The organism is Pseudomonas sp. 43NM1, assembly GCF_002836905.1.
GTDB lineage: Bacteria > Pseudomonadota > Gammaproteobacteria > Pseudomonadales > Pseudomonadaceae > Aquipseudomonas > Aquipseudomonas prosekii.
This window is the reverse complement of record NZ_MKGS01000184.1, coordinates 1-56252: the sequence shown is the minus strand read 5'-3', so window position 1 is coordinate 56252 and position 56252 is coordinate 1. Positions and strand designations below refer to the sequence as shown.

At 54.4% G+C, this 56252-nt stretch carries 57 protein-coding genes and 6 pseudogenes (1 of these 63 running past the window's edge); 40 read left to right on the top strand and 23 right to left on the bottom strand.

Going from position 1 to position 56252, the window contains the following annotated elements; all coding sequences use genetic code 11:
- Nucleotides 1–128 carry the 5' portion of a TIR domain-containing protein gene (locus tag BI292_RS23900; protein ID WP_101209413.1) on the bottom strand. The gene continues 316 nt to the left of window position 1, outside the view, so 128 of the gene's 444 nt are visible here — the first part of the coding sequence; it begins with the start codon at nt 126–128; its stop codon lies off the left edge, out of view.
- 95 nt (nt 129–223) lie between these two features.
- Between BI292_RS23900 and BI292_RS23895 the strand changes: the two genes are divergently transcribed.
- The 3 genes and pseudogenes from BI292_RS23895 to BI292_RS23885 form a co-directional block, all read left to right on the top strand.
- A protein-coding gene (locus BI292_RS23895) for an IS3 family transposase (RefSeq protein WP_101209412.1) occupies nt 224–1374 on the top strand; the annotation gives its coding sequence in 2 pieces (ribosomal slippage) (nt 224–458 and nt 458–1374; 1152 coding nt in all).
- Nucleotides 1375–1744: 370 nt separating this feature from the next.
- On the top strand, nt 1745–2053 hold the full coding sequence (locus BI292_RS23890) for a hypothetical protein (protein WP_101209411.1): 309 nt from the start codon (nt 1745–1747) through the stop codon (nt 2051–2053).
- Nucleotides 2054–2088: 35 nt separating this feature from the next.
- Nucleotides 2089–2529, top strand: a pseudogene (locus BI292_RS23885) (transposase); the annotation flags it as partial.
- A gap of 45 nt (nt 2530–2574) precedes the next feature.
- Here BI292_RS23885 and BI292_RS23880 read toward each other — a convergent pair.
- Nucleotides 2575–3045 (bottom strand): Cro/Cl family transcriptional regulator, encoded by a 471-nt coding sequence (locus BI292_RS23880; RefSeq protein ID WP_101209410.1) that lies wholly within the window; start codon nt 3043–3045, stop codon nt 2575–2577.
- Nucleotides 3046–3385: 340 nt separating this feature from the next.
- Here BI292_RS23880 and BI292_RS23875 point away from each other — a divergent pair, with 340 nt between their 5' ends.
- The 10 genes from BI292_RS23875 (at nt 3386) to BI292_RS23840 (ending at nt 9540) form a co-directional block, all read left to right on the top strand.
- Nucleotides 3386–3766: a hypothetical protein gene (locus BI292_RS23875; protein ID WP_101209409.1), complete on the top strand. Its 381-nt coding sequence runs from the start codon at nt 3386–3388 to the stop codon at nt 3764–3766.
- Nucleotides 3767–3788: 22 nt separating this feature from the next.
- Complete coding sequence (locus BI292_RS23870; protein ID WP_101209408.1) at nt 3789–4193, top strand: hypothetical protein; 405 nt, start codon at nt 3789–3791, stop codon at nt 4191–4193.
- A 79-nt stretch (nt 4194–4272) separates the two neighbouring features.
- Complete coding sequence (locus BI292_RS23865; RefSeq protein WP_101209407.1) at nt 4273–4836, top strand: hypothetical protein; 564 nt, start codon at nt 4273–4275, stop codon at nt 4834–4836.
- A gap of 62 nt (nt 4837–4898) precedes the next feature.
- Nucleotides 4899–5093 carry a hypothetical protein gene (locus BI292_RS29545; protein WP_157831302.1) on the top strand — a complete coding sequence of 65 codons (195 nt, stop codon included), beginning with the start codon at nt 4899–4901 and terminating at the stop codon, nt 5091–5093.
- A 42-nt stretch (nt 5094–5135) separates the two neighbouring features.
- The gene (locus BI292_RS23860) at nt 5136–5672 is read left to right on the top strand and encodes an HAD domain-containing protein (RefSeq protein ID WP_101209406.1); all 537 of its coding nucleotides are present in this window, start codon (nt 5136–5138) and stop codon (nt 5670–5672) included.
- 125 nt (nt 5673–5797) lie between these two features.
- Nucleotides 5798–6202, top strand: a complete 405-nt coding sequence (locus BI292_RS23855) for a hypothetical protein (RefSeq protein ID WP_101209405.1) — start codon at nt 5798–5800, stop codon at nt 6200–6202.
- 111 nt (nt 6203–6313) lie between these two features.
- Complete coding sequence (locus BI292_RS29540; protein ID WP_371918754.1) at nt 6314–6541, top strand: hypothetical protein; 228 nt, start codon at nt 6314–6316, stop codon at nt 6539–6541.
- 42 nt (nt 6542–6583) lie between these two features.
- Nucleotides 6584–7117: an HAD domain-containing protein gene (locus BI292_RS23850; RefSeq protein ID WP_256592736.1), complete on the top strand. Its 534-nt coding sequence runs from the start codon at nt 6584–6586 to the stop codon at nt 7115–7117.
- Nucleotides 7118–7208: 91 nt separating this feature from the next.
- Entirely contained in the window at nt 7209–8747 is a 1539-nt protein-coding gene (locus tag BI292_RS23845) for an IS3 family transposase (RefSeq protein WP_101209404.1), read from the top strand.
- A gap of 37 nt (nt 8748–8784) precedes the next feature.
- Nucleotides 8785–9540, top strand: coding sequence for a DUF4239 domain-containing protein (locus tag BI292_RS23840; RefSeq protein ID WP_101209403.1), 756 nt, complete (start codon nt 8785–8787; stop codon nt 9538–9540).
- Between the two features lie 77 nt (nt 9541–9617).
- On the opposite strand, the gene BI292_RS23835 is transcribed toward BI292_RS23840, so the two are convergent.
- Nucleotides 9618–9794 carry a hypothetical protein gene (locus BI292_RS23835; protein ID WP_371918751.1) on the bottom strand — a complete coding sequence of 59 codons (177 nt, stop codon included), beginning with the start codon at nt 9792–9794 and terminating at the stop codon, nt 9618–9620.
- 337 nt (nt 9795–10131) lie between these two features.
- Here BI292_RS23835 and BI292_RS23830 point away from each other — a divergent pair, with 337 nt between their 5' ends.
- Entirely contained in the window at nt 10132–11409 is a 1278-nt protein-coding gene (locus tag BI292_RS23830; protein WP_101209401.1) for a DUF2254 domain-containing protein, read from the top strand.
- Nucleotides 11410–11412: 3 nt separating this feature from the next.
- Here the strand turns inward: BI292_RS23830 and BI292_RS23825 are convergent, their stop codons facing one another.
- Together BI292_RS23825 and BI292_RS23820 are read right to left on the bottom strand one after the other, a co-directional pair.
- Nucleotides 11413–12693 (bottom strand): chloride channel protein, encoded by a 1281-nt coding sequence (locus tag BI292_RS23825; RefSeq protein WP_101209400.1) that lies wholly within the window; start codon nt 12691–12693, stop codon nt 11413–11415.
- Nucleotides 12694–12860: 167 nt separating this feature from the next.
- Entirely contained in the window at nt 12861–14315 is a 1455-nt protein-coding gene (locus tag BI292_RS23820; protein WP_101209399.1) for a TrkH family potassium uptake protein, read from the bottom strand.
- 351 nt (nt 14316–14666) lie between these two features.
- On the opposite strand from BI292_RS23820, the pseudogene BI292_RS23815 reads away from it, so the two are divergent.
- From BI292_RS23815 to BI292_RS23805, 3 genes and pseudogenes are all read left to right on the top strand, one after another.
- Nucleotides 14667–14900, top strand: a pseudogene (locus tag BI292_RS23815) (integrase core domain-containing protein); the annotation flags it as partial.
- A gap of 111 nt (nt 14901–15011) precedes the next feature.
- Complete coding sequence (locus BI292_RS23810; RefSeq protein WP_101209398.1) at nt 15012–19565, top strand: CHASE domain-containing protein; 4554 nt, start codon at nt 15012–15014, stop codon at nt 19563–19565.
- The gene (locus BI292_RS23805; RefSeq protein ID WP_101209397.1) at nt 19565–20512 is read left to right on the top strand and encodes a diguanylate cyclase; all 948 of its coding nucleotides are present in this window, start codon (nt 19565–19567) and stop codon (nt 20510–20512) included. The genes BI292_RS23810 and BI292_RS23805 overlap by 1 nt, the downstream gene beginning before the upstream one ends.
- 233 nt (nt 20513–20745) lie before the next feature.
- Here the strand turns inward: BI292_RS23805 and bla are convergent, their stop codons facing one another.
- The gene (gene bla, locus BI292_RS23800; RefSeq protein WP_101209396.1) at nt 20746–21645 is read right to left on the bottom strand and encodes a class A beta-lactamase; all 900 of its coding nucleotides are present in this window, start codon (nt 21643–21645) and stop codon (nt 20746–20748) included.
- A gap of 236 nt (nt 21646–21881) precedes the next feature.
- Nucleotides 21882–22748 carry a patatin-like phospholipase family protein gene (locus BI292_RS23795; protein WP_101209395.1) on the bottom strand — a complete coding sequence of 289 codons (867 nt, stop codon included), beginning with the start codon at nt 22746–22748 and terminating at the stop codon, nt 21882–21884.
- A 204-nt stretch (nt 22749–22952) separates the two neighbouring features.
- On the opposite strand from BI292_RS23795, the pseudogene BI292_RS29275 reads away from it, so the two are divergent.
- From BI292_RS29275 to BI292_RS23780, 4 genes and pseudogenes are all read left to right on the top strand, one after another.
- A pseudogene (locus tag BI292_RS29275) lies at nt 22953–23108 on the top strand (TetR/AcrR family transcriptional regulator); the annotation flags it as partial.
- Nucleotides 23109–23150: 42 nt separating this feature from the next.
- Complete coding sequence (locus BI292_RS23790) at nt 23151–23564, top strand: TetR family transcriptional regulator C-terminal domain-containing protein (protein WP_256592738.1); 414 nt, start codon at nt 23151–23153, stop codon at nt 23562–23564.
- Nucleotides 23565–23585: 21 nt separating this feature from the next.
- Nucleotides 23586–24263 carry a glutathione S-transferase family protein gene (locus tag BI292_RS23785; RefSeq protein WP_101209393.1) on the top strand — a complete coding sequence of 226 codons (678 nt, stop codon included), beginning with the start codon at nt 23586–23588 and terminating at the stop codon, nt 24261–24263.
- A gap of 12 nt (nt 24264–24275) precedes the next feature.
- Nucleotides 24276–24974 carry a glutathione binding-like protein gene (locus tag BI292_RS23780; protein WP_101209392.1) on the top strand — a complete coding sequence of 233 codons (699 nt, stop codon included), beginning with the start codon at nt 24276–24278 and terminating at the stop codon, nt 24972–24974.
- A 37-nt stretch (nt 24975–25011) separates the two neighbouring features.
- Here the strand turns inward: BI292_RS23780 and BI292_RS23775 are convergent, their stop codons facing one another.
- From BI292_RS23775 to BI292_RS23755, 5 genes are all read right to left on the bottom strand, one after another.
- Nucleotides 25012–25758, bottom strand: coding sequence for a YkgJ family cysteine cluster protein (locus BI292_RS23775; protein ID WP_101209391.1), 747 nt, complete (start codon nt 25756–25758; stop codon nt 25012–25014).
- Between the two features lie 149 nt (nt 25759–25907).
- Nucleotides 25908–26381, bottom strand: a complete 474-nt coding sequence (locus BI292_RS23770) for a DoxX family protein (protein ID WP_101209390.1) — start codon at nt 26379–26381, stop codon at nt 25908–25910.
- A 34-nt stretch (nt 26382–26415) separates the two neighbouring features.
- The gene (locus BI292_RS23765) at nt 26416–27180 is read right to left on the bottom strand and encodes a DNA-binding domain-containing protein (protein ID WP_101209389.1); all 765 of its coding nucleotides are present in this window, start codon (nt 27178–27180) and stop codon (nt 26416–26418) included.
- Nucleotides 27177–28031 carry a DUF692 domain-containing protein gene (locus BI292_RS23760; protein WP_101209388.1) on the bottom strand — a complete coding sequence of 285 codons (855 nt, stop codon included), beginning with the start codon at nt 28029–28031 and terminating at the stop codon, nt 27177–27179. The genes BI292_RS23765 and BI292_RS23760 overlap by 4 nt, the downstream gene beginning before the upstream one ends.
- Before the next feature lie 28 nt (nt 28032–28059).
- Nucleotides 28060–28350, bottom strand: a complete 291-nt coding sequence (locus BI292_RS23755) for a DUF2282 domain-containing protein (RefSeq protein ID WP_101209387.1) — start codon at nt 28348–28350, stop codon at nt 28060–28062.
- A 264-nt stretch (nt 28351–28614) separates the two neighbouring features.
- On the opposite strand from BI292_RS23755, the gene BI292_RS23750 reads away from it, so the two are divergent.
- Entirely contained in the window at nt 28615–29187 is a 573-nt protein-coding gene (locus tag BI292_RS23750) for a sigma-70 family RNA polymerase sigma factor (protein WP_101209386.1), read from the top strand.
- On the top strand, nt 29184–29825 hold the full coding sequence (locus BI292_RS23745; protein ID WP_101209385.1) for a DUF1109 domain-containing protein: 642 nt from the start codon (nt 29184–29186) through the stop codon (nt 29823–29825). Before BI292_RS23750 ends, BI292_RS23745 begins: the two co-directional genes overlap by 4 nt.
- A gap of 212 nt (nt 29826–30037) precedes the next feature.
- Here the strand turns inward: BI292_RS23745 and BI292_RS23740 are convergent, their stop codons facing one another.
- The 8 genes from BI292_RS23740 to BI292_RS23705 all read right to left on the bottom strand — a co-directional run bounded on the left by BI292_RS23740 (nt 30038) and on the right by BI292_RS23705 (nt 36504).
- The gene (locus tag BI292_RS23740; RefSeq protein ID WP_101209384.1) at nt 30038–30370 is read right to left on the bottom strand and encodes a hypothetical protein; all 333 of its coding nucleotides are present in this window, start codon (nt 30368–30370) and stop codon (nt 30038–30040) included.
- 136 nt (nt 30371–30506) lie between these two features.
- Complete coding sequence (dmeF, locus tag BI292_RS23735; protein WP_101209383.1) at nt 30507–31478, bottom strand: CDF family Co(II)/Ni(II) efflux transporter DmeF; 972 nt, start codon at nt 31476–31478, stop codon at nt 30507–30509.
- The gene (locus BI292_RS23730; RefSeq protein WP_101209382.1) at nt 31478–31753 is read right to left on the bottom strand and encodes a metal/formaldehyde-sensitive transcriptional repressor; all 276 of its coding nucleotides are present in this window, start codon (nt 31751–31753) and stop codon (nt 31478–31480) included. Before BI292_RS23730 ends, dmeF begins: the two co-directional genes overlap by 1 nt.
- Nucleotides 31754–32482: 729 nt before the next feature.
- A complete protein-coding gene (locus tag BI292_RS23725) occupies nt 32483–32755 on the bottom strand; it encodes a heavy-metal-associated domain-containing protein (protein ID WP_101209381.1) in 273 nt (90 codons plus the stop codon).
- A gap of 114 nt (nt 32756–32869) precedes the next feature.
- Complete coding sequence (locus BI292_RS23720) at nt 32870–35140, bottom strand: heavy metal translocating P-type ATPase (RefSeq protein ID WP_101209459.1); 2271 nt, start codon at nt 35138–35140, stop codon at nt 32870–32872.
- 90 nt (nt 35141–35230) lie between these two features.
- The gene (locus BI292_RS23715; RefSeq protein WP_101209380.1) at nt 35231–35482 is read right to left on the bottom strand and encodes a DUF2933 domain-containing protein; all 252 of its coding nucleotides are present in this window, start codon (nt 35480–35482) and stop codon (nt 35231–35233) included.
- Nucleotides 35483–35607: 125 nt separating this feature from the next.
- Nucleotides 35608–36009, bottom strand: coding sequence for a hypothetical protein (locus BI292_RS23710; RefSeq protein ID WP_101209379.1), 402 nt, complete (start codon nt 36007–36009; stop codon nt 35608–35610).
- 99 nt (nt 36010–36108) lie between these two features.
- Nucleotides 36109–36504 (bottom strand): hypothetical protein, encoded by a 396-nt coding sequence (locus BI292_RS23705; protein WP_101209378.1) that lies wholly within the window; start codon nt 36502–36504, stop codon nt 36109–36111.
- Between the two features lie 202 nt (nt 36505–36706).
- Here BI292_RS23705 and BI292_RS23700 point away from each other — a divergent pair, with 202 nt between their 5' ends.
- The 5 genes from BI292_RS23700 to copD all read left to right on the top strand — a co-directional run bounded on the left by BI292_RS23700 (nt 36707) and on the right by copD (nt 41322).
- A complete protein-coding gene (locus tag BI292_RS23700) occupies nt 36707–36991 on the top strand; it encodes a co-regulatory protein PtrA N-terminal domain-containing protein (RefSeq protein WP_178076622.1) in 285 nt (94 codons plus the stop codon).
- 150 nt (nt 36992–37141) lie between these two features.
- Complete coding sequence (locus BI292_RS23695) at nt 37142–39007, top strand: copper resistance system multicopper oxidase (RefSeq protein WP_101209377.1); 1866 nt, start codon at nt 37142–37144, stop codon at nt 39005–39007.
- Between the two features lie 37 nt (nt 39008–39044).
- A complete protein-coding gene (locus tag BI292_RS23690; protein WP_237142326.1) occupies nt 39045–39932 on the top strand; it encodes a copper resistance protein B in 888 nt (295 codons plus the stop codon).
- Nucleotides 39933–40000: 68 nt separating this feature from the next.
- Nucleotides 40001–40384 (top strand): copper homeostasis periplasmic binding protein CopC, encoded by a 384-nt coding sequence (copC, locus tag BI292_RS23685; RefSeq protein WP_101209375.1) that lies wholly within the window; start codon nt 40001–40003, stop codon nt 40382–40384.
- Between the two features lie 2 nt (nt 40385–40386).
- Complete coding sequence (copD, locus tag BI292_RS23680; protein ID WP_101209374.1) at nt 40387–41322, top strand: copper homeostasis membrane protein CopD; 936 nt, start codon at nt 40387–40389, stop codon at nt 41320–41322.
- A 51-nt stretch (nt 41323–41373) separates the two neighbouring features.
- Here copD and BI292_RS23675 read toward each other — a convergent pair.
- Nucleotides 41374–41821 (bottom strand): annotated as a pseudogene (locus BI292_RS23675) (DUF411 domain-containing protein).
- 284 nt (nt 41822–42105) lie between these two features.
- Here BI292_RS23675 and BI292_RS23670 point away from each other — a divergent pair.
- The 4 genes from BI292_RS23670 to BI292_RS23655 all read left to right on the top strand — a co-directional run bounded on the left by BI292_RS23670 (nt 42106) and on the right by BI292_RS23655 (nt 45872).
- Complete coding sequence (locus BI292_RS23670) at nt 42106–42789, top strand: heavy metal response regulator transcription factor (protein WP_101209373.1); 684 nt, start codon at nt 42106–42108, stop codon at nt 42787–42789.
- Nucleotides 42786–44174: a heavy metal sensor histidine kinase gene (locus BI292_RS23665; protein WP_101209372.1), complete on the top strand. Its 1389-nt coding sequence runs from the start codon at nt 42786–42788 to the stop codon at nt 44172–44174. Before BI292_RS23670 ends, BI292_RS23665 begins: the two co-directional genes overlap by 4 nt.
- A gap of 254 nt (nt 44175–44428) precedes the next feature.
- Nucleotides 44429–44728 (top strand): metal-sensing transcriptional repressor, encoded by a 300-nt coding sequence (locus BI292_RS23660; RefSeq protein WP_101209371.1) that lies wholly within the window; start codon nt 44429–44431, stop codon nt 44726–44728.
- Nucleotides 44729–44735: 7 nt separating this feature from the next.
- Nucleotides 44736–45872, top strand: coding sequence for a nickel/cobalt efflux protein RcnA (locus BI292_RS23655; protein ID WP_101209370.1), 1137 nt, complete (start codon nt 44736–44738; stop codon nt 45870–45872).
- Nucleotides 45873–45880: 8 nt separating this feature from the next.
- On the opposite strand, the pseudogene BI292_RS29270 reads toward BI292_RS23655, so the two are convergent.
- Nucleotides 45881–46018: pseudogene (locus BI292_RS29270) on the bottom strand (chromate resistance protein); the annotation flags it as partial.
- Nucleotides 46019–46591: 573 nt separating this feature from the next.
- Between BI292_RS29270 and BI292_RS23645 the strand changes: the two are divergent.
- The 7 genes and pseudogenes from BI292_RS23645 to BI292_RS29265 all read left to right on the top strand — a co-directional run.
- Nucleotides 46592–46933, top strand: a complete 342-nt coding sequence (locus BI292_RS23645) for a hypothetical protein (protein WP_101209369.1) — start codon at nt 46592–46594, stop codon at nt 46931–46933.
- Between the two features lie 99 nt (nt 46934–47032).
- The gene (locus tag BI292_RS23640) at nt 47033–48289 is read left to right on the top strand and encodes a TolC family protein (protein ID WP_101209368.1); all 1257 of its coding nucleotides are present in this window, start codon (nt 47033–47035) and stop codon (nt 48287–48289) included.
- Nucleotides 48286–49767: an efflux RND transporter periplasmic adaptor subunit gene (locus BI292_RS23635; RefSeq protein ID WP_101209367.1), complete on the top strand. Its 1482-nt coding sequence runs from the start codon at nt 48286–48288 to the stop codon at nt 49765–49767. The genes BI292_RS23640 and BI292_RS23635 overlap by 4 nt, the downstream gene beginning before the upstream one ends.
- A complete protein-coding gene (locus BI292_RS23630; RefSeq protein WP_101209366.1) occupies nt 49764–52922 on the top strand; it encodes an efflux RND transporter permease subunit in 3159 nt (1052 codons plus the stop codon). The genes BI292_RS23635 and BI292_RS23630 overlap by 4 nt, the downstream gene beginning before the upstream one ends.
- Nucleotides 52919–53269 (top strand): copper-binding protein, encoded by a 351-nt coding sequence (locus BI292_RS23625; protein WP_101209365.1) that lies wholly within the window; start codon nt 52919–52921, stop codon nt 53267–53269. The genes BI292_RS23630 and BI292_RS23625 overlap by 4 nt, the downstream gene beginning before the upstream one ends.
- Before the next feature lie 473 nt (nt 53270–53742).
- Nucleotides 53743–53967, top strand: coding sequence for a hypothetical protein (locus BI292_RS28835; RefSeq protein ID WP_157831300.1), 225 nt, complete (start codon nt 53743–53745; stop codon nt 53965–53967).
- Between the two features lie 252 nt (nt 53968–54219).
- Nucleotides 54220–54626 (top strand): annotated as a pseudogene (locus tag BI292_RS29265) (IS3 family transposase); the annotation flags it as partial.
- Between the two features lie 256 nt (nt 54627–54882).
- Here the strand turns inward: BI292_RS29265 and BI292_RS23605 are convergent.
- Entirely contained in the window at nt 54883–55077 is a 195-nt protein-coding gene (locus BI292_RS23605) for a hypothetical protein (RefSeq protein WP_101209361.1), read from the bottom strand.
- Between the two features lie 1007 nt (nt 55078–56084).
- On the opposite strand from BI292_RS23605, the gene BI292_RS23585 reads away from it, so the two are divergent.
- Nucleotides 56085–56252, top strand: a 168-nt coding sequence (locus tag BI292_RS23585; protein ID WP_157831299.1) for a transposase, incomplete at its 3' end; no start/stop codon positions are given.

Here is a 56252-nt window from a genome sequence, read left to right as displayed (position 1 = left end):
ACTTCCTCAAAATCGGCTTTGTCGATGAAGCCTACTTTGGTGTCAGCTGCGATCACGTTACTGTTGCGCACGTTCATCGCACGGTGCACGTCTTCGTACTGGAAGCTGAAAAATACCTTTCTTGCCATGATGATCGTCCTTAAATGAGAGGCAGTAGGGAGTGAATCGCCCCGGGTTTCGTAGACACCTCCAAGCCTTAAAATGAGGCCCATTAGGAGGTGCCATGAGCAACCAGCGATATCCCGAAGAATTCAAAATCCAGGCGGTCAACAAAGTGACCGAAAAGAAGCTTCCTGTCTCGGAGGTGGCTGCACGATTGGGTGTGTCCGTACACAGCCTCTATGCCTGGGTTAAGCGCTACACCAAGCCCCAAGAACAGCGCGTTGAGGAGGATGATCAAAGCGCAGAGGTTCGTCGTCTACGTGCCGAGCTGAAGCGGGTGACGGAGGAGCGAGACATCTTAAAAAAGGCCGCCGCGTACTTTGCCAAGGAGTGCGGCTGAAGTACGCCTTTATTAAGCAGCAAGCGGGTCATTACGCGATTCGACGGCTTTGCTTGACGCTCAAGGTTCATCCCAGCGGCTACTACGCGTGGCTATCAGAACCAAAATCTGCGCGAGCCAAGGACGATCAGCGACTGCTTGGATTGATAAAACATTCCTGGCTGGAAAGTGGTGGTGTTTATGGCTATCGCAAGATCCATGATGACCTGCGAGAGGTTGGTGAGAGCTGTGGCCGTCACCGGGTGGCTAGGTTGATGCGCCTTGAAGGGCTACGCTCTCAGACTGGGTATCGACGGAGGCCGGGGAAATATGGCGGTAAACCAGCCGTTGCCTCACCGAACTTACTGAAGCGCCAATTCGATGTCAGAGAACCCAACAAAGTCTGGGTCACAGACATTACCTACATCCGAACATATGAAGGCTGGCTGTATTTGGCCGTGGTGCTCGATCTGTTTTCACGCCAGATCATTGGTTGGTCAATGAAGTCGCAGATGACCAGCGACGTAGCCATTGATGCACTGCTGATGGCGGTTTGGAGACGCAAGCCGAAGCAAGAGGTGATGATCCACTCGGATCAAGGCAGTCAGTACAGCAGCTCAGATTGGCGAAGCTTCTTGAAAGCTAACAACCTGGTGGCCAGCATGAGTCGTCGAGGTAACTGCCACGACAACGCGGTGGCGGAGAGCTTTTTCCAGCTGCTAAAGCGGGAACGGATCAAGCGTAAAATCTACACTACACGCCAGGATGCTCGGGATGATGTGTTCGATTACATCGAGATGTTTTACAACCCAAAACGACGCCACAGTTTCAACAATCAGCTGTCACCGGTAGAGTTTGAAAAGCGTTACGCAGCGAGCCTGGAGAGTGTCTAGAAAACCCGGGGCGATTCAAAGCCAAGTAAGTTGTTTATAACAGGCCTTAACAAATACATACATGGCAAGGATGCAAGCGAAACGTCTTTACTTTCATATGAATCGATTATTAGAAGTAGAGTGCCGCGCTTGATTTTACTGGACTTCAAATTTCTGGAGTCGTTTGTGATCCACTGTATGTATGACTGGCCACAAAACGTACTCTGTAGGATCTGCAAGCCGACGGTAATCGCGTCAGATGTCGTGAACGACATAGTCGATTTTGCAGTAGATCGTATCAATACTTTTCTGGATAGAAAGCCAGCTATTTTTAGTATTGGTGCGCTGTAATTCTAACCAGCGATACTCTATTTTTTAGAGAGACTTTGACATGACTAAATACTCCATCTCCAGCCCTGCATTCACCATCAATGGTATCAAGAAGAAAGCAAAGCGGATAAAGCGAGAGCAAAACGTTGTTTATTGCGAGGCATCGAACATTGCAGCCAAAATATCAGGCTACCATGGTTACCAGCACGCCCTCCGTACGCTTCAAAAAAATGATGTTGACGGTGAAAGCATTCAAGAAAATTCATCACGCAAACCTGCAACCATTAATGAGGGAGAGGTGACTGCACTGAACGAAGATTTGATCGTGGCAGATGGCTGTGTAATTCCAAGCTTACTTCGTAAAATTTAAACCATCTTCGACGCAGCAGTATGACTGCGGAGGGTTTCGACATTATGACGGGCTAGGTCATCGGGCGGATTACCCAACGTCATCGGGCCAAGGAGTATAGCGCTCCTGCGACCGACGAACGCAGCACACCGGCCGCACTGGATCTGCATTTGATTCTGGATAACAGCTCAACCCACAAAACTGCCACCATCAAGCAGTGGCTGGAAAAGCATCCACGCTTCAAATTGCACTTTACCCCGACGAGCGCGTCCTGGCTGAACGCCGTGGAGGGCTGGTTCTTCTAGCTGGAAAGACGAGCGCTGGGCCGGGGCATCATCACCAGCGTGGCCGAATTTAAAACGGCCATCCGCTAATTTATCTAAGCCCATAACGAGCACTCAGCCGCCCACCTTAAATGGAGTAAAACGGCTGAAGCCATTATCAGTTCGGTGCGTAAAACAAAGCGGAGCATAACCAAAAATAAATTAATGAATTAACCGCTCAGGCCACTAGATAATACAGAGCCCTTCTCTGGTGAGTTGTCATTTTCTCCAGTACTCCATTACTGAACTGAGTGCTAGCCCCAACCTGGTAGCCGCCTGCTGTGGAGATGCACCTTCAACCTTAAGAGCGAGCACTGCCTTCTCATTCTCGGTGTTTAGCGGTCTACCGCGAGACCTCTTGACCAGGGAGCCGGTGGCATCGAATTGCTCCCGGATCAGCTCCATCCCGCCAGCGGCCTCGAAGTCAGCGAGCTTGTTGATCGAATCGAGAATCCTCTGCCGAGGTACGACTCCCTCTCGCTCAGACACACACAGCGCCACCAGGGCGATCGCATCTAGACCCAACGACTCAGCGAGAGCGTCGAATTGCTCAAGGGTAATGCTCGTCTGAGCATTCTCGAGTTCAGCGACTTTGCGACGGTGCGTGGCGTCCGAGAGGTCGGCATACCGGGCACCACGGACGAGACGGAGTGCACGCAACACTCCTGCGAAAGCGGTTCTGAGATCCATGACTTGGCCAAAAGTCAGGATATAGCCACATTTGGGCTTTACGAATAAACGCTGAATCAGTGTATTATTCGTAATTGTTGAGTTCCCTTGAAGCGACGCATTTGGGTAGGGGTGGCTGGTGAAGCACCATCAGCCCTTTTTTGCTACATCGTCAACCATGTGGATAGCACTGAAATCGAGCCCACCAGGTGAGGCATGACGGCTAGAGGGAGCGGAGGCCAAATCTCCTAGCATTTCAGAGCCAGCAGCGCTCCGCACGAGGTCTGAGTGATCAGTATTTTTAAACATAAATTGCCAGCTACGTCTCTGGCAGCAAATGTTGACTACTAGGTAGGTGAATGTGTTTGTAACCAATGGAGATGCGCTGAAGGGTCGTTTCAACGCAGCTGACAGCGTTCGGCTGATTTGGAAGTCTGTTGAGCTCAATCCTGTCAGCTACTACTTCCTCGTTGAGGGTTGCGGGTTGGTCGATGGTCAATTTGGCCCTTGGGTTCGGCTGGTGTCCGATGTAAAGGAGCTTGATCTCCTTTGTACAGGAGAGGGGCTTGAAGCGCTGAATGTGAATCAAGTTCAACTGCTTGCACCTTCTTCCATGACGAAGCGTGCGGGGTTATCGATGGAGTTGCTTTCGGAAATACGTATAAAGCCCGGAACTGAGAGCAGCCCAGTTTACGAGTTCATCACAAAAGCTGGTCAGCACTTTGAAAGCGCGACGAATTAATGGGACGAATTCCGGAGAGCCCATGGCTACAACACTAGAAGCGGCCAGTCAATTTCTTTATGCCTCAGGTGAGAAGGCTCCCGGATGGCACGGTACTCAGGACGGGCTGAAAAACCTCGCCGAGCTAGCCTTCCCTGGAAAACCTTTCTGCCTGGTGAAGCAATGGATCATCGCCGACTTGCAACTCACCCCGAACGAGCATCAGAAACTCACTTCCATGGGGATCCTACCCACGGTCGTCTATGCACACGAAGTCGTTCAGGACAGCCGACAGCGATTCGCGCCCGGGCACTGGGTACGCACCAATTTCGGACTATCGCATGACCACCCATGCATGTTTGAAACCAAAAGCACGATCTACCTGTTGCTTGGTGATGGTTTAAGGAAGCAAGCAAAACTTAGTACCGTTTTTTCGCTTCGCGCGTAACTGACTCAACACTTTCACCCTCGCTGCCAGTCAAGCAGTGCGATTGGCTACGTCCTAAAAAAAATTACAGGAGCACGTTTTGATTCGATTTGATTGCCGTCAGGTCACTGGAGTGATCGAGAAGCCACGAGTGATTGCCGCCGTGCAGGGGACTGTCACCGCGCGCATCGTTATCGATGGGCAGGTGCTACCGAATGTGTTGCTGCCAGGAAAGATTTTTGAAGAGATTGAGGCGGGGGAGCGTGTGACCCTGTACGGCATCTTCACAAAGAAAAAAGACAAGACAGAAAACAAAGCCATCATCTACGCCGTAAAAGGCTCGAGCGGAAAGCTCGTCGCGGCGAAGCAGTACCAGATAAAAGTGCCGATGCTAATCATCCTCGCAGCAATCCCCTTGATGATCGCGGTGGCTGTCGCAGGATGCTTCATTTCGCCTTATCCGATTCACCTTGTAACCGGTAGCGTCGACCCTGGTTATCTGGTACCGGCGACGTTTAAGGCTGCAGCTTGGGAAGGAGTCGCTGCGGGTGTGTTCATGGTTGGATGTGCGATCAACTTCATTATGAAAAGTAGCCAACCGGAAAGCTGGGCGGTGATCGATGCTGCGACACTTTCTCAGCGCTTCAGCAAGGCGTTTAAGTAATCGCTTCTTAGCCAGGCTTCCCCTTTAGTGGGTGCTCTGGCTAAGCGAAGGGGAGGTGGCACGTGCAGATTGATGAGCAAGAGCGTGAACGGCGTCGTAAAGCAGTGTCTGAGGTTCTTGGTTGTCAGGCACTCGAAGGTGTGAGGCCTTCCTCTACACACCTTGCTGAGCTGCAGCGATATGCGGATGGTCTGGTCAGTCTTGACGAACTTCTGATGGAGTTGATTGAGTGCATACGGCAGCGCTCTCCCAGGTAGGCAGATAGCTTCCGGGAGGACTGGCTTTGAGAGTTCTATTACATGCTTGATTCGAACTGCCCGGCAAGCAGCCGGCTGACGCCGAATGATCGAGTTCTATTTCTCGATTTTGATGGGGTGCTGCACCCGGACGACGTTTACCGAACGCGGGGTGGCTTGGAGTTGCGTGCCCCCGGACAACTCATGATGCATGCCGGAATCCTTGTCGAGATAATGAAGGAATTTCCTAACGTCAAAATCAGCTTGTCGACAAGCTGGGTGCGCATCCTCGGTTACCGCCGTGCACGCGCTGCCTTGCCATCCGATTTGCAGGCTCTCACCGTGAGCAGTACATGGCACTCAAAGATGCCGAGGGCACCACTTGAAGGCTATGACATGTACAGCCGATATCAGCAGATTCGTGCTGCGGTAACCAGAGCTGGCCTGACGAAATGGATCGCCCTTGATGATGATCCTTTTGAAAGCTGGCCAGATCACGATCGACGGCTGATTCGGACTGATCCTGACTTGGGCCTTAGCTCAGAACCGACCCAAGAAGAGTTACGGGTCAAGCTGAAAGCGTTGATGGAGGCGGAGTGAAAGACGAGCTTGATAATCAGCACCTGTGCCAATTGAATCGTTCCTGATCGAAATTCGATGAGCAACCATTCAGCAATGAGCCTCAGCAAGCGGAGTTTCGCTGCGAACGAATTCGAGAAATTTATATGGTCACGTTAGAAGAAATCACGCGGCTGCTTTACGGGGCAGGGGAAGAGATGCCTGGCTGGCTGGGTACCCAAGATGAGCTGATTGCATTGGCCGCAAAAGCCTTCCCTGGAAAAGCATTTTGCGTAGTACGGCAATGGAATTTGATCGACCTTACGGTTAACCCAGATGAGAAAGAAAAGCTCACCGGGCTCGGGCTACTTCCCACGACGCTATTCGCTCATGAGATAGTCCTGGACAGTAAAGGCCGCTTTCAACCTCAAATGTGGGTTCGCAGCAATTTCGGCGTGTCTTTCACCGAAGGCTGCATGTTTGAAACCAAGAGTACGGTCTACCTCCTCCAGGGAACAGGTCAAAGAAAACCAGGAAGCTTGGCCGCCGCCTTTTCGATGAAAGTAGGCTGAGAGGTGATCACCACTGAGAAGTATTGGTTCGATAGGGGCTAATGTCGATGTCTTTCTCAGCGCTTCAGTAAGGCGTCTAAGTAAGTAATTCATACCAAGTTTCCCCTTTTGGTGGAGGCTTTCTCGGCGAAGGAGAGGTGGCACGTGCAGAACGATGATCTCGAGCGCGAACGACGTCGCAGAGCAGTGGCTGAGGTTCTTGCTTGTCAGGTACTCGATGGTGTGCGGCCTTCCTCTACGCACCTTGCTGAGATGCAGCGATATGCGGATGGGCTTGTCAGTCTTGACGAGCTACTGACGGAGTTGATTGAGTGCATACGGCAGGGCTCTGCAGGGTAAGCAGATAGCTTCCAGGAGGGCTAGCTTTGAGATTTTTTTTACATGCTTGATTCGAACTGCCCGACAAGCAGCCGGCTGACGCCGAATGATCGAGTTCTATTTCTCGATTTTGATGGGGTGTTGCACCCAGACGACGTTTACCGTACCCGGAGTGGTTTGGTGTTGCGTGCATCCGGTCGACTGATGATGCATGCCGGAATCCTAGTGGAGATTCTGAGGGGATTTCCTCAAGTTAAAATCAGCTTATCGACGAGCTGGGTGCGCGTCCTTGGTTTCCGCCGTGCACGTGCTGCCTTGCCGCCAGAGTTGCAGGTTCTTGCGGTGAGCAGTACATGGCACTCCAAGATGCCCAAAGCGCCGCTTGAGGGCTATGACATGTACAACCGCTATCAGCAGATTCGTGCTGCGGTAACCAAGGCTGGTCTGACGAATTGGATTGCCCTGGATGATGATCCGTTGGAAAGCTGGCCAGATCACGATCGACGGCTGATTCGCACTGATCCTGACTTGGGCCTCAGTTCACTGCCGACCCAACAGGACTTGCAGCTCAAGCTTAAAGCTTTGATGGCGACGTAAGAACATTTCCCGCGACGATTTGGAGTTGCCGCTAAGCCATGGGTTTATTTGGGGGATGCGGCGGAAATCTTGGACTACCTGGAGGTAGTTCATGTATTCATACGAAGACCGCATCCGAGCAGTCAAGCTCTACATCAAACTGGGGAAGCGCACCGGGGCAACGATTCGTCAGCTGGGCTACCCGACGAAGAACTCTTTGAAGAGTTGGCATGCAGAGTATGAGCGATGCCTCGACCTGCCGCGTAGCTACGAGAACTCGAAGTCGAAGTACTCACTGGCCCAAAGGGAAAAGGCTGTCGGGTACTATCTCGAACACGGTCGCAGCATCGCCGCTACCATCAAAGCGTTGGGCTACCCCGCACGGGATTCGTTGCGTGCTTGGATTTACGAATTGCACCCCGAGTTGCATATGCGTGTCGTCGGCCGATCTGATGGGTTGGCCCGCCCGCCAGCGATGAAGCAGGCAGCGGTCATCGCGCTGTGCACGCGACAAGAAAGTGCGAAAGCCGTGGCTGAAAAACTAGGCGTATGCAGGCCGACCTTGTACAACTGGAAAAACCAGTTACTAGGCCCAGAGGCATCCGCATCCATGAAACGCCGACAAAAAACTCCATCGTCACCGGAACGAGAAGAGTTGGAGCGGCAACTTGAATCTCTTCGGCTCGACGTGCGTCGTCTGCAGCTTGAACACGAACTGTTGATGAAGGCGAATGAACTCATAAAAAAAGATACGGGCATCAATCGGCAAGTCCTGACCAATCGGGAAAAGACATTGCTGACTGATGCCCTGAGGCAGACGTATTCTTTGTCCGAGCTGCTTGAAGCGCTGGGCTTGGCCCGAAGCTCTTATTTCTATCATCGAGCCCGAATGCAGGTCGCGGAAAAGTACACCGAAGTGCGTCATGCCATGGCGGACATTTTCGAGCGCAATCATCGCTGCTACGGCTACCGACGCATGAGAGCTTCGCTGAGTAGGCAGCGTATGCGTCTGTCAGAGAAGGTGGTGCAGCGCTTGATGAAGCAGGAGTGCCTGGTCGTCGCAAAGCCGAAACGGCGTCGATACGGTTCCTACCTCGGGGAGATCAGCCCCGCGCCGGAAAACCTCGTCAACCGGGACTTCACCGCTACTGCTCCGAATGAGAAATGGCTGACTGACATCTCGGAGTTCCAGATCCCGGCCGGCAAGGTGTACCTGTCCCCTATGATCGACTGCTTCGATGGCAAGGTCATCAGTTGGTCGATCGGCACGCGTCCTGACGCCGAGCTTGTGAACACGATGCTGGATGCCGCCGTTAAAACGATGGCCTGCCAAGATAAACGGCCTGTTGTTCACTCCGATCGTGGCGCTCACTACCGCTGGCCCGGCTGGTTATCGCGCATCGCTGATGCGAAGCTGATTCGTTCGATGTCGCGCAAGGGCTGCTCGCCTGACAACGCGGCTTGTGAAGGCTTCTTCGGCCGGCTGAAAACGGAACTGTTCTATCCTCGCAATTGGGAGTCAACGAGCATCGAGCAGTTCATTCAGACTTTGGATTCATACATTCGTTGGTACAACGAGAAACGAATCAAAATTTCCCTCGGCGCTCTCAGTCCCATTGAGTATCGTGAGAGCCTGGGCCTCGCGGCATAACCAGTCCAAGTTTTTGTCCGCATCCCCAAAAAGAAGTATGGACTCAACTTGGATCGCACTCGCCGTGTTTGGCTGTCTGTTGCTAGCCTCTCTCGTAATGATGAACTGCTACCCAAAGCTGGCTGCTCGTCACAGGGATGAGGAAACCAACGTGGTGGTTCGGTTGGTGGCCAATATCTTCGTCGTCATGACTTCGCTCGTCTTCGGCCTGATGATCAACTCGGCAAAAAACACTTTCGAGTCGATTGATGCGAGCTTCCATGCGTATGCAACGAGCCTGATTATTTTCGACCGCACATTGAATGCTTACGGCGAGGCAACGCATGAAACGCATGGGCATTTGATTACCTACCTAGAACAGGCCATTGCGAACCCGTATCGAGGAGACCAGGCACTAGAGCATCGCAAAAGCCCTGCAGCTCAATACCTCGACGAGATCGGCACTGCGCTGGGCCGCATAAAACCATCGGATCACTTTCATGAAATTATGATCCAAGATATTCGACAGCAGTATCATTCGCTGATCGAGCAGCGCTGGAGGATTGTCGAGCAATCTGATGGCACAATTCCAGGGCCTTTGATTGCGATGCTAGTAGCCTGGCTCACCCTTATCTTCGCGAGTTTTGGGTATCGAGCTCCGAAAAACCCAATGGTTATTGGGATGTTCGTCGTTGCGTCGACCTTGATCGCGGCGTCTGTATATCTGGTTCTGGACATAGATGAACCATTCCACGGCCCCATCCAGATATCTGATGAACCACTGCGGAGAGCTCTCGCCGAAATGCAGCTTTAAACGATCCATCGGGAGGGCTCGTCTTGTACGAAGGACATCTCTTTTGCAGACACAAGCGCGAGAGCCTGCTTAAGAGTTCAGGTACGATCTACCACTCGCAGAATCCTGCCATCCCTCACTTCATCCGCGTACCCCGTCAGCCTATCGGCCTCTATGTGTAGTTGTTCTATTTTCTTCATGGCTGCGAGTAGATCAGCATCACCGTACTGTTTAGCCATTCTGAACATTTCATGAGCGGCGTCTTCGAGCGCCATGGCTGCACTCTTCAGGTCACGGCGTAAATCTTGGTTCGTTTTTGCGAGCCCCATGAATATCCGCCTCTAAAAAAATTATCGTAGAGCTCTTTAGACTAATGCAGAGTAACCGGCCAGCCAACACACCTTCCTGGCCCCGACGCCAAAGGCGATGGTGTCCACCTCATTTTAAGTGGACACCATTTCTAGCCTTTTAAGAGGGTCTTTCATGCAGCCACAACGCCGTTCCTAACCCAGAAGACGTAGTTGATAGCCAAGGCGCAAACTACCATCGACATTACGAATAAACTTCTGCGCCGCCCGGTACTCAATTGACGTAGTCACTGAAGGATTGCACATGATCGCTCGTTGGCGTTGGGTAACGAATCAACTCACCAAACGGCTTTGGTTCAGAGCCTCCCTATTCTCCCTTCTAGGGGTAACTACGGCACTGTTCGCCGTTGTATTCAAGGATTTCATCCCGGAGTCATTGCCAGCGCGCATCGGCGCGGATGCTGTAGACAAGATTCTGGGGATCATTGCCTCCAGCATGCTGGCCGTCACAACTTTCTCGTTAAGTACGATGGTCACCGCTTATGGAGCCGCGAGCAGCGGAGTGACACCGCGTGCCACGACCCTGGTTATGGAAGACACCACGACCCAAAATGCCCTTGCCACGTTTATAGGCTCGTTCCTCTTTAGCCTAGTAGGAATCATCGCGTTGAGCACGGGCGCCTATGGCGCGCAAGGTCGAGTATTGCTGTTCGCAGTGACGATTATTGTGGTCATCCTGATCGTTTACACCCTCCTGCGTTGGATCGATCACCTGTCCAAACTCGGAAGGGTGGGAGAAACCATCGACCGAGTCGAGAAGGCTGCTATAGAGGCAATCACTCAACGAGTTCAGTGGCCCTATTTAGGCGGTTCAGCTTACCCGACCGATCTGTCGCTATCTCCTGGCGTAATCACCGTCAAAAGTGAGCTAACAGGCTATGTGCAACATATTGATGTGAGCGCACTTGGAGTTATCGTGCAGGACGATCAAATACAAGTTTATCTGGAGGTGCTTCCGGGGACATTTGTGCACGAGGGAATGCCACTGCTCCACATTGTGAGCTTGGCCAACACGAGGGCCTGTGATACCGATAATGCAAGAGAGAAGGTTTTAGCGACCCTGACCTTCGGCGTCCGTCGAACCTTTGAAAATGATCCCCGCTTCGGACTTTGTGTGCTCTCGGAAATCGCTTCTCGCGCCTTGTCGCCTGCGGTGAACGACCCAGGGACAGCCATCGATGTCATTGGCCGGGGAGTGAGGACTTTAACTTGCTGGAGCAAGCCTTACGTTTCTGGCTCGCAAACAAACCAAGGTTGTAAACAGGTCTTTCTCAGAGGATTGACGGTTGATGATCTGTTCGATGATTTTTTTGCCCCGATCAGCAGGGACGGTGCAGCTTTGCTGGAAGTAAATCTGCGCCTGTTAAAAGCCCTCATCAGTCTCGCTGAAATAAACCCTGCGATCTTCAAGGATGCATGCGACAGGCACGTGGCTCTTCTGATCACTCGTACCGACACCACGTTAACGCTGCAGCATGAGAAGGATCAACTGAAATTACTGGCTAGAGCGATGACACGGTAAGGCCTATCCAGTTGGATTCTTTGGCGTGGTGGAAGGCTCTGCGTTTTCGAGAAAGCCTCGCGCTAATTGCTCATACAGCTCAGGGCCCATTCTTGAACTGACAGCCTTGGCGATCAAGGCTACCGCCATGAGACTGATCACCATACTGTGGCTATCAATTATCTCCATCACAATGATGGCGGAGGTGATTCGCGACTGAGTAACGGCAGCCAGAAAACCAACCATGCAGAGTGCAATTGTGGGCTGCGCGGCCAGATGGAACAGCTCTGCGGTATTGGCGCCGACTGCGGCCCCTACAGCGAGCGAAGGGGCGAAAATACCTCCTGGAACATCAGAGAAGTAGGTCACTACGGTCGCTAGAAAGCGAGTAATGGGGGCGTGCCATGGCAGGACTACATCGGATGCGATGACTTGGGAGGTAATTCCGTACCCACTACCGAACGACATTCCGCCACTCAGCCAACCCAATATTGCGACGAGCAATCCATAGATGCCGGCAAACCACACCGGGTGCATGCGTCGCCAATGCCAGATGATGAAATGTGGGTGACGCTGTGGCCATAACAACATTCGGCTGAATAACCCACCCAATAGCCCACATCCAATCGCTATGACTAATGCCGGGACGACTATGTTGAGGTTGACGTCTTGGATGCCGAAATGACCGAAATAGTTGTAGTTTCCCTGCAAGGCAATGGCAACCATCCCAGACAGAATGATGGTGCTAAGAAGAACACCGCTGGTACGGGTTTCCAGCTTTCGTCCAAGCTCTTCTACCGCGAGTGCGATACCTGCCAGGGGCGTATTGAATGCTGCCGCAATACCCGCTGCACCTCCCGCCAGAATAAGATCCTCGCTGCGTACGATTCGCGCATTGGGCAGGAAGCGGTGAAAGAAGTGCATGATGGATGCCGCAACCTGAACTGAGGGGCCTTCACGCCCCGCCGAAAAGCCGCCCGTCAGCGCCAGAGTTCCGAGGCTTATCTTGGCGAAAGCAATGCGCAGTAAAACCAGTCTGTTAATGGGCTTACCTTGACGCGCAAGTCGTGTTGCTGCGATTACCTGAGGAATTCCGCTGCCTTGGGCTCCCACGAAAAAGCGCGTTGTCAACCAGACTACGAGTATGCCGATCAGTGGGGTGTAAATAAGAGGAAGCCACGCTCGCTCAGCGGTCTGTTGAGCAAACTGCACCAGAGCTATGTCCGCCAGCCTTGCAAAAGCCACCACCAGCAGCCCGACAATGGTAGCTGCAATCCATAGCGTTACCCTGGTGCGCCAGCGCATGGAGGCGAAGCCAGCATTATCGGTTTGATCACCCGAGGAGCTCCCATTGAAGTCGCCATATTGACCGCAAGACTAACCAAATAGCAGGTCGTTCCAAACAGCTTTGGGAGCGCCGTTAACGACAGGCTCTTTTTGCTCCTATGGTATTCACCTATCTATTGAGAGGACTAATACCTCCAATAAACCGGTGTGATGAGTACCAGCACGGTGAGTATCTCCAAACGTCCCAGCAGCATACCGATGGTAAGCAACCATTTTGCTGCGTCAGGTAATGATGAGAAGTTGCCAGCAGGCCCGATGATTGTGCCCAAGCCTGGCCCTACGTTGCACACCGCAGTAGCGGCTCCGCTCAACGCTGTCGTCCAATCTAGTCCGATCAGGGCAAGTCCTAGAGCGATCACCGCAATGGTGATAGTGAAGAAGAATGAAAAGGTCAAAAGCGAGCGTAAGACCTCTTCATCAACTGGATGGCCGTTGTACTTTTTGCTAATCACTGCACGAGGGTGGATCAACTGCTTCAGGCTACTCACTAACAGAGCACCAGCAACCTGGAAGCGGAAAATTTTAAGGCCTCCAGCCGTCGAGCCTGAACACCCACCGACAAAGGTCAGATAGAAAAAAAGCAAGACCGCGAAGCTGCCCCACAAGGTGTAATCGCCTACAGCAACTCCTGTGGTTGTGACGACCGAGGTCACGTTGACCGCCACGATACGAAACGCCTCCCACCATACGTAGTCACTGTTGAAACACAGCCACGTACCAACCGCCAGCCAGGTGACGACTAAAAAACCCACGAATCCGCGTACCTGGTGATCCTTGATCAGCGCACGCCGATTACCTCGCAGCGTCGCGACGTACAAGGTAAAGGGCAGGCTCCCCAGAATCATGATGACCACCGCTACCCAGTGAATCGCCGGCTGTGTCCAGTGGCCAAGTGACGCGTCCGACGTTGAGAATCCCCCAGTAGAGATCAACGACATTGCGTGATTGACCGCCTCAAAAGGCGTCATTCCCGCTATCCAGAGTGCCAGAGCCCCGATTCCAGTAAGTCCCAGATAGAGAAAGAGGATGTACTTAGCGGCCACATGGGAGCGAGGTGTAACTTTCTCCGACCAGTCTGAGGACTCTGTCTGGAAAAGACGCATGCCACCCACTCGCAACAATGGAAGGATCGCCACAGCCATGCCGATGAAGCCGATACCACCCAGCCAATGCAGCATCGAGCGCCAAATCAATAATCCCGGTGAAGCGGTATCCAAACCACTCAGGACAGTTGAACCCGTGGTTGTGATGCCGGACATCGTCTCAAAAAAAGCGTCGGTGTAACTTATTTGACTGATGAACACCATCGGCAACGCCGCGAACGTACAAACCACCACCCAACTGGCCGTCGTCAGTAGATACATATCTCTGGGGCGAAGCTGCGCGGTATCCGGGCGCCCTCGCATGATCAGCATGAGGCCGCAGATAAAGGTAATAAGGCTCGACCAGAGAAAGGCCGACAGATCATCGCTGCGCTCATAAGCCACCAGCGTGATCATTGGGATGGCCATGCTTACGGCCAACGTGATCAAAAAAATACCCAGGATGAAGCCGATAAGCCGCATTGCTGCGAGGGACATAGAAAAATCCTGCCAAATTAGCGCCGCGCAGTATCGGATGCTCAATCTTTGAGACCCGTAAATTTTGCGTAAATTTTCTATGGCCTATCGATTACCAAGGTTCGCCCGTTTGTTGGGCCACATCGACGATCCACTCGCCTAGCATCTTTCCCTTATAGTGTAGGGGGTCAAAGCCCATGACATTGAGCTGGCAACCAGAATGGTAAGCGGAGCGCGCCGGCCCACGACGGGCCAGTGGCTTGAGGATGGAGGCCCGCCAGGGCCGAAACCCGGACTCTCGGGGTTTGGTTTACGACAGCCGTCCGTCGGGGGGGGGCAAGCCCAAACGCCAGCGATGAAAGGACTATTGGAGGTGACCAGGCGTTGACTACGCCCGTTCGCAGCCCGCAGAGCAACGGCATGGCCAAGAACTTCGTGAAGACGATCAAACGTGACTACGTGGCGCACATGCCCAAGCAGGATCGAGAAACGGCGCTGCGTGACTTGGCAATTGCCTTCGAACATTACAACGAGCAGCATCCGCACAGCGTCTTGAACTATCGCTCACCGTGGGAATTCAGGCGCTTGGCAGCAGCATCAATTTAACGGGGAGTTGGTGTCCGGTTTTGTAGGGGCAAGTCCAGCGAACTAAGCTTCAGGCCCCCCGCCAGGGTTCGAAATTTAATAATTAAGGCGAATGCCTTCTGCAACGGGATTATGCAGGTGAGAAAAAAATATAAATTTTTTGCATGGGGCTGGGGAGTAGCTATCACTCTGGTAGTGGGGGGCGGAGCAAGCATCCTAGGAAGCTGGATCCTGGAGCGCATCAACGAACAGCGGGCTACAGAAGCTCTCGCAGTAACCACCGAGGATGCAGCAGAGTTGGTCTTAACGCGTCTCAATCTTTACCAATACGGATTGAGAGGTGCTCGTGGTGCTGTGCTGACAGCGGGTGAACATGGCATAAGTCGCGAGGTTTTCGACCGATATATCCAAACGCGTGATCTTGCATCTGAGTTCCCTGGCGCACGGGCGATGGGCTTTGTCAGGCGGGTGGCGGAGCGCGACGAAAGCGTTTTTCTCAAACAAGCCCGCGCCGATGGGAAAGCAGATTTCTCCATTCGCCAAATATCACCCGATTCAGGCGAGCGCTATGTCATCCAGTATGTCGCGCCTGTTGAAAGTAACCAAGCTGCAATCGGCCTGGATATTGCCTCAGAGACTTCTCGTCGCGAAGCCGCCGAATACGCTATGCAAAGCGGTAAAGCGCAGATCACCGGCCCCATCACGCTGATACAGGCGGTGGGTAAACCACAGCAGTCTTTTCTGGTTCTGATGCCGATTTACCGGGGAGGAGTGACCCCGGTCACCGCCACCGAACGCGATGCTGCAGCATTTGGCTGGAGCTATGCCGCGTTGCAAATGGAGGAGGTACTCAAAGGTCTGCGTATTGAAAATGAGACTGTGCATCTGCGAATGAGAGATATCACAGTCCCAGGACAAGAGGTGCTCTTTTATGAAAGTACCGACGACTCTACTAGCCATGAATCGCTGATGACCCATCAGCTGGAGCGGGAGGTATATGGGAGGCGGTGGCAAATAGAACTCGGCGCAAATCCGCTGTTCATCCAACGTTTGCATCAGGTTTCGCCGAAAGCACTGCTCATTCTTGGTGGTTTAGTCACCCTTCTACTGGCTGCTCTGGTTGGTGTAGTGGGTGTCAGTCGCCAACGTAGGCGTCAGATATTGGCCGAGCAGGCAAGTCTGGCCGCCATCGTCGAAAGCTCGGCCGATGGCATTATCGGAAAAACGCTTGATGGTATCGTCACCAATTGGAACAAGGGTGCCGAGCACCTTTTTGGCTATACCGCCGAGGAGGCAGTAGGCCAGACGCTGGTAAGCCTGATTGTTCCTGAGGAGTTTGTTGCTGAGGAGGTTCTCATCCTTGAACGCATCAAGACGGGAGAGCGAATCACCAGCTTTGATACTCAACGCCGTCGAAAGGATAGCCAGCTGATTGATGTCTCCGCCAGCATCTCACCCATTTATGGCGAGGGTGGTCGCGTCGTTGGAGCCTCCAAAACGATAAGGGATGTCTCTGCTAAAAAAGCAGCAGAGGCCCGAATTCTCGAACTCAATTCCAATCTCGAGGAACAGGTAGCGCAACGGACTTCCGAGTTGCGGCATCTCAATCTGTTGTTGGGCACTGTGCTGCGCTCGGCTACTGAGGTCTCGATCATCGCGACAGACCTTGAGGGTGTAATCCGTGTGTTCAACAAAGGCGCCGAGCATTTGTTGGGCTATGACGCCGATGAGTTACTGGGTAAACATACCCCTGCGCTATTCCATTTACCGGAGGAAGTCGCTGCTCGTGGCGCTGAGCTGACCGAGGAGTACGCTCAGGCAATCGAGGGTTTCCATGTGCTCGTCTATAAACCGGAACTTGAAGGTGCAGAAACACGGGAATGGACGTACATACGTAAGGAAGGCTCGCAGCTCCCAATCACTCTGGTGGTCACGGCCATGCGTGATGAGGATGGCGAGTTGAGCGGCTACCTGGGTATCGCGCTAGACATCACCGAACGTAAAGCCGCCGAAAAGGAGCTGTCTGCGAGTTTGGAGAGAACACAGAAACAACACAGCGAACTTATGGCGGCGCGTGATCATTTGTTGATGGCCGCTGAAGTGGCCGAGCTCGGCATCTGGTCTTGGACGTTAGCGGACAATTCCTTGCAGTGGAATGACCGTATGTTCGAGTTTTACGATCTGCCCCTGCTATTACGCAAAACTGGTCTGAGTTATGAGCATTGGTACTCTCGCGTCCATCCAGACGATGTTGTGGAAGCGGCTGGGCAGTTGAGTGCCGCAGTCAAGGGGCTGGATGTATACAATTCGATTTTTCGTGTTGTTCGGCTTGATGGCCAGATCCGCTATATCCATGCAGGTGCACAAATTGAACGCGATAACGGTGGTGTCGTATTGCGTGTGACCGGTATCAATCGTGACATAACTATCCAACGCGAGCTGGAGTCTCGCCTGCTTTATGCCAAGGAGCAGGCCGATGCAGCGAGTGCCGCCAAGTCTGCCTTCCTGGCCAACATGAGCCATGAAATACGCACGCCGATGAACGCTGTGTTGGGTATGTTGCAGTTGGTGCAAAATACTGACCTGAATGGCCGTCAGCTCGATTATGTGACCAAAGCGCAGACCGCTGCGAAATCGCTGCTGGGCTTGCTCAATGACATCCTCGATTACTCCAAGATTGAGGCCGGCAAGCTGCAACTCGATGTGCACCCGTTTGAGCTCGAACCACTCATGCGTGACCTAGCCGTTGTGTTGGCAGGCAACCAGGGTCAAAAAGAGGTCGAGGTCATGTTCGACCTGGACTCTAATTTACCCAACGACCTGAAAGGCGATAGCCTGCGGCTGCAACAGGTGCTGATAAACCTAGCGGGTAATGCTCTCAAGTTCACCATGGAAGGCCAGATAGTGGTCAGCGTCGAGCAACTGTTGCGCACAGAAAGCACTGTGAGCGTGCGCATTGCCGTTTCTGATACAGGCATTGGCATCAGTCCTGAACAACTTCAGCGAATTTTTGAAGGTTTCACTCAGGCCGAGGCGTCGACCACTCGCCGTTTTGGCGGCACAGGTTTGGGCTTGGTGATCTGCAAGCGGCTGGTCACCTTGATGGGCGGGGAGCTTCAGGTGGAGAGCAAACAGGGCGCCGGTAGTCGCTTCTGGTTCGATATAACCTTGGATGTAGCTAAGACTTCGCTGCTGAGGTCGGTCTGTCCAAAAGTCGATGTATCTATGCGGATATTGATCGTTGACGACAACGCCATGGCAGGTGAGTTGCTGCTGAGAACCGTTCACGCAATGGGATGGAAGGCCGATCACGTGAGTGATGGCACACTAGCGGTTGAGTCGGTAAAAAAAGCCCGGGCGCGAGGCGAAGCCTACGACGTGGTGCTGATGGACTGGCGGATGTCCGATATGGATGGGCTGAGCGCTGCGCAATTGATCCAGCAGCAAGGCAAAGGCATGCCACCGCCAAAGGTCATTATGATCACCGCTTACGGCCGCGAAGTTCTGGCCGATGCCCATCAAATGGGAGACGCTCCCTTCGTGGGATTTCTTACCAAGCCTGTTACTCCTAAACAGTTAGCCGATGCTGTTCTGCAAGCATTCGATGGCAAAGGTCTTTTGCAATCATCTCCATCTAGATCTGCCGTTGACAGGCCGCGCCGTCTTGCCGGGCTGCGGCTATTGGTAGTGGAAGACAATATGCTCAATCGGCAGGTTGCCGATGAGTTACTGGCAGGCGAGGGCGCTGAGGTGATGCTGGCTGAAGGTGGGCTTGAAGGTGTGAGTAGGGTAGTGACTGAAAGTGTGCCCTTCGACGCCGTGCTAATGGATATCCAGATGCCGGATATTGATGGTTTTGAGGCGACCCGTCGCATTCGATCGAATTCGCGCTTTGCAGCGTTGCCGATTGTGGCGATGACCGCAAATGCTTCCAATACAGACCGTGAGGCCTGCCTGGCGGCGGGGATGAATGCGCATGTCGGCAAGCCCATAAATTTGGAGCAACTCGTCGCAACGTTACTTTTTCAAACGGGCCGTGAGGAAAACCAAACCTCTCCAATTTTGAGGCAAGGCAATACAGCCGAAGGCGTGATCGAATCTCGTGCATCGATCATTGATCGATTTGGCGGTGATCTTGATTTGATCCGCAATGTGCTGCGGAACTTTGGCCCTGAATCGGAAAAACAGCTAATTCGGTTGCGAGATCAGATCCAGCGCCAAGATGCCCCGGGGGCCGCATTCGTGCTCCATTCCATTAAAGGCAGCAGCGGTACCATGGGGGCAAGCTCACTGTCGCTGCTGGCCGGCAACTTGGAGCACGCACTAAATCACGGTGGTGCAGAATCTGTCGCTAGCACCTTTGCTGACTCAACATGGATTGATCAATTAAGTGTGTTACTGCAACAAAGTCTTGAGCAGATGAATCTCGAATTTGGCCAGAGTCCACGTGAAAACATCAGTACAGGCGAGGATTCAATGGCGCCTGCGCATTGGAGAGAGTGCATGGAGGAGATCTTATTATTGCTGGAAGCTGGCAACCTACAAGCCATAGAGCTGGCAGACGCACTGGCGTCAAAAACTCCTCAATCCCTGCGGCCACAGTTTGACGAACTTGTTGCCATGGTTCAGTCGCTAGACTTTTCGGCTGCGATGCCGATTGGTCGTGAACTTTTGAGATCTGCCTGATGGAACAATCGATGGAAGCTTGGTTGCCGCATCCCCATAGCCGTCCAAAACTCCTAATTGTCGACGACCAACCGACAAATATCCGGGTACTCCATGAGCTATTTCGTGAGGACTGTGATGTGTTCATGGCCACCAGTGGTGAACAGGCGATCGGCGTATGCCAGCTACAACTACCCGACCTGATTTTGCTGGATGTGGTCATGGAGGGCATTGACGGGCATGAAGTATGTCGTCGACTCAAGGCTGACCCTGCGACCCAGGGCATTCCAATCATCTTCATTACCGCGCAGCAGCAGGAGTCAGATGAAGTGTCCGGTCTGGAGCTTGGCGCGGTGGACTTCATCAGCAAGCCCATCAATCCCACCATTGTCAGAGCTCGGGTAAGAACACATCTGACCTTGAAACTACAGAACGATCTGCTGCGTTCAATGGCGTTGATGGACGGCCTTACCGGAGTGGCCAACCGACGCAAATTCGATGAGGATATTTTGGCGGATTGGCGCCAGTGCTATAGAGAGCGAAAGCCGCTATCGCTCGTTTTAGTGGATGTCGATTTTTTCAAACGCTACAACGACCAATACGGGCATCAGGCGGGAGATGGCTGCTTGAAATCTGTTGCCCAAGAGTTATCCCTAACGGTTAGGCGCCCCTATGACCTAGTAGCTCGGTACGGCGGCGAAGAGTTTGCCTGCGTGTTGCCCAATACAAACCTTGCTGGCGCGGTAGAAATTGCAGAGCGAATGCAAGAGCGCATACGAGCTTTAGGTATCGAGCATTCTGCTTCAGATGTGGATAGTGTGGTCACGGTTTCTCTTGGCGTCGCAACGGTGACTCCCACTGGCGATCTTACTATCAGCGCTTTGATAGAGGCGGCGGACAAGCAACTCTACAGAGCGAAGATAGCTGGTAGAGCTAGGGTATGTTCATCAGCAATATCGTCCAAGTAAAAGTCTCTACTGCTGCAAAGGATGGTCTGAAGTAGCCATGTGTTTCTGGCTGACTTCGGCCATCGTCTATTTTTAAAGTGACGAGTCGATTCAACACGCTCAGATCACTAACTCTTTCCTGTCTTTTTAGCTGCTGCGAATACCATATATCGTCGAGACGTTGCTTCATCATACTGCTAGCGTCGTTAATGGGAGCGTAGTAAAGATATTTTTACTACGCTCCCCGTTTCGGCTCATACGTTGGAAGCTAACTTTCCGATCAATGCTATAGCTTTGTCACGTTGCTCTTTCGATGCATTTGGCATAAACGTATAGGCAATTGCGATCACGGCGCCCCGATCAGCAGGCCAGGCGACACCAATATCATTGGCATTGCCCACTCCATTAGTACCGGTTTTCTCTCCGACCAACCAGGATGCTGGCATACCGGCCCGCAGTCGAGCACCCCCAGTCTTGCCCTCTATCATCCATGCCGCTAGCTGATGCCGAGAAGAGGGCAAAAGCACTTCCCCGAGCAGCAGTAGCTGTAAAGTCTTCATCATGGCTAGTGGTGTGGTGGTGTCCCGTTCATCACCCTCATGATCATGTTCATTGAGGTCTGGCTCGTAACGATCCAACCTGGTGGTATCGTCACTAATAGAGCGCAAATATGCGGTGACTGCTTCCGGGCCACCAACGCTTCGAATCAAAACGTTGGCGGCTGCATTGTCGCTCCACGCTACGGCTGCCTGACATAGCTCTGCGACTGTTATGCCTGGCTCGCCGAGTTGTTTCTCGGTGATGGGTGTCCACCCACCAAGGTCTGACTCACTGACTACGAGGCGGTGATCAAAGGTCTCTTCACCGCTGTCGACCCTTGCTAGCACTGCCGCTGCGATGAATAGCTTGCTAGTGCTATTGAAAAGGAATCGCTCATTGCCTCTATGGCTAGCGATGGCCCCTGTGGAGCAGTTCATCAGTGCGACGCCCAGCCTTCCTCCATGCTCGCGCTCAAGTTTTTGCAGTTGTATCTCGATGTCGTTTGCAGCGGTGGGTGAAGGGGCTGTAATGGCCAACGCAGGTGCCTGGATGGCGAATGCAGCACTGGCTGCCGTCATCGATGCGATAATCTGGCGGCGTGAAAATGTCGGCATGAAGAGGCGCCTATGAAGTATTAAAGTTGAGTTCTGAATTATACCAGAAGGTATAGTTCATTCTCCTGTACTGCTCGGGTGTTATATATCCGGAAGTTTCCGCCTGTTTTATCGGGGCGCTACCGCTATTTAAAACCGCACATTGAATGGTCACTGATTTCGTAAAACCCAGCGGGATGAATGCAGTTGGCAGCAGCCAGCAGTGCAAATATGTTTAGGTGGGGAGGGCTATTTACCTAATCAACGTGATGGGTGTGAGCCTGTAGAGAATCCGGCACCCCTGTACGAATCAGCCCGCCTTCTTCGATCCACGTCTGGGTCGATTGATAGGCACGTTGTAGCAATTGATCGGTTTGGCTGAAATCGAACACTGATGCATTTAGAGGGCACAATGGAGCAACGACATGGATAGAGGCCCGCGAGGCGTACAATTCAATGTCTCGAACCAGTTGGCGCATGCTCATCAGATTCAGTGTGTGCAGGGCTAGCGCCACGAGCCCGAGCGGTGGCTTCGGGCAAGCACAACCGAATCCGGTGGGCACCACCACGACGCGCGTTGCCCCCAGCGCAACCGCACTGGCAATCGGCGTATTGCTGGCTACACCGCCGTCGATCAAGAACTTCTCGCCGATTCGCACGGTCGGAAACACCAGCGGAATTGCAGCACTGGCGAGCAACGCCTGTTCGGCATTCCCGCTGGACAGCAGTTCTTCGGCACCGCTGAGCAGATTGGTGGTGACGATATGCAGTGGCAACTCAGTGTCTTCGATCAGCTCGACCGGCAGCGATCGGCGCGCCAGGCGTTGTAATGCTGACGCGCGCAGCAGATGCCCGCGTCGCTGCAGTATCGCCGTGAGCGTGTCGAGTACCGAGAATGGGAACACATCGTCCTTGCGCAAGCCTCGCCAGAAGTTCGCTAGTTCCGCCACTCCCTGCGCGTTCGGTTTGGCGGCGAAGTACGCACCGTTGATGGCACCGACCGACGCACCCACCACTAGGTCGAATGAAACCTGCGCCTCGACCAGTGCTTGCAACATGCCAACCTGAACAGCTCCCAGGCTACCGCCACCCGCGAGGACGAGTGCAGTTTTTACCGTGGGCATAGTAAACCTCCAGTGGTTACGCGCTTCAGACATTACAAGCGTAGCTGGAGAGAATGCGCTTCCCCAATCCCAATCCCAATGCTAGCGCCATTGGAACGCCCGCCCGGAAGGTGAGTCGTGTGGTCAGGTGCTAATTTTATTTTGTGTCGATCGATACAAAACCTGTGTTACCGTCTACGACAAATATGCAGAGCACCCCAGTCAATGGCCCGGCCTCGTACATTCGATGAATCAAAGGTTCTAACCTCCATAGTCGAGGCATTTTGGACTCAGGGATACGAGGGCACTTCAACCAGAGACCTTGTCAGGTGCACAGGCCTTAACCAGCCAAGCCTTTACAACGCTTTTGGCGACAAGCGCAGTCTTTATCGTCACGCCCTTGAGCATTATCTGGAATGTGGCGTGCGTGAGCGAATTCGGCGCCTCGAGGAGTTGCCAGATCCAGGATTGGCCATTACCGGTTTCTTTGCAGAAGTGCTGTATCGCACGCTGAACGATCCGCTGAATCGTGGATGCCTGTTGGTGAACTCTGCCCTCGAAACGAATGCAGAGGACGCAGACTTGCGTCAGGCAGTGTCAGAAGAACTTGAGACCATCCGCAGTTTTTTTGAAAGCCGCCTACATGCCTTCAGCTTGCAACGCGCAGTCGCCACAGGGATCGATGCAAAGCAGGGCGCTCATCACTTGCTCAGCGTATTGCTTGGGATTCGCGTGTTGGCACGGATCAACCCGGATCCTGCGTGTGTAACAGACGCTATTGGTATTGCACTCAACAGCCTTGGGCTTCCGCCCTTGGCGCTCTGCGACATTCATTGAAAGCCACTGTACGGAGTCAACATGATCAAGTTCTACTATCACCCGTCTCCCAACCCCGCGAAAGTCGCTCTTTTCCTGGAGGAAGCGGGTCTTGAGTACGACCTCATCCCTGTCGATACGCGAAAGGGGGAGCAACACGATCCGGCGTTTCTCAAGATCAACCCCAATGCCAAGACGCCGGCTTTGGTCGACGGCGAGAACGTAGTGTTCGACAGCAACGCCATACTGCTTTATCTGGCCGAAAAGAGCGGGAAGTTCCTGCCTGCCGACAACCTCAAAATACGCGGCGAAATGTATACCTGGCTCATGTTCGTTGCGACTGGCATTGGCCCGTATTCTGGCCAGGCGGTGCATTTCAAACACTTCGCACCAGAACCGAAAGACTACGCCGTGACTCGCTACACCTTTGAGGCCTGGCGTCACTGGTCGATTATCAACGATCGCCTGGCGAACCAGCCTTACATGCTAGGAAGTGAGTACACGTTGGTGGATATGGCCGTCTGGGGTTGGGCGCGTGCAGTACCGTTCATTTTGGGTGAACAGGCTTGGGAAAAACTTCCAAACGTGAAACGGCTTCTCGACGACATCAATGCGCGTCCGGCTGCCCAGCGTGCTGAAGCGCTGAAGACCCAGCACAGTTACAAGACAGAGATGGATGCTGACGCTCGCAAGGCAATGTTCCCGCAGATTTCTCAGTAGAGGTTCCAGGGCATGATCGACTTGTATTACTGGACTACTCCTAACGGGCACAAGATCACTCTGTTCCTCGAGGAGTCAGGGCAGCCTTATCGCATCGTGCCAGTGAACATTGGAAAGGGGGAGCAGTTCAGTCCGTCGATTCTGAACATCGCACCCAATAACCGTATTCCTGCCATTGTCGATCATGAACCGCTAGAAGGTGGTCAACCGTTGTCGATCTTTGAGTCGGGCGCCATTTTGTTGTACCTGGCAGACAAAACTCATCAGTTCATTCCTGATGATCTGCGAGGCCGTAATGAAGCCTTGCAGTGGCTGTTCTGGCAGATGGGCGGGTTGGGCCCAATGGCAGGACAGAACCATCACTTCGTCCAATACGCTCCGGAGCCGATTGCCTATGCGCAGGAGCGCTACATCAAGGAAACCGCTCGGTTGTATGGCGTGTTGAATAAACACTTAGCGGATGGCCGTGACTACATTGCTGGCGACTACAGCATTGCCGACATGGCGAGCTACCCATGGATTGTGCCTCACAGGCGGCAGCAGCAAGACCTTGCCGATTTCCCTCATTTGGCTCACTGGTTTGAGCGAGTAGGTGATCGACCTGCGACAAAGCGTGCTTATGCACTGGCGGTACGAATCAACACCGCACCGGTGGTCGACGAGGAAACACGCAAGCTGCTATTCAACCAGGACGCGAGCACGGTTCGATAAGCGAAACATACATGTGTGGTCGGTCTGTGAAGGCAATTCATAAGGTATGGAAGATGTAATCGGTGGAATCGTTGACAGCCATTGCCAGATTCGCCATGGCCAATCGTTCACCTAGTGATGGATCATCGACCCGCACTTGCCACTCAAAGTCGGGATAATCCTCTGAATCACCTTTGGCGCTGTCTATAGCCTCTAGCAGTTTTGTCCGATGCGGAAAATAAACGGCCAGCGCATTGTCTTTCCAACTCGTCACATTCAATCCTAGTTGCGCACAGATGGCGACCTTGCTTGAGGCGTCGGATTTGTCTGCTTGACGAGACTGATTGATGAGGGCTTCCAGCGCCGGATTGGCGCGTCCATCGGTACAGAGAATGTCGTTGCTCTCCCATGCTTGCGGCGGGCACACCTTGTTGTCTTGGCGTAGCGGAATGAATGGGTTGATCTCCATCGGATAAATGCGGCAAACCAATGGGCGTTCTTCGTAGATGCCGCAAAGATTATCCGTTCTGAGGTTGGGACATTGCTTGAGGGCTTTGCCAGCAAATACGGCGATGACGTTTATCCGGGATCCACCGCAACGTACGCTTACCGACCGACCTCTGGCGTGGGCGAATTCCTCTGATGAACAAGGCCAGTTCGATTCGTCGAAGGCCTCGACAATCACCGCGACGTCATGCCCCCGGGTCAACCATTGTTGCGCCTCAGCTAACGTTAACGGTATCAGTCTGCCTTTGCAGCAAATGCCGCAGCCTACGCAGGAAAATCGGACGTCATTGCTCTGCATGTGAATTACCTGGAAGTTGCAGCCCTACGGAAGGCGGGCGTTGTATTGGCGTGATTTGCGTCGCACGGAGAACGAAGCGTTTAGCGGTACACGGGTTGCCGAACCATCAACAAGGTTGCTTCCTGAAACCATTCTCCATAGTGAAGGTTTCATCGGATGCCCAGTCGCCGATCGAGTGAAAGTGATCCTGCCCCGCGCGCGAAGATGAGCAGTAGCAGGCCTGCCCAAGAAAGATGAGTTGGCCAGGCATCGGGGTAGACAAACACCTCGATGACAAAGGTCATGCCCAGCAATGCCAATGCTGATAAACGGGTAAACAGGCCCAGCACCAGAAGCACGGGAAACAGATGCTCGCTGTACGTCGAAAGGTGTGCTGCCAATTCTGGAGAGATCAACGGCAACGCGTATTCCGTGCGGAACAGTTCATAGGTGCTCGGTGTGATTGTCATAAAGTCCGTGACTTTGGTGCGTCCGGACATGAAGAAAATGGCGGCGATGGCGATGCGCGCCACCAGCACCAAAAACGAATCGCCGATGAGTGTGCTCAGTCGGTTCGCGACGCGATTCCAGAGGCCGCGCAGGGAGTGGTCAGCGGCGGGTGAGCGGGTTTGGAGGGTGTCCATGGCTTGCTCCGTTGATGATGTCAGTAATCAGTTTTCAGGAGGGGCGGCCCAAGTCCACCGCAGCGAATGCATCGGCACTCACCAGGCAGATAATGAGATTCTCCAGATTCAGGTCTGGTTCGGCTTCAATGGCCTTGTCTGCTGCGAGGTCAAGTGGCAACTGCTTTGCGCACGCATCCAGAAACGCGCAGTCCGCAACGCTGACGGCTTGCCAATGCACGCGACCGGCTTTACGTGTCAGCAGCGCGCCTTCACCTTGCCATTCGAGTTCTTCAGGCATTTCCAGTTGTTCGCGATTGACACGCCATATCGTGTAGGCCGGACAATCGGGCAGCCAGATCCAGCGGGCAGAGGCTCGTGGTTTTAGCTGGAGGTTGCCAAGTTCCGTCTCGGGAAATTGCGACAATTCGTTCAGCTCCAGACCCGATTCATCAACGGCGCAATGCACTTGAGTCCAGAGCAAATCCAGTCGGGCGACACCGCCCAAGTAGGGCATTTCGCGAGCATGCTCAAATTCGTCGAGAAAGCGGGGGAAGTCGCTGCCATAGTGCAGCAACCGGGCATCCGTTGGCGGCGAAAGGCGTGCGTATATCGCGATCGCACTTCTGAGCCAGTCAGTACCCACCAGGCGCTCTACAGTCGGAAAATTGGCGAGTAGCGCATCAGTCGAGCCCTTGAGTACCGTATTGCGATACACCGTAAAACCGGGCTGAGTGGTAAGTGAGTCCATGAGGGATGATTCGGTGCCATACAACGCATCCACGAATGCATCCTGAAATCTCGTGAGCGACGTCTTCATATCGCAACCTGCAATCGTTGGTTTTGCCCAAGGTTCAGCACGCTTTGTGCTCGGTTGCGTTCGGCCAGTAAAGCGTCGAAGCCAGGGATATGGTCATCACGTTCAATCAGTGTCGGACGCTGGCCGATCCGCTCAATCAGACGTCGATACAACGTCCAGACGTCCTCGGCTACAGGGGCGTCGTGGGTATCAATCAATAACGTGGAGTTGCCAGGATCCACGGCGTATCCGGCCAGATGGATTTCCATGATCGCCGACGCCGGGAAGGCGTCCAGGTAGGCCGCCGCATCGAATTCCAGGTTGTGGGCGCTGATGTGCACGTTATTTACATCCAGCAGTAATCCGCAGCCCGTTCGCTGACTCAGCTCAGTCAGAAAGTCGAGTTCGCTGTATTCATGACCTTCAAGTTGTAAATAGTGGGTCGGGTTTTCGATCGCAATGCGACGTCCCAGGACATCTTGCGTGCGTTGGATATTGCTTGCGATGCGCCGCAACGCCTCGCCAGTGCGGGGAAATGGCAGCAAGTCAGGATGGTATTGGCCACGCCACGCTGACCACGCGAGGTGCTCGGAAATCAATGTAGGTTGAACGCGATCCGCGAGCATTTTCAGGCGTTTCAAATGCTCCTCGTCCGGCGGACAGTCCGCCGCCAGCGAGAGCGAGACACCGTGCAACGATAGTGGGTGTCGCTCGCCAATGGCCTCTAACCATGCCAAACGGGGGCCACCACCAACCATGTAGTTTTCCGGATGAACTTCGAACCAGAGACCCTCGGCGGTACACTCGAGGGCGTCCTCATAGTGGTTCGGTTTGAGGCCGAGTCCGGCCCCGATCTGGAAATGTTTGTTCATGGCTGGCGTGTGCCCCGTGGTGTTGACGTTACATTGCTGTAAGAGTGCCGGTGCCTTTTGGTGTCTTGATAGTGGTGCAAGTACCGACTGGAACGTTTTTCCAGGCGTTAGGTTGGTAATCCATTTTGGCAGTGCCAGCACAGGTGGTGCCGGCGCCGGCTTTGCAATCGTTGTGACCAGCCATGGCAACGCCGTAACATTTTTCCATCGCGCCTGCTTTATCCATGGAACCGGCTGCGGTTGGGGTCTCTGCGGCAATGGCGCCGGCAGCGAAGGAAGAAAAGGCAACGGCGAGGGCGGCAAGTTTCAGATTGTTCATGGCTGTTTCTCCGGGATCATAAGGACGGGTCGATGCATCAGCGCAGGAGTGCGCTGTGCTTGCGATCCGAAAGGTAGTTCGCTGACTTTTCCTTTCCGGTTACAGCCACCACAAAATATTTTTCAAAAACTTTTCATAAGCCGCAAACGAGACCGATTGTTGCCTTATGTCCTTGAGCGCAAGCATCATCCATTGCCCGTCATCAGCACTGGCGTCGTATAAGTACAAAAAATATTTTCACCCTTCGTGTAACCAGGGCGGACGATGGAACGAACTACACATAACGACGCGTTACGTAGCCGAGAGAGACACCTCCAGGCGCTGTTTCTTGCAGGTTTGGAAGGAGATGAACGGGCTTATCGCACCTTTCTATCGACGTTAAGTGGTCATGTACGCGGCTTTTTGCGAACTAGGCTTCAGCGGCAACCCAGTGAAGTCGAAGACTTGCTGCAAGAGGTGTTGTTGGCCGTGCATAACGGTCGCCAGACGTATCGGGTGGATCAGCCACTGACGGCGTGGGTTTTTGCCATCACCCGCTACAAGCTCACAGACTTTTTCCGAGGACGGTCGCGCCATGAGGTCTTCAACGACACCCTGGACGACTCGGCGGAACTGTTTGCCGAGCCTCTCCTTGAACCGGCGCAGGCCAGTCGCGACCTGGGCAAGTTGCTTGAGCAATTACCTGAGCGTCAGCGCCTGCCGATCATGCTCGTGAAGCTTGAAGGATTGTCCGTCACCGAAACTGCGCAAATGACAGGGTTGTCGGAGTCAGCCGTTAAGATCGGCGTACATCGCGGGCTTAAAGCGCTGGCGCTGAAGATTAGAGGTACATTATGAAAACTGATGATTTTATTGGCATGCTCGCTTCCGGGGTCACCCCGGTCGACCGGCATGCACTTACCAAGCGCTTCAGTGTCGCGGTGCTGGCGGGGCTGGTGGTTGCCACTTTGCTGGTGACGATCATATTGGGCGTTCGTCCAGACCTAGCCACTGTGGCAGCAACGCCGATCTTCTGGGCGAAGATCGCCTTTCCGCTGTGCCTGATGATCGGCACTTTGAGCGTGGTAACGCGACTGGCAAGACCTGGAGTAACTCCGGGCTCCGGAGAATTTTTGATCGGTACAGCGGTGGCAGCGGTGTGGGCCGGTACCCTGTATGTCCTCGTGACCGCAGCTCCCGATACGCGCGTCGCGATCATTCTGGGTAAGACTTGGCGGGTATGCGCAATGAACATTACCTTGCTCTCGATTCCAGGATTCATCGCTGTTTTCTGGGCCTTACGCGGGTTGGCTCCGACGCGACTGACGCTGGCAGGTGCCTGTGGTGGACTGTTGGCAGGTGCGATGGCTACGATCGCCTATTGTCTGCATTGCCCTGAAATGGAGGTTCCATTTTGGGGGGCTTGGTACATGTTGGGCATGCTAGTTCCGACCTCTATAGGCGCGTTACTAGGACAGCGGTGGCTTCGTTGGTAGCAATTAATAGTCGATAATGCATCGGTTGCTCTTCATGGCGTTTCGCTTCAGGCGCGAAAGATGTATTTGCCGAACGCTTTCTTCATACATTCGTCCGTTGCTGCCTTCGCGCATATCCAATGGCGCAGGGCCGGTTTTGACCGTATTGGTTCAACATCGTGTCAAGGATATAGCTGTGTTTCTAGCGACAGATCAGTGACAAATTAGTGGCTTTACATTGACTTGACCGAAACCAATTCCACGTATCGATATTTTTTCCTGGCTGCTTTAACAGCTTCTTGCTCTGCCAGGAGTGTACTCAGGGTATCTGCCTCGTGGATCAATTCGTGTGTTTTGCCTTCAAACTCGTTGCCGACGCGCAGGGTCACTTTCAAGCGAGGCGTGAATGTCTTCGCGACCTTCTTTTTCTGCGGCGGTATTGCCGGTTGAGCTGGCGCGATCTCCGGCGTAGGAGCTTGTACCGGAGTGACACTCACCTGTTCTTCTGGTGCGGGGCTGCCGAAGAGCGCTCGGCGCATCTCTTCTTCAGTCAATTCTGGGTTCATGTGATTCTCGTGGGGGATGTGTAGCTGGCCTAATACTAACAGTCGAGGAGGCCGTTACCAATTTGCCGAAATAGCAGCTGAGGCAAGGCATGCGCCTACGCTCCCATTGAAGGAGCCTTGCCGATTTCGTTGAGCACTACATGGTAGGCGACGCTGCTCGAAACTCAACTGTGAGGTGGCTAACTTCGTGAACAGCCTTCAACCGATCACGGATGCTATCCGCATTCGTTGTAGGGCCACCAAGAACACTGACAATGGCAGCGTGGGCTTCTGGGCCAACACGCCACACGTGTAGGTCGGTAATCTTGGCGTCACCAGGTTGCTCAACCAGTTCGCGGATTTCTTCAGCAACGTGATCATCAGTTTGGTCGAGTAGAACACCGGCAGTCGCGCCCATCAAAGTCCAAGCCCATCGTGCAATCACAATGGCGCCGACGATACCCATCGCTGGATCAAGCCAGACCCATCCGAGATAGCGCCCAGCGAGCAGGGCGGCAATTGCAAGAACGGATGTCAAGGCATCTGCAATCACGTGGATGTACGCAGATCTGAGGTTGTTATCGCTGCCGTGAGGACTATGGTCGTGCTCGTGATGATCGTGACCATGGCCATGGCCATGGCCATGGCCATGGCTGTGACCGTGACCGAGCAGTAGAGCGCTCACTATGTTGACCGCGAGGCCAACGATGGCGATCAGCGTTGCCGTCCCGAACTGGACTTCAGTCGGCTGGAGCAGTCGAATGACGGACTCAACCCCGATTCCCAGAGCTACAAGCCCCAGAATGAGCGCTGACGCAAAGCCGCCCAGGTCTCCAACTTTACCGGTGCCGAAGCTGAAGCGGGAGCTGGATGCGTTCCGCTTGGCATACGCATAGGCCGCAAATGCGATTCCCAACGCACCGGCGTGGGTTGCCATATGGAAACCGTCCGCGAGTAGCGCCATCGATCCTGTGACGTACCCAGCGGCAATCTCACCGACCATCATCACAACGGTAAGTATCACCACCCAAAGGGTGCGCTTTGCATTCTCATCGTGTGCCGACCCGAGAAATACGTGCTCGTGGGTGAAGCCGGTGGTGCTGGTCATGGAATTCAAGCCTGCGTTCATCACTTGGAATAACGTCGAATGGCTTCGAGAAGCTCTTCGACGCCCTTGGCGCGCTCTTCATCGCTCAGCGCAGGATTGGCAACATGCTCCCTGGCGTGATCTTCGATGATTTCGTCCATCAGGCCGTTGATGGCCCCGCGCGTGGCGGCCACAAGATGGAGCGTCTTGGCACAGTCGTGATCTGACTCAAGAGCCCGTTCAACCGCTTGGATCTGACCAGCGATGCGCTTCACTCGCTTGAGCAGATCGTCTTTATTTGATGCTACATGACCCATAGGATACCCCCCTTACCTATACAAATAATTACATACCGCCCCCCCCTATGCAAGGTTGGTTCGGCGATGATCACTTGATCCGGACTTCTGACGTGATCAGAGTTTGACGCGATGGACGCTTTTGGATGCTGACCAGCCGTGACCTCTTGGCACGCACCTGCTATTTTTCAGCGTGGCAATAAGCGTGCGAGCCTGCGCGAATTTTTGCGACTTTCGCAAGGCCAGCACCAAGGGTGTTGCAGTAATGGCCGTGTGCCGTTCGTGAGGATCTCTGCACAACTTCAAGGTGGTGTCATGATCGTCAAGGCAGGCGAAGTTATGCATAACCTCGGATATTGTTTTGAAGGGTGCGCTCACGCCGGGCCATTTGTGGCAACGCAGGACTTTGACCTCGATTCATTAGTTGCATAGGTAATGAACCCGCTGACCGAGAGATGTGAGGCGTCCAGCGTATTATCGCAAATACCTGGGATGCTTTTCGAAAGCGGATTCATCACCAAGATCCCTTGTCGCAAGATCTACTTAGGAGTGATGGGAGAGGTCGACATTCGCGAAGAGAAGGAATATCTCTGATGACGACGGTTCAAGCATCTGACTAAAGCGACTCAGGATTATCAGACGCAAGCAGGGTTGGTTAAACGTTGATGACTTCAGCGGCTAGTGCCGCTCTGGTCATGAGCAGTGTCGTGAACAAAGCGTTACGCAGACCGATATTCATACGAGTAACGTTTACTGACAGCAGCAACCGCCGCCGTTCCCGCCACAGCCCGAGGTTTTCTTACTCGCTACGCTTTCCACTGTCGACAGCTGTGCTGGATAGCCCGCGTTCTCAAGGGCTGCAAGCAGCGCATGGCTGTCCGAATCGCCGCTGACCTTCACCCGTCCGGCTTGTAGATCCACTGTTACGTCCCTGACTCCTTCAAGTGGGCGCAGCGCTTCGGTGACATGTTTGACACATGAACCACAGCTCATGCCTTGGACTTGCAGTTCAACAGTTTTCATTGGTGACTCCTCACAACAAAGTTGATCAGGGAAAGACTGACGCATGAGGCTTTTCTGCGGCGTTGGCTTATCCTCAACCTTGCTGCCATGGCAAGGTCAAGCGGTCGTTTTCACTCAATCAATGGAAGCCTGGCGCAGACGCAAGGCGTTGAATACCACCGACGCCGAGCTCACGCTCATGGCCAGTGCGGCAATGAGCGGTGACAGAAGGTGACCGGTAAGTGGAAAGAACAAACCGGCAGCCAGTGGGATACCCATAGCGTTGTAAAGGAAGGCGAAGGTCAGGTTCTGGTGCATATTTCTCACCGTTGCGACTGACAGGCTGCGAGCACGTAGGATACCGAGCAAATCCCCCTTGACCAGGGTGACCTGAGCGCTGTTCATCGCCACGTCAGTGCCAGTTCCCATGGCGATACCTACATCAGCGCGAGCCAGTGCGGGGGCATCATTAATGCCGTCGCCGGCCATCGCCACCCGGTGTCCGGCTTGTTGCAGAGATGCCACCAGACGCTCTTTATCTTGCGGTTTGACCTCGCCGTGAACCTCCTCGATGCCCAACTGGCGAGCTACCGAGCGAGCAGTCGTAATGCCGTCGCCAGTGGCCATGATGACCTTGACGCCATCCGCCTGCAGACGCTCGACGGCCAGCTTCGTGGTGGGTTTGATGGGGTCGGCAACAGCCAGCAAACCCGCCAGGGCGCCATCGACTGCCAGGTACATGATGCTCGTACCGTCGCCGCGTAGCTTCTCGGCATGTTCTTGCAAGCTCTCTGTGGAAACGCCGGCCTCCTGCATCAACGCGGTATTGCCTAACATCAGGCGGCGACGCTCGACCTGACCGCTTACACCGATACCTGAGGCTGACTCGAAGGTTTCAGGTGTTATCAGTTTTAGCCCTGCGGCACGAGCCTGCTCGACGATGGCGTGGGCCAATGGATGCTCACTGCCCTGATCGAGACTTGCGGCCAGGCGCAACACTTCATCCTGAGTAAATCCGGGTACGGCCTCGACGCTATGGAACGCTGGTCGACCTTCAGTGAGGGTGCCAGTTTTGTCGACTATCAAGATGTCTATCTTGCGCAGGTTTTCGATGGCGGCGGCATCGCGAAACAATACGCCGCTGCCAGCAGCCTTGCCGGTGGCAACCATGACTGACATCGGTGTCGCTAGGCCAAGGGCACAGGGACAGGCGATGATCATGACCGCGACAGCGTTGATCAGTCCGAACACCCAACTTGGCTCGGGCCCCCACAGCCCCCAGCCGAGTAGAGTCAGCGCGGCGATAGCAATCACAACGATCACGAAGTAACTGGCAATCACGTCTGCCAGCCGTTGCATCGGCGCTTTTGAGCGTTGTGCCTGCACAACCATCTGCACAATCTGTGCGAGCAGGGTCGCTGACCCTATCTTCTGCGCCTGCATCACCAGACTGCCGTGTATGTTGAGAGTGGCGCCAATCAGCGCGTCGCCGGCCCTCTTCATGATCGGTATCGGTTCGCCGGTGAGCATCGACTCATCTACAGCGCTTTCGCCTTGCAACACCTGGCCGTCGACAGGCACTTTTTCGCCTGGACGCACACGTAATGTATCGCCGCTGTGTACGTGTGTCAGTGGGATGTCTTCTTCCGTGCCATCGGCATTGATCCGTCGGGCAGTTTTGGGTGCCAGTCCAAGCAGCGACTTGATGGCAGCCGAGGTTTGCGAGCGAGCCTTGAGCTCGAGCATCTGACCGAGAAGGGTCAGTGAGATGATCACAGCCGCCGCTTCGAAGTACACACCGATGCGGCCCTCCATCATGAAGTTACTGGGGAATACATCGGGGGCCAGGGTGGCCACGACGCTGTAAAGGAAGGCCGCCGCCGTGCCGAGGCCGATTAGCGTCCACATGTTCGGACTTCGCTGAAGCACCGAACGCACACCACGCACATAAAACGGCCAGCCAGCCCACAGCACGACGGGTGTAGCCAATCCCAGCTCGACCCAATTTTGCGTGGTGCCATGGAACAGCACCAGGGCATGGCCACCCATAGCCAGCACGGTTACGATCACTGTCAGTGGCAATGTCCACCAGAAGCGCCGGGTGAAGTCCTTGAGTTCTAAGTTCTCTTCTTCCTCCAATTCGGGAATCACCGGCTCTAAGGTCATGCCGCACTTAGGGCAGACGCCGGGGCCGATCTGGCGAATTTCCGGATGCATGGGACATGTGTATTCAGCGGCACCCGTTAACGGTTCTGCTGTTGTCTGAGGGATTTGTTCGATTTTCAGTTGGGATATTCGATAACGCTCGGGCGCTGCCCTGAAGGTCGTTTGGCATTTCTGGCTGCAGAACCGGTAGTTTTGCCCCTCATATTCCGTGCTGAACTGGCTGTCGTTACTGACGGTCATGCCACATACCGGATCATGGGAGCCGGTGGGTTGAGGTTCAGACTTCTGTATTAAGTCGTGCTCTTGACGAAGCTCAGGGGTGTGCATGAGCTAACTCCTGTTCGCATCCTTGGTTGAGGCTGAGGTTTCGCCGTGATGACTGTGACCACCGTGGTGGTGCCCGAAAAAATGCATCAGTGGGCACAACAGCAAAATCATGTAAGGCAGTAAGCCCAGCATATGGCCGTAGTGTTCTCTTGCTAGATAGAACAGCACGATCACTAGCAGCATGCCCAGCGCTATGCCGGGTTTGCTCCTCCAAAATGTTGGAGAGGTGTTAGCGGAATGTGGCGAATTCATCATGGTTCTGTACTCCTGAGGGAGTGCTGATGAGTGATACGTCGTAAAGGTGCAACGGGCGGCAGTTTTACCCTTGGCATATTGGCTAAAGTAAAACCGTCGCTGCATTGCCTACAGGCTTGTGCGCGTCACTTGCTCATCGGCATGTTCATCATGCTCGTTTGCTGATCCATCATTTTCATCATCATGTTGATCATTCCCATTTCCATGCCGTCTTTGTTGCCGTCCATGCCCATGCCCTTGCCATGACAGTTCTTATGCATCATGGCCATGCTGTCCTTCATCGTCTTCATGCTCTCCTGCATGGCGGCATGTCGCTCGGCAGGGGTCTTGGCGGCGGCTGCCTTGTCGTGTGCAGCCTGCATTTTTTGCATTTGCTCGGTCATGACACTGTTTTGCATCGGCGTAGCTGCTTCGCTTGTCTTGGCGGGCGCGGTCTGCCCCTCCGGGTGATGCTCATCGACTGCCGAGGCGATAAGTGGGCTGCTCACGAGCAGGGTGGCGAGGATAAATTTCAATGTGGCATGCATGGCAATCTCCAAAGGGTCAGGACAACTCAGGTAATACCAAGCAGCGCCAGGCTGGCGCAGTCAGACAGCGCGCCGAGAATCGGCGCGCAGAAGGTCGGATTAATCGTTGAAACGGACAAAAATCAGGCGGGAAGGAGGTCTGGCCGGTACAGGGCGCCGTAATGCAAGAAAGGCAAAAGCGGAGGGATTGGCGGGATACAAAATCAGCAACGCTGGGATAAGGAGCAGAAATGTCCAACTGAACAGGTCAAATATTTGAAGATGGAGCGAAGGACTTACGGCTATTGCCGCATCGGCGCAGTGTTTAAGGCAACCGAGGGCATGGGCGTCGTGGCTATCGTGATCTTGCGCGGTGATCAGCGAGACATGAGTTGTAGCCGGATTGTGGCTGGGCTGTGCCAGACATCCCTGGGTCGCTGCCAGGCCAAACGCTAACACCCACAGCACGATGGCGAGGCGTATGAACGTTGGTTGACGATGGCGAAACCAGAACATGGAGAATCTCCGGTACTGATTAGCGGATTTTGATTTTTCAACATACGCCACATTGAAGTGCCACGGTTGATCTAGATCAATTTATGCATCCGGCTGTCGGTTCTGTGGTGCGGTCAAATTTTATGACGCCCGTCGATCTTTCAGATGTTGAGTTTCTCCGCGTGCTGTCAAAAGTGTAATCACCGGCTAAGCGTGCTGACAGGTGCGTCCCCTCATCATCCTCATCGAGCTGACGCTCAAACTCTCTGGTTTCATCGAGAGTCAATTCCTTGAAGGAGATGCTATGAAAGCTACCAACGTTGTGATTCTTACACTCAGTTTGGCTATATCGTCCCTGGCCTTTGCCGAAGGTGGCGGCGACCGTTCGGTTGAGCGCATGGAACGAGCTCGCGAGACGGCAATGGCCACCACCAAACCCGTCCCACAAGCGCAAGAGGATATTGCACAGGAAAAGCCCACGGCTGAAGAGCAGAAGCATCAATGCTGAGCCGCCCAGCTTACGCAAATGTAATCCCCCCGTTTGCTGGCTTATGGCATCTTCCAATGTATGAAGCGCACTAGCTGTCCAAAGCGTGAACCCTCGGGAACACGCCAACGTGCGTGCACCTGACATCCGACTGACGGGACATGAATCGGTATGCATTCCAAAACTTCTCGGCGCACCTTTGTGAAGGGTCTCACCGCAGGCGGGATTCTCGGTGGCTTAGGCCTCTGGCATAACCCTATTTGGGCGGCCCGTAGCTTGGGCGAGACTAATGTCCTGTCAGGTACAGAGTTCGACCTCTTTATTGGAGAGACACCGGTAAATATCACTGGGAATGCCCGGACTGCCATGACAATCAATGGCGGGATTCCGGGGCCTCAGCTGCGCTGGCGTGAGGGCGATACCGTGACCTTGCGGGTCAAGAACCGCCTCAAGGATATGACATCAATCCACTGGCACGGGATTATCCTCCCCGCGAATATGGACGGTGTACCGGGCCTTAGCTTTCATGGGATCGAGCCTAACGGCACGTATGTCTATCAATTCAAGGTCAAGCAGAGCGGAACGTACTGGTATCACAGTCACTCCGGCTTCCAAGAACAAGTAGGTGTATACGGCCCATTGGTAATCGACGCGAAAGAGCCCGAGCCATTTGAGTATGACCGTGACTACGTGGTGATGCTTACCGACTGGACGGATGAAGATCCGGCTTCGCTGATGAAAACACTGAAGAAGCAGTCTGACTACTACAACACCCACAAGCGCACAGTCAGTGATTTCATCCATGACGTAGCTGACAAAGGTTGGTCAACCACCGTCGCTGACCGCAAAATGTGGGCCGAAATGAAGATGAATCCCACTGACATTGCAGACGTCAGTGGCGCGACATACACCTACTTGATGAACGGCCAGGCGCCGAACTCCAACTGGACGGGCACCTTCAAACCTGGCGAAAAGCTTAGGTTGAGGTTCATCAATGGTTCAGCCATGAGCTACTTTGATGTCCGTATTCCGGGTTTGAAGATGACTGTTGTGGCTGCCGATGGCCAGTATGTTAAGCCCGTAAGCGTGGACGAGTTCAGGATCGCCACTGCCGAGACTTTCGATGTGATCGTCGAACCAACTCAGGACGCCTACACACTGTTTGCGCAGTCGATGGATCGGTCGGGGTACGCAAGAGGCACCTTGGCCGTCCGGCCTGGTCTGGCTGCCCCAGTACCTGAACTTGACTGTCGTCCTCTCGTCACTATGGCCGACATGGGTATGGCCGGTATGGATCATGGTGCGATGGGTGGTATGGGGGATATGGCTGGGATGGATCACAGCAAGATGGCCGGTATGGGGGACAGCTCAATGGAGGGCATGTCAGGCATGGACGGCGGTGCCATGAAAGGTATGAACCATGGCGCTACGCAAGACATGTCCGGCATGGACAGCATGGCTGGGATGGATCACAGCAAAATGTCTATGGGCGGCATGAGTGGTATGGGAGAAATGCAGTCGCACCCAGCCACAGAATCCAACAATCCTCTCGTCGACATGCAGGCAATGTCGACGTCGCCAAAGCTTGATGATCCTGGCATGGGCCTTCGCGAGAATGGTCGAAAGGTGCTGACGTATTCAGACCTAAAGAGCACGTTTGAGGATCCAGATGGCCGTGAGCCAAGTCGAACCATCGAACTGCACTTGACCGGTCATATGGAGAAATTTTCCTGGTCTTTTAACGGCGTGAAGTTTTCGGATGCCGAGCCGTTAAAACTGAAATACGGCGAGCGAGTCAGGATCGTGCTCGTCAACGACACCATGATGACTCACCCCATCCACTTGCATGGCATGTGGAGCGACCTTGAAAATGAAAACGGGCAATTCCTTGTCCGCAAACACACCATTGATATGCCGCCAGGGTCGAAGCGCAGCTACCGAGTGACAGCCGATGCGCTGGGGCGCTGGGCCTACCACTGCCATCTCCTGTACCACATGGAAATGGGGATGTTCCGCGAAGTGCGTGTAGAGGAATAAGGAGTCGACTATGAGCAATTATTTTTGCGGGACTCGCATGCACTCAGCTGTATTTACCGTCGCTCTAGCCGCTGGTTTTGGCTTGCCGGCAGCCGCTGAACCAAGCCAGGGCATGGATCACAGCCAGATGCAGGGTATGGATCACGGCCAGATGCAGGGCATGGATCACAGCAAAATGGAGGGTATGCAGCCCGCCAAGCAACCACAAACCCAAAGCCGTACTCCGATACCGCCGCTAACCGATGCCGACAGAGCCGCAGTCTATAAGTCCCCGGGTGGTCACGCGGTTCATGACACAGCCCTCAACTCATTTTTTATATTTGAGAAATTGGAATGGCAGGATGCTGACGATGGAAGCTCACTGAACTGGGAAGCCCAAGGTTGGATAGGGGGAGATGTTGATCGTCTATGGTTGCGTTCCGAAGGCGAGCGCACCAATGGGAAGACTGAAGAAGCTGAGGTTCAAGCTTTATGGGGACACGCCATCAGCCCTTGGTGGGATCTACTCGGCGGCGCTCGTCAAGACTTCAAACCAGGCGACCCTCAAACGTGGGCGGCTTTCGGTATCCAGGGCTTGGCGCTCTACAATTTCGAGGCCCAGGCTACTGCTTATTTGGGTGAAGGCGGCCAGACCGCAGCGCGGCTGGAAGGTGACTACGACATTCTCCTAACCAATAAGCTGATTTTGCAACCGACGGCAGAATTCAATTTCTATGGCAAAAGCGATCCCAAACGTGGAGTGGGTTCGGGGCTGTCTGAGAGTGAAGTCGGTTTGCGGCTCCGATACGAAATCCGTCCTGAGTTCGCACCTTATGTAGGTGTGACGTGGAATCGGGCTTATGGAAAGACGGCTGACTATGCCAGCGAGGAAGGCGAAGACAATAACGAAGCACGTTTGGTGCTCGGCGTCCGGGTGTGGTTCTAAATCACAGTTAGCGGCACCAAATAATTACTAACCTCATAACAACAGCTACGCGCTGTGGGGAGCCTCGCATGTCTATACTTAAATCCTGTGTTGTGGCCGTCGCTCTTTCATCCAGTCTTCTGCTCAGTGCAGTTGCCCAGGCTCACCCGAAGCTGCTGTCTTCGACCCCGGCTGAAGGCGAGAGCGGCCCAGCTCCCGCGAAGATTGAACTGCACTTTTCTGAAAACTTGGTTACCCAATTTTCCGGAGCTAAGTTGGTCATGACGGAAATGCCCGGTATGTCACACTCCCCTATGGCTATGAAAGCCAGCGTCGCTGGGAGTAACGATCCTAAAACCATGATCTTGACTCCGGCCTCTCCTCTCACTGCTGGCACCTACAAAGTCGAATGGCGAGCGGTCTCCTCCGATACCCATCCGATTACTGGCAGCGTCACTTTCAAAGTGAAATAAGTATGAGCGACCCAATCAACGTGGCGCTGCGCCTCGCGCTGTATTTGGATCTGATGCTCCTCTTCGGTCTCGCCGTCTTTGGGCTATACAGCTTTCGGGGAAAAGAGCGTGTATCGGGAACGCTGTTGCATTTTGGGTCGCTACTGCCTGGCACCGCTGTTATAGGTATGCTTTTGTCCATAGCAGCTTTTGTAGTTATGACAAAAAATATGAGCGGCGCATCCGACTGGGCGGAGCTGCGACCTCACATGGAAATGATGCTGTACGAGACTGAGGTCGGCTGCAGCTGGGTCACACGCATGTTCTCGCTAGCAGTGGTGATTTTTGCTGGAAGCCAGAACAGGCGATGGCCGACGGGCAGTCTCTGGGTCGCTACCATTGCGGGCAGCATTGCCTTAGCGACAATCCCATGGACAGGTCACGGGGCGATGAATGAAGGCGCCCTGCGATTCTGGCACTTTGCCGCTGATATTCTGCACCTACTTGCCGCTGGCGGATGGATCGGAGCTCTAGCGGCGTTTGGTCTGATGTTGAGTATTAGGGGGGCTAATTCGGAACAACTGGTACGAGTGCTATCGCGAGCGCTCAGGGGATTCGAAACAGCGGGCGCACTCATTGTTGGTACGATCATAGTTACTGGCGTCGCTAATTATCTCTTCATTGTCGGGCCGACAGTAATCGAAGTCGTAACCAGCACCTATGGCGTTCTCCTACTCGTGAAGATCCTACTGTTCGTGGGCATGATCGGGCTAGCTACCCTCAATCGTTTCTACCTGAGCCCTTCACTAGAGCGGTCTGTGGTGGCCGGTGATTTTTCTCTAGCGGCAACTGCTTTGAGAAAAAGTGTGGTGATCGAATCAACCTGTGCTGTCGTCATCGTTTGCTTGGTGGCTTGGCTAGGAACATTGAGCCCCTCAATCGAGATGGCTCAAGGGTGATCTAGGAGCTAGATCCGAGCGGCCCCAAGGGCGCTCAGATCTGAGCAACGACTATCGGCTGATGGGGTAGCCAGCGACCACTTCTTGCGCACCTGCCTTGGTGAGCCCCAGGACTTGGTAAGGTTGATGATTCAGGCCGTAGTCCATACCAGGAGAACCTGCGGGCATGCCTGGCACTGGCAATTCCAGCGAGGTCTGAACGACCATTCAGCTTCTTGATTTCATCGGCTGGGACATGACCCTCTACGAATTTGCCGTCAATCACAGCCGTATGGCATGAAGCGAGTCCCTGTGGCACGCCCAGGTTCTGCTTGATAGCACTCATATTACTTTCCACATGGTCTACTACCTTGAATCCATTTGATTCGAGGTGCTTAACCCAATCCTTGCAGCACCCGCAGTTCGCGTCCCGATGTACATCGATTGTGAGTGGCTCAGCTGCCTGCACAACCCCACAAATCATCAATCCCACAGCAAGCGATAGCTTGAGTTTGAACATTCTATGCACCTCGTCACGTGTCATTGCGCGGTTGCTCTGCATGCCCTTGGCCGTGCGCCACGAGTAGCGCTTCCGCACCGTTAGAAAAATAGGTTAAGCGCAAAAAGTCAGGTTGCCGATTACATTTTTGTAAGCCGCATCTTCGCTGCCGCCGCTCAATTGCCCCCGAGCCTGTCGTGACTGCGTGCTTTCTGTTTGCTGTTGGGGCAATTACATTTGCGTAAGCTTCCGCACAGTCGTCAGATTGGTAGCACACTAGAACACCGCAAAACCGGAGCCCAAGCATGAAACTCTTGGTTGCAGAAGACGAACCCAAAATCGGAATGTACCTACAGCAAGGCCTCTTGGAAGCTGGCTTCAGTGTCGACCGGGTTGTGACAGGAACCGAGGCGTTGCACCAGGCGCTGAGCGAGACCTACGATCTCTTAATTCTGGACGTAATGATGCCGGGCATTGATGGCTGGGAAGTCATCCGAAATGTCCGCGCAGGCGGAAGTTTAGTCCCTGTGCTGTTTCTGACGGCCAGGGACGGAGTTGATGACCGGGTGAAAGGCTTGGAGTTAGGTGCGGACGATTATCTAGTCAAACCCTTCGCATTTTCTGAATTGCTTGCCCGCGTCAGAAGCTTGCTTCGCCGTGGCGCCGCCGTACCCAACCAGACATCTATTAAGATCGGGGATCTGGAGGTCGATCTTCTAAAGCGACGGGCCTCGCGCTCAGGTCGACGCATTGACCTTACCGCCAAGGAATTTTCGCTGCTAGAGCTGCTGATGCGCCGTCGGGGAGAAGTCTTGCCGAAATCACTGATCGCATCGCAGGTTTGGGACATGAACTTCGACAGTGATACCAACGTGATCGAAGTCGCGATTCGTCGGCTCCGGGCCAAAATCGATGACGATTTCGACACCAAGATGATTCAGACCGCGAGGGGAATGGGGTACATGCTAGATGCTCCGGATACAGAATGAAGCGCGCATCTCTTACCCTCCGTTTAAGCATGATGTTTGTCTGTGCCGTGGTGGCCGTGTTGGTAGTAGCAGGCTTTACCTTTGATGGGTTCAGTCAGCATCATTTTAAGGCCATCGACCGTCAAGCGATGACGGAAAAGCTCGAATCCATTCGGCAAATAATGGATGGCGAAGCTGGCTCCGCAGACCCTTCTGAAGTTGTGTTGCAACTACAAGCACTCCTTGGTGCTCACCAGGAACTCTCAGCCTCAATTATCGCGATGGGCGGGAAGACGTTCTTCGCGACTTCAAATGCAGTTGGACATCCTTCTTCCTCCTCTGGTGACTCAAGGGAAGATATGTGGGAGTGGACAGCTGGAAGCCATATGTTCCGAGGCATGAAAGCCCAAGTTCATTTGGCGAATGAAGCTGAGCCAATGACCGCGTGGCTGAGTCTAGACATCACAAGTCATATGCATTTCGTTGAGACTCTGCGCTGGTGGTTAGTGATCGGGCTGGCGATTAGCGCCTTGGTCAGCGCAGGTTTAGGATGGTTGGTCGCGCTCAGCGGGCTGAAGCCGGTCGCACAAGTAACGAAAGTCGCGGCCTCGATGTCAGCCGGATCGCTGAAGGAGCGTATTCCGATGGATTCTGTGCCTCGCGAGCTTGAGCTCCTTGTCACTTCGTTCAACGCTATGCTGGCTCGCCTTGAAGAGTCATTTACTCGGTTGTCTAACTTTTCAGCCGATATCGCGCACGAGCTGCGTACCCCTATCAGCAATCTGCGCACACATACCGAAGTCATCCTCACAAAGAAACGTGCACCAGAGGATTATGAAGAGAATCTCTATTCCAACCTGGAGGATCTGAACCGGCTTTCCAGCATTATTGACGGCATGCTTTTCTTAGCAAAGTCGGACAACGGCCTGGTTCTACCTGCCAAAGAGAAAATCGAGTTGTGTTCGGTCGTCGAAAAATTGTTCGAGTATTACCAGCTTCTGGCAGACGACACAGGGGTAAAGCTGCAGGTAGTCGGGCACGGCGCGGTGAATGGTGACAGGACGATGCTGGATCGGACGATCTCAAATTTGCTGTCCAATGCGCTCAGGTATACCCCACCTGACTGTACGATTTCCGTGAAAATCGAGCCCCTTGGCGACATGATCAGCTTGTCAGTGGAAAACCCCGGCGAGGAGATAGCGGTAGAGCATCTGCCCCGGCTGTTTGACCGTTTTTACCGAGTCGATCCCGCACGGAGAGAGAGCGCTACGAACCATGCGGGGTTAGGGTTGGCAATCGTCAAATCACTGGTTGACGCCCATGACGGCACCGTCGGATGTGTCTCCAGAGAAGGTCATACGACCTTTGTAATCCGCTTACCCGCGTGGCCTGCTGATCACGAGTGAAAGCAAGAGATCGCTTGTATGCCTTGCGCAATCTCCCATGCTGGCTGTTTCGACGTCACTGACAAGATATAGGTATGCCTGGCCCAGGCCACAAATATGGCGAGAACAAGCGTGAGTACCACCGTCGTTGTCAGCGTTCTGCTGAACATGGCGTTCGGGTTTCAACTTGTTTTATAGGGTTTTGTTACGTTTGACCTATCCCCCTGGGGGGGATAGGATGCCAGCGTAATTCTTTGGGGCCCGAGGCTCAAGTCATGAGTGAGCAAGAACACCAACATAGCCATCCGCACACCCACCAAAGTCACGAGGCGATCATCAAGCGCCTCAAGCGGGCTGATGGCCATTTACGCGGCATCATCACCATGATCGAAGAGGGTCGTGAATGCGTGGACATTGCTCAGCAGTTGCACGCTGTCGAAAAAGCGGTCTGCCAGGCGAAGCGCACGCTCATCCAGGATCACATCGATCACTGCCTTGAGGACACCGTTTCGGCGTTAGGTAATGGCGAGCGCGCACCGCTGGAAGCGTTCAAACAAATCACCAAGTACCTCTAGGTCTGAAATGCCCAACTTCGCTGAACTGCTACAACAAGGCGGGGCTCACGCCTGGCTGTATTTCCCGAGCGCTATTCTGCTCGGCGCCTTGCATGGCCTGGAACCGGGCCATTCAAAAACCATGATGGCGGCCTTCATCGTGGCCATTCGTGGTTCGGTAAAACAAGCCGTTTTGTTGGGCTTGGCCGCGACGCTGTCGCACACCGCTGTGGTGTGGTTGGTCGCCATCGGCGGCATGTACCTGGGCAAAGGACTGGATGCTCAAACCACTGAGCCGTACTTCCAGCTTGCGTCCTCTGCACTGATCATCGTGATTGCGCTGTGGATGCTGTGGCGTACCTGGCGCGGTGAGCAGATGTTCAAGTTCGAGCAAGGTGATGATCATCACCACGACGAGCATGACCATGGTCATCATGATGAGACCCACCGAATCGATACTGGCCATGGCCGTGTTGAGCTGTCGATCTTCGAAGAAGGCGTGTCACCGCATTGGCGCCTGAAGACATTGACCGGACACGCCTGGACAGCCTCAGATGTTCGCCTGATGACTACTCGTCCGGACGGCAGCACTCAATCGTTCTCTTTCGTCGAGCGCGAAGGCTTCCTGGAGTCGGCAGTCGATATCCCGGAGCCTCATGAGTTCAGTGCCCGCTTGAGTCTGGGCCATGCGGGTCATTCCCATGATTATGACCTGGAATACCTAGAGCATGATCACGGGCACACGCATTCCGAACTGGAAGGCCTGGAGTTGTCGAATGATGGCTATCAGGATGCGCACGAACGTGCACATGCCAATGATATCCGTAAACGCTTCACCAACCGCGAGGTGACCACGGGTCAGATCGTCATGTTCGGTCTGACGGGCGGTCTGATTCCTTGCCCTGCCGCAATCACTGTCCTGCTGCTCTGCCTTCAGGTTAAAGAAGTCGCGCTGGGAGGCATGCTCGTCCTGTGCTTCAGCATCGGATTGGCGCTCACGTTGGTGACTGTGGGTGCTGCTGCGGCCATTGGCGCTAAGCAGGCATCTAACCGCTGGCCATGGCTTGGCACCGTTGCTCGTCGTGCGCCGTACCTATCCAGCGTGTTGATCATTGGTGTTGGTCTGTACGTAGGGTTCCATGGCTGGATCGGCCTGAACGCATAAGGCGATGTCCGAGTGCCCTGCGGATCGACCACCGGCAGGATGTAAGCAGTGACATTGATGGAAAAGATGTCGCGTTCGACGGACGCCAGGGCTTCACGACAGACATTGGAGTCAGGCAACAGATAGGCACCATCGCGCAAAACCGCGAAGGACAGCTAATGGATGAAATCAGTCATAGCCCCAATGCCTGCACCACTCTCGGGAACTAAGCACCATATGTAAGGAAGGTCACCCCACTTTTGGGGAATGCTCCGTGAAGCAATATGAATCTACCGTCCTGAAGTGGCCATTTCATCGCAAAGTCGTGGTGACCTACCAACTGGCTTGGTAATTGCTCTCATGCTTGTACTCAATATTCGTTGAGTAATCGAAAACCGGAGATTAGAGCCTTGTGGAAACGTCCTATGCTTATCGGAGTTTCGCTTGGAATCGGAATCCTTACACTCGGTTTGGCTGTGAGTATTATCCTCATGCAATGGCAACTGAGATAACCCAGCCACGCAGCTGTGCAGACGAAGTAATACGTCTCGGCTGGATTGGCTTGAGTGATGCCTTGATCGGTTTTTAACCACTGCAGATCTAGAAACTGCATGTCAGAAACTTTATTTCGCGTCGGTAATGTTGGCTTAACTTAGGATGTGCTTTATCGCCTTTGGCAGGCCTATTGGGCCGACCGCTTCCAATTGTAAGAGCCATTCTCAGCGACTAGACTCCAGACCATGAAACGCTATCTGCGGTTTTGCCTCATCTTCATGATCAGCTTTGCGCTTCCCCTCAGCGGGATGGCGGGCGTTCAGGCACCAACAGAACCGTGCCCGATGAAGACGATGGGCATGGCGATGATGGACGATATGGGGATGGACTGCTGCAACGATATGAAAAGCCCTTCCGAGCACGGCAAACCTTGTAAGCCGGGCCAGGAATGCAAGTCGGGCGGCATGCTGCAAGTCTCGATCTTAAAGCCTCCTGTATCCGTATTCAGCCCCGAAGTAATTTCATTCTTCAGCGATTCCTTGCCTGTAAAGACCTCGTCCGGGGTTTGGCGACCGCCTCGCGTTTGATTCCTGTCCCACATTGAGCCTCATTCCGCATTAGCGGGATGGACTAGCTGCGCGCATGTCTTTTTTCGTGTGCAGCGGATGATCACAGGAATCGCAAACATGAACTCTAGGTGCTATTGCACAGGTTGGTCTCTCGTGGCCGGCCTGACGGCAAGCATGCTGGCATTGCCGAGCCTCGCTGCCGCCTTAACATTCGATGAAGCGTTGCGGCTAGCCGAAAACAATTCGCCGTCACTGAACGCACAAGATGCCAAAATTCAGGCTGCCAGCAGCGCGGCTATTCCAGCCGGCGAATTACCTGACCCCAAGTTATTGGTGGGTGTGCAGAACTACCCCATTGGCGGCCCGGATCGCTGGAGCATCGACCAGGACTTCATGACCATGCAAATGGTCGGGGTCAGGCAGGAGATGCCCAATAGCGACAAGCGCAAAGCGCGCATCGAGGTCGCCGACGCTGCCGTTGATCGCGCTGCTGCGGAGCGTAGGGTCGAACGTCTGAAGGTACGCCAGGCCACGGCATTGGCCTGGATTAGTAGCTACTCGGTTGAGCGCAAAGATGCACTGTTCCAGGATTTCTACAAAGAAAATCGTCTCCTAACCGATACCGTCCGGGCTCAAATTGCCGGTGGCCGCGTTCAACCTGCTGAAGCGGTGACACCCAAACAAGAAGCAGCCCAACTGGCAGAGCAACAGGACGACCTGATTCGTGAGCGCGCCCAGGCCCGAGCGGCCCTCAAACGCTGGATTGGCTCCGCCGCCAATGACAAGCCTGTGGGCAGCTTGCCTGTATGGCCCGTCGATACCTCAAGCTACGCCCATAAACTGCAACACCATCCCGAGTTGGCAGCGTTTGCGCCGATGACCCGTGAAGCGCAAGCCAAGGTTCGTGAAGCAGAAGCGGAGAAGCAGTCGGACTGGAGTTGGGAGCTCGATTATCAGCATCGTGGCCGACAATTCGGCGACATGGTCAGCGTGCAACTTTCATGGGATCTGCCGCTGTTTCCTGACTCGCGCCAAAACCCCAAAATCGCAGCCAAGCAGGCTGAACTCAACCAGCTTGAGGCCGAGCGCGAAGCCCTGTCTCGTGAGCACACCCAGCAATTGGAAACTGAACTGGCTGACTATGAGCGCCTAAATCGTGCCGTGCGCCGAAACCAGGAAAGCCTATTGCCGCTGGCCAAGGAAAAGGTCGAACTCAGCATGGCTAGTTACCGTGCCGGCAAAGGCGATTTAAACGCCGTTGTTGCCGCCCGACGCGAGCTTATCGAGGCCCGTCTCAAGCAGATTGATGTGGAAGAGCAGCGAGCGCTGACCAGTGCGCGTCTGTATTTCGCTTATGGGGAGGCCAGCCAATGAACCTTAAATGGAACGGGGCATTGTTGGTAGGCATCTCGCTGGCGTTCGGTATTGCCGGTGGTTACTGGTTCGCTCAACAGCGCATGAATGGGGTATCCAGTTCTGCCCAGGAGCAGAGCCTCGATTCACCTGACGAACGCAAGGCTCTGTATTGGTATGACCCCATGTACCCGCAGCAAAAATTCGATAAGCCGGGTAAGTCCCCCTTCATGGACATGCAACTGGTTCCTAAGTACGCCGGTGGCGCAGGGGATCGTGCGACCGTCAGTATCGATCCGAGTCTGACCCAGAATCTCGGTCTGCGTTTTGCAACAGTCACCCGTGGAATATTTGACTCCAGCCTCGATGTGACAGGTGTCTTGGGATTCAACGAACGTGATGTCGCTGTGATTCAGGCACGCACCACGGGCTTTGTGGAGCGGGTTTATGCCCACGCTCCCGGTGATGTGCTCAAAGCCAACGCGGCGTTGGCGGATATCCTGGTGCCGGAATGGGCGGCTGCCCAGTCAGAGTTTCTTGCACTGACGCGCAGCGGGGATGCTGACCTGTTGGCTGCGGCCCGCCAGCGACTGCGGCTCACAGGGATGCCGGCAGCACTGATTACTCAGGTAGAGCGTGGCGGTAAGGTTCAGCCCTACCTGACTCTCACCAGCCCTATTGGTGGTGTGCTGCAAGAATTGAATGTACGTGCGGGTATGACTGTGGCTACTGGCGATACTCTGGCACGCGTCAATGGCTTAAGCAGTGTCTGGCTCGCCGTGGCCGTTCCAGAATCGGATGCCGGATCGATCACCGTGGGGCAGGCGGTCGAAGCGCATCTGCCAGCCTTCCCTGGGACAATGCTCAGTGGCAAGGTCAGCGCGATTTTACCCGAGACCAACCCGGACAGCCGCACTCTTCGCGTGCGGGTGGAACTACCCAATCCGGATGGGCGCCTCAGACCGGGTTTGACGGCGCAGGTACGCCTGAATCGCTCGACCGGGCAAAGTGTGTTGTGGGTGCCGAGCGAGGCCGTCATCCGCACTGGCCGACGTGCCTTGGTGATGCTCGCCGAAGACGCGGGCCACTACCGTCCAGTGGAAGTGCATCTCGGGCAGGAAAGCGATGGCAAGACGGCGATAGTGAAAGGTCTGGAAGAAGGCCAGAAGGTGGTTACGTCTGGCCAGTTCCTGCTCGACTCGGAGGCCAGTCTCAAGGGAATCGTTGCAAGTTCGGAGGAAGAGTCACTGCCCAGCTCAGCAACCTCCAGTTTTCATGAGGCGGATGGGCAGATCGTTGAGATCAACGACAAAGAAGTCACGCTTGCCCATGGCCCCTTCAAGACGCTGGGCATGCCTGGCATGACGATGACGTTTCCACTCGCCAACCCGGCTCTGATGCAGGGCCTGAAAGCGGGTGACAAGGTTCGGATCGCGTTGAGCCAGACCGACGATGGCTTGCGTGTTGAACGCCTGGATAAATCGGGGAGCCAGCCATGATTGCTGCCCTGATTCGTTGGTCAGTAGCGAACCGATTCCTGGTGCTACTGGCGACGCTGTTTGTCACCGCTTGGGGCGTCTGGTCGGTGCAAAGCACGCCCATTGATGCGCTGCCAGATCTCTCGGATGTTCAGGTGATCATCCGCAGCCCTTTTCCGGGACAAGCGCCGCAGATTGTCGAGAACCAGGTGACCTATCCGTTGGCCACCACCATGCTCTCGGTGCCGGGAGCCAAGACGGTGCGTGGCTATTCCTTCTTCGGTGACAGCTTCGTTTATGTGCTGTTCGAAGATGGCACTGACTTGTACTGGGCTCGCTCGCGGGTGTTGGAGTATCTGAGCCAAATACAAAGTCGGTTGCCGGCCAGCGCGAAGCCGGCGTTGGGGCCGGATGCGACTGGCGTGGGTTGGATCTATCAGTACGCATTGGTGGATCGCAGTGGCGGACATGATCTGGCGCAGCTTCGCGCACTTCAGGACTGGTTCCTCAAGTTTGAACTCAAGACCCTGCCGAACGTTGCGGAAGTGGCCACCGTGGGTGGCATGGTCAAGCAGTACCAAGTGCAGCTCGATCCGCTGAAATTGGCCAGCCTCGGTATCACTCAGGCTGAGGTGACCGACGCCATCGGTAAGGCCAATCAGGAAACCGGTGGTGCCGTGCTGGAGATGGCGGAGACCGAGTTCATCGTGCGCGCTTCGGGCTATCTGAAGACGCTCAATGACTTCCGGGCGATCCCGCTTAAGTTGGGTGCGGGTGGTGTACCAGTGACCCTTGGCGATGTCGCAACTATCCAGTTGGGGCCGGAAATGCGGCGGGGCATTACCGAACTTGACGGCGAAGGCGAGACCGTCGGTGGCGTGGTGATTTTGCGCAGTGGCAAGAATGCTCGCGAGACCATTGCGGCGGTCAAGACTAAACTCGACGAACTGAAAAGCAGTCTGCCGTCCGGGGTGGAAATCGTTACCACCTACGACCGCAGCAAGCTGATCGACCGCGCTGTTGAAAACCTCAGCCACAAGCTGATCGAAGAGTTCATTGTCGTCGCGTTGGTCTGTGGAATCTTCCTCTGGCACCTGCGCTCATCCCTGGTGGCGATCATCTCCCTGCCTGTTGGTGTGTTGATTGCCTTCATCGTCATGCGCTACCAAGGCATCAACGCCAACATCATGTCCTTGGGCGGAATTGCCATCGCCATTGGCGCCATGGTCGATGCCGCCGTGGTGATGATCGAGAACGCCCACAAGAAGATTGAGGCATGGCACGCGGCCAATCCGGGGGAAGAACTGAAGGGTGAACGTCATTGGCATGTAATGACCGAAGCGGCGGCAGAGGTAGGCCCCGCGCTGTTCTTCTGTTTGTTGATCATCACCCTGTCGTTCATTCCGGTGTTCACCCTGGAAGCTCAGGAAGGACGGCTGTTCGGCCCTTTGGCTTTTACCAAGACCTATGCCATGGCCGCAGCGGCGGGGTTGTCAGTGACCTTGGTGCCAGTGCTGATGGGCTATTGGATTCGAGGTCGAATTCCCAGTGAACAACAGAACCCATTGAACCGGTGGTTGATTCGGATTTATCAGCCCGCTCTGGACGCGGTCTTACGTCGACCAAAGATCACGTTACTGGTGGCGCTATTGGTTTTTGTCAGTGCGCTATGGCCAATGTCGCGCTTGGGTGGCGAGTTTCTACCCGCGTTGGACGAGGGCGACCTGCTCTATATGCCTTCCGCTCTGCCAGGGCTGTCGGCGCAGAAAGCGGCACAACTGCTGCAACAGACCGACCGCTTGATCAAGACCGTACCAGAAGTCGAACACGTCTTTGGTAAAGCCGGTCGTGCCGAAACCGCCACCGACCCGGCACCGCTGGAAATGTTCGAAACCACCATCCAGTTCAAACCACATGAGCAATGGCGTCCAGGCATGACCCAGGAGAAGTTGGTGGAAGAACTGGATCGAGTGGTACGAGTCCCGGGGCTGACGAATATCTGGATACCACCTATTCGTAACCGTATCGATATGCTCGCTACGGGTATCAAGAGTCCCATTGGAGTGAAGGTCGCCGGCACCAACCTGACGGAGATCGATGCCGCTACTCAGGCGGTCGAGCGCGTGGCCAAGGATGTGCCCGGTGTCAGTTCGGCTCTGGCCGAGCGACTGACCGGTGGCCGCTATATCGACGTGGATATCGACCGCAAGGCCGCCGCCCGTTACGGACTGAATATTGCCGATGTGCAGTCCATCGTGGCCGGCGCTATCGGCGGCGAAAACGTCGGGGAGACCATTGAAGGGCTTGCACGCTTCCCGATCAACGTCCGTTACCCCCGTGAGTGGCGTGACTCGCTCGGCGCCCTGGAGCAGTTGCCAATCTACACCCCGCTAGGCAGCCAAATCACCCTTGGCACGGTGGCGAAGATCAAGGTCGGCGACGGGCCGCCGATGCTCAAGAGCGAAAACGCAAGGCCTTCAGGCTGGGTGTATATCGACGTGCGGGGGCGGGACATTGCCTCGGTTGTCGCCGACCTGCGTCGGGTCGTCAATGAACAGGTCAAGCTGCAGCCAGGCATGAGCCTGAGCTACTCAGGACAGTTCGAGTTTCTCGAAAGGGCCAACGCACGCCTCAAACTGGTAGTACCTGCCACGTTGTTGATCATCTTCGTTCTGCTCTACCTGACTTTCGCCCGCTTCGATGAGGCGCTATTGATCATGGCCACTCTGCCATTTGCACTGACCGGTGGAGCATGGTTCCTCTATCTATTGGGATTCAACCTGTCGGTCGCCACCGGAGTCGGCTTTATCGCCTTGGCCGGGGTTTCTGCCGAGTTCGGCGTGATCATGCTGCTCTACCTGAAGAACGCTTGGGCCGAACGTGAAGACGTCGGCGACAGCACTGAGCGCGGACTGGTTGCGGCGATTCGTGAAGGTGCTGTGCAGCGAGTTCGACCTAAGGCCATGACCGTGGCCGTCATTATTGCGGGCTTGTTACCCATCTTGTTGGGCAGCGGGACTGGTAGCGAAGTGATGAGCCGCATTGCCGCGCCCATGGTTGGCGGCATGGTCACAGCACCCTTGCTTTCCCTTTTTGTCATTCCGGCAGCCTATCGCCTAATGCGTCGCCGGCACCTCTCAGCTGCACCCATAAAGCCTCAAGGAAAAGTCGTATGAAACTGACCATGATTGCAGTTGCAAGCACCGTATTCGCGCTTTCACTCTCTGTCCATGCGGAGGACATGCCGGGCATGAAAATGGACGGTATGGAGGGCATGCAGATGGAGCAGGAAACAAAACAGGCTCAAGTTGCCAATGCCGAGGGGACGATCAAGGCTATAGATTCTACGAAACATACGGTGACCATCTCCCACGGAGCCGTCCCAGCCGTACAGTGGCCGCCAATGACTATGGCTTTTACCGTCACGGAGGATCAGATGGCAGGTCTGATGATCGGTGACCGTGTATCCTTTTCCTTCAGGATCGAGGGTGGCAAAGTCGCGATTGTTTCCATTAAAAAGTAAGGCTGTATTGATGAGAATCATCGGCATGCTCTGTCGTGCCGGTAGTGCCGGTAGTGCCTTGAGCTCTAAATGGTACGAGAGATGCAGTTCCTAGGCCTCGTGTTGCCCATCGGAAACTGATGAAGATCACTTGCTGTGGTGGCGTATAGCCGCTAATAGTGATGGAGTTCAAGGAGAGGGTGTGAAAATGATTTCGAGATTTGCTGTTGTCCCTGCTGTCCCCACACAAACGGGATCAACGCGTGATGGAGTGCGCTTCTACTGCAAGACTGCGCCCATAGGCTTCAACATCTACGACAACCAAGAGAAGCTTCGTCTACAGACGACCTATCAGGCCCGAGACGAGGCCGAGGATGAGTGTCAGCGACTTAACCAGCAGCTCCTTCAAAACGTACTTACGAAACGGCAGCCCATGACTGCCCTTTAAGCCAGCAGTCCTACAAAACCATTGGCGTTTTGAAACGAGCGGATCAATGATTCAGGGATGTACGACCTACACCACTCTGGTGCGGATGCTCGGCATTCAGGCGCGAACAAACCGCCTCGGCCTCGACGTTCGCTTTGAACACACCGTGCTTGCTAGCAGAGCCCCCCTCGACGAGATCTACAACCCGATATTGCTTGATGGCATCATCCAGTCTGGTTGTTTCGATGACCCTGAATCTTGGATGCATGGTGCGTTCTCTGCTGAAGACTGATGCTTTAGGAGTACCGGTATGACTCCGTGATCTCAACAAGTATGCAGGACAGAGCTGAGACAATTTATGACAGGGCGCTGTGATTGTCTAGTTGAGGACAGAGACTTCGCGGGAGGTGCGAGGGTAGGTTGATGAACGAGCCCCATGAAAGACAGGACACCGTTTCCCCCTTACGATAAGGGATAGGCAAACGGTTATGTTTATGACTAACAGCAATGATAAGAGTGGTGACTTTTTGGCTAGGAGCGGCGCCGCCGCTGGAGCATCAATGCCAACCAACTGTTCCTGTGGCGCAAGCTGTACCAGGACGGCAGCCTGTCGGCAGTGAGTGCCGATGAAGCCGTGGTGCCTGCGTCGGAGCTGAGCGATGCGCTCAAGCAGATCCGCGAGCTTCAACGGATGCGGGGCAAGAAGACGATGGAAGCAGAAATTCTCAAAGGGGCCGTGGAGATCGCTCGGGCGCGAAAATGGATTGCGCACTCACCCTTGTTGCCGGGGGACGACCAGTGAAACTGGTCAGCGAATGTCTCGGTGGGGCGCGCTCGCAATTAACGGTTCGAATCAAGCAATCGGTATCGCCCCAAAAACGGCGAAGCCGACTTGTTAGCGATGCTGAGTTGGTGGTGGAAGTCCAACAGCAAGTCAGCGAGTTGCCCAGCTAGGCGTCACCCATCAAGTCGCTGAGACCTGAGCGTAGTAGTAATCCAGCGCGCTTCGTCAGGCTGCTCCAGCAAGCGGAGCGCGCAGGTGTGAGGATGTAAGCCCGTAGGGCCCAGACAGTAGCGGGCACCGCTATGGCTGGGTTTACGACAGCCGCCCCCAGCGGGGCACACCCAGAACGACAAGGGATTTCTCGCCGCTTCCATCTTTCGACAATTAGGTAGCAGGCAAACGTCCCACTAGAGGGTTCTAGGATCAGTCGTCCAAATGCTCTGCCAGAAAGTTAACCAGCTCGAGCGGACGTCGACTTTCGATCACCTTGTAGATCAAATCACGCTTACTGCGCGGTAGCTTTTTCACTACACTTTTCGCCGACGCTTTGATGGCTTCGTCCGTTCCATGGATACGTGCTGCAAGGAGCAATACGAGCGTGGCATCAGTCAAATTCATAAGCTGGCCCTATCAAACGTAAAGCGCAGTATATCCCCGCGCTATTGCTGAATGCGTCGGAATGATTCCTGTGATCGCCATCCGCGTCTGCGTCTCTGAAAAAACCGACCACCTTTACGGATTTCGTGGCGTCCTTGAACTCCCGCCGTAGCCGGCAGTCAAGGGAGTTGGCATCATAAATCTTCTGATTTTTTTGCGCACTTGACCCTTCAAGCATTCGAGTCAATCCAGCCTCAGACCTTCCTGGGCTGGATTGTGACGCATCACTGCGCTAGGTTAGTGCCTAAGACTACGTTCAATGGAGAGAGCACATGTGTCACTTTCGTGAAGAAGACTGGATCTAACCCAACAGGTTGTAGTTAAGGTGTGGGCGGGAGAGAGCTGGTTCCTCCGCAATAATCTGCGCTGCAGCCCTGTAGTGAACCACCATGAAACGCTTTCGGCTTTCTGCAGAGCATCTACGTTTTGCCAGCGGATCAGTGACGCCAATGATGCTCGCGTCGCCAAAAAATGGTGGTATGAAGATAGCCGATGCACGCCAACGGCACCTTCAGCACGTCAGACTCGCGGTCGAAGTAGGGCAGGAAATATCGCCCACCAGCGGTGCTTCCAGGTTGCGGAAAGTTGATGGCGGCCTTACCGGATATTTAGCTCTGGCGTGACAGGCGTTTGAGATCAAAATCAAATAGAGGCGAGATCATGCGAGCTTGCTGAGTCTCGCCAAGCCCTGCTTAATGTGGCCTGCGTTCTCGCCGATTGTCGCAAGAGCTCCTCGAACGCAAGCGGAGCGCAGCCGCGAGGATGGACGCCTGTAGGGCCAAGACGCCGGTATCGCCATTGCTTGGCTCACGAAAGCCGCCCCTACAAAGGGGCGCGCTTGAAGATCAATCAAAACCGATCCTGAAGTTTGATGCTCTCTGGGTGAAAGCAAAGCGATAGAGGCTGTGAATCGCCACTAGTTTCGTAGACACCTCCAAGCCTTAAAATGAGGCCCATTAGGAGGTGCCATGAGCAACCAGCGATATCCCGAAGAATTCAAAATCCAGGCGGTCAAGCAAGTGACCGAAAAGCAGCTTCCTGTCTCGGAGGTGGCTGCACGATTGGGTGTGTCCGTGCACAGCCTCTATGCCTGGGTTAAGCGCTACACCAAGCCCCAAGAACAGCGCGTTGAGGAG

Bases quoted from the DNA above. Each gene is read 5' to 3' on its own strand.
- BI292_RS23890 (WP_101209411.1), top strand. From the start codon at position 1,745: ATGACTAAATACTCCATCTCCAGCCCTGCATTCACCATCAATGGTATC.
- BI292_RS23880 (WP_101209410.1), bottom strand. From the start codon at position 3,045: ATGGATCTCAGAACCGCTTTCGCAGGAGTGTTGCGTGCACTCCGTCTC.
- BI292_RS23870 (WP_101209408.1), top strand. From the start codon at position 3,789: ATGGCTACAACACTAGAAGCGGCCAGTCAATTTCTTTATGCCTCAGGT.
- BI292_RS23860 (WP_101209406.1), top strand. From the start codon at position 5,136: ATGCTTGATTCGAACTGCCCGGCAAGCAGCCGGCTGACGCCGAATGAT.
- BI292_RS23855 (WP_101209405.1), top strand. From the start codon at position 5,798: ATGGTCACGTTAGAAGAAATCACGCGGCTGCTTTACGGGGCAGGGGAA.
- BI292_RS23850 (WP_256592736.1), top strand. From the start codon at position 6,584: ATGCTTGATTCGAACTGCCCGACAAGCAGCCGGCTGACGCCGAATGAT.
- BI292_RS23845 (WP_101209404.1), top strand. From the start codon at position 7,209: ATGTATTCATACGAAGACCGCATCCGAGCAGTCAAGCTCTACATCAAA.
- BI292_RS23840 (WP_101209403.1), top strand. From the start codon at position 8,785: ATGGACTCAACTTGGATCGCACTCGCCGTGTTTGGCTGTCTGTTGCTA.
- BI292_RS23835 (WP_371918751.1), bottom strand. From the start codon at position 9,794: ATGGCGCTCGAAGACGCCGCTCATGAAATGTTCAGAATGGCTAAACAG.
- BI292_RS23830 (WP_101209401.1), top strand. From the start codon at position 10,132: ATGATCGCTCGTTGGCGTTGGGTAACGAATCAACTCACCAAACGGCTT.
- BI292_RS23825 (WP_101209400.1), bottom strand. From the start codon at position 12,693: ATGCGCTGGCGCACCAGGGTAACGCTATGGATTGCAGCTACCATTGTC.
- BI292_RS23820 (WP_101209399.1), bottom strand. From the start codon at position 14,315: ATGTCCCTCGCAGCAATGCGGCTTATCGGCTTCATCCTGGGTATTTTT.
- BI292_RS23810 (WP_101209398.1), top strand. From the start codon at position 15,012: ATGCAGGTGAGAAAAAAATATAAATTTTTTGCATGGGGCTGGGGAGTA.
- BI292_RS23805 (WP_101209397.1), top strand. From the start codon at position 19,565: ATGGAACAATCGATGGAAGCTTGGTTGCCGCATCCCCATAGCCGTCCA.
- bla (WP_101209396.1), bottom strand. From the start codon at position 21,645: ATGCCGACATTTTCACGCCGCCAGATTATCGCATCGATGACGGCAGCC.
- BI292_RS23795 (WP_101209395.1), bottom strand. From the start codon at position 22,748: ATGCCCACGGTAAAAACTGCACTCGTCCTCGCGGGTGGCGGTAGCCTG.
- BI292_RS23785 (WP_101209393.1), top strand. From the start codon at position 23,586: ATGATCAAGTTCTACTATCACCCGTCTCCCAACCCCGCGAAAGTCGCT.
- BI292_RS23780 (WP_101209392.1), top strand. From the start codon at position 24,276: ATGATCGACTTGTATTACTGGACTACTCCTAACGGGCACAAGATCACT.
- BI292_RS23775 (WP_101209391.1), bottom strand. From the start codon at position 25,758: ATGCAGAGCAATGACGTCCGATTTTCCTGCGTAGGCTGCGGCATTTGC.
- BI292_RS23770 (WP_101209390.1), bottom strand. From the start codon at position 26,381: ATGGACACCCTCCAAACCCGCTCACCCGCCGCTGACCACTCCCTGCGC.
- BI292_RS23765 (WP_101209389.1), bottom strand. From the start codon at position 27,180: ATGAAGACGTCGCTCACGAGATTTCAGGATGCATTCGTGGATGCGTTG.
- BI292_RS23760 (WP_101209388.1), bottom strand. From the start codon at position 28,031: ATGAACAAACATTTCCAGATCGGGGCCGGACTCGGCCTCAAACCGAAC.
- BI292_RS23755 (WP_101209387.1), bottom strand. From the start codon at position 28,350: ATGAACAATCTGAAACTTGCCGCCCTCGCCGTTGCCTTTTCTTCCTTC.
- BI292_RS23750 (WP_101209386.1), top strand. From the start codon at position 28,615: ATGGAACGAACTACACATAACGACGCGTTACGTAGCCGAGAGAGACAC.
- BI292_RS23745 (WP_101209385.1), top strand. From the start codon at position 29,184: ATGAAAACTGATGATTTTATTGGCATGCTCGCTTCCGGGGTCACCCCG.
- BI292_RS23740 (WP_101209384.1), bottom strand. From the start codon at position 30,370: ATGAACCCAGAATTGACTGAAGAAGAGATGCGCCGAGCGCTCTTCGGC.
- dmeF (WP_101209383.1), bottom strand. From the start codon at position 31,478: ATGAACGCAGGCTTGAATTCCATGACCAGCACCACCGGCTTCACCCAC.
- BI292_RS23730 (WP_101209382.1), bottom strand. From the start codon at position 31,753: ATGGGTCATGTAGCATCAAATAAAGACGATCTGCTCAAGCGAGTGAAG.
- BI292_RS23725 (WP_101209381.1), bottom strand. From the start codon at position 32,755: ATGAAAACTGTTGAACTGCAAGTCCAAGGCATGAGCTGTGGTTCATGT.
- BI292_RS23720 (WP_101209459.1), bottom strand. From the start codon at position 35,140: ATGACCGTCAGTAACGACAGCCAGTTCAGCACGGAATATGAGGGGCAA.
- BI292_RS23715 (WP_101209380.1), bottom strand. From the start codon at position 35,482: ATGATGAATTCGCCACATTCCGCTAACACCTCTCCAACATTTTGGAGG.
- BI292_RS23710 (WP_101209379.1), bottom strand. From the start codon at position 36,009: ATGCATGCCACATTGAAATTTATCCTCGCCACCCTGCTCGTGAGCAGC.
- BI292_RS23705 (WP_101209378.1), bottom strand. From the start codon at position 36,504: ATGTTCTGGTTTCGCCATCGTCAACCAACGTTCATACGCCTCGCCATC.
- BI292_RS23695 (WP_101209377.1), top strand. From the start codon at position 37,142: ATGCATTCCAAAACTTCTCGGCGCACCTTTGTGAAGGGTCTCACCGCA.
- BI292_RS23690 (WP_237142326.1), top strand. From the start codon at position 39,045: ATGCACTCAGCTGTATTTACCGTCGCTCTAGCCGCTGGTTTTGGCTTG.
- copC (WP_101209375.1), top strand. From the start codon at position 40,001: ATGTCTATACTTAAATCCTGTGTTGTGGCCGTCGCTCTTTCATCCAGT.
- copD (WP_101209374.1), top strand. From the start codon at position 40,387: ATGAGCGACCCAATCAACGTGGCGCTGCGCCTCGCGCTGTATTTGGAT.
- BI292_RS23670 (WP_101209373.1), top strand. From the start codon at position 42,106: ATGAAACTCTTGGTTGCAGAAGACGAACCCAAAATCGGAATGTACCTA.
- BI292_RS23665 (WP_101209372.1), top strand. From the start codon at position 42,786: ATGAAGCGCGCATCTCTTACCCTCCGTTTAAGCATGATGTTTGTCTGT.
- BI292_RS23660 (WP_101209371.1), top strand. From the start codon at position 44,429: ATGAGTGAGCAAGAACACCAACATAGCCATCCGCACACCCACCAAAGT.
- BI292_RS23655 (WP_101209370.1), top strand. From the start codon at position 44,736: ATGCCCAACTTCGCTGAACTGCTACAACAAGGCGGGGCTCACGCCTGG.
- BI292_RS23645 (WP_101209369.1), top strand. From the start codon at position 46,592: ATGAAACGCTATCTGCGGTTTTGCCTCATCTTCATGATCAGCTTTGCG.
- BI292_RS23640 (WP_101209368.1), top strand. From the start codon at position 47,033: ATGAACTCTAGGTGCTATTGCACAGGTTGGTCTCTCGTGGCCGGCCTG.
- BI292_RS23635 (WP_101209367.1), top strand. From the start codon at position 48,286: ATGAACCTTAAATGGAACGGGGCATTGTTGGTAGGCATCTCGCTGGCG.
- BI292_RS23630 (WP_101209366.1), top strand. From the start codon at position 49,764: ATGATTGCTGCCCTGATTCGTTGGTCAGTAGCGAACCGATTCCTGGTG.
- BI292_RS23625 (WP_101209365.1), top strand. From the start codon at position 52,919: ATGAAACTGACCATGATTGCAGTTGCAAGCACCGTATTCGCGCTTTCA.
- BI292_RS28835 (WP_157831300.1), top strand. From the start codon at position 53,743: ATGATTCAGGGATGTACGACCTACACCACTCTGGTGCGGATGCTCGGC.
- BI292_RS23605 (WP_101209361.1), bottom strand. From the start codon at position 55,077: ATGAATTTGACTGATGCCACGCTCGTATTGCTCCTTGCAGCACGTATC.